Source organism: Pelotomaculum isophthalicicum JI, assembly GCF_029478095.1.
Classification (GTDB): Bacteria; Bacillota; Desulfotomaculia; order Desulfotomaculales; family Pelotomaculaceae; genus Pelotomaculum_D; species Pelotomaculum_D isophthalicicum.
Genome location: NZ_JAKOAV010000021.1, coordinates 1 through 57671, shown reverse-complemented (window position 1 = coordinate 57671; position 57671 = coordinate 1). Strand labels below are relative to the sequence as shown.

General features: G+C 45.2%; 52 protein-coding genes and 1 riboswitch (1 of these 53 running past the window's edge). Of the genes, 35 read left to right on the top strand and 17 right to left on the bottom strand.

What is annotated here, in order from left to right:
- The 8 genes from spoVAC to lysA form a co-directional block, all read left to right on the top strand.
- Positions 1-448, top strand: the 3' portion of a protein-coding gene (gene spoVAC, locus L7E55_RS11560) for a stage V sporulation protein AC (protein WP_277444393.1). Its footprint begins 11 nt before the window's first position; only the last 448 of its 459 coding nucleotides appear in the window; its start codon lies off the left edge, out of view; the stop codon is at positions 446-448.
- Between the two features lie 335 nt (positions 449-783).
- Positions 784-1797: a stage V sporulation protein AD gene (gene spoVAD / locus L7E55_RS11555; protein ID WP_277444392.1), complete on the top strand. Its 1014-nt coding sequence runs from the start codon at positions 784-786 to the stop codon at positions 1795-1797.
- 12 nt (positions 1798-1809) lie between these two features.
- Entirely contained in the window at positions 1810-2166 is a 357-nt protein-coding gene (gene spoVAE, locus L7E55_RS11550; RefSeq protein ID WP_277444391.1) for a stage V sporulation protein AE, read from the top strand.
- Positions 2167-2196: 30 nt separating this feature from the next.
- Entirely contained in the window at positions 2197-3174 is a 978-nt protein-coding gene (locus L7E55_RS11545; RefSeq protein ID WP_277444390.1) for an acyl-CoA dehydratase activase-related protein, read from the top strand.
- A 15-nt stretch (positions 3175-3189) separates the two neighbouring features.
- Positions 3190-4290: an acyl-CoA dehydratase activase-related protein gene (locus L7E55_RS11540; RefSeq protein WP_277444389.1), complete on the top strand. Its 1101-nt coding sequence runs from the start codon at positions 3190-3192 to the stop codon at positions 4288-4290.
- Entirely contained in the window at positions 4287-5264 is a 978-nt protein-coding gene (locus L7E55_RS11535) for an acyl-CoA dehydratase activase (protein ID WP_277444388.1), read from the top strand. The genes L7E55_RS11540 and L7E55_RS11535 overlap by 4 nt, the downstream gene beginning before the upstream one ends.
- Before the next feature lie 113 nt (positions 5265-5377).
- Positions 5378-6733 (top strand): TrpB-like pyridoxal phosphate-dependent enzyme, encoded by a 1356-nt coding sequence (locus L7E55_RS11530; RefSeq protein WP_277444387.1) that lies wholly within the window; start codon positions 5378-5380, stop codon positions 6731-6733.
- Positions 6734-6901: 168 nt separating this feature from the next.
- On the top strand, positions 6902-8212 hold the full coding sequence (gene lysA, locus L7E55_RS11525) for a diaminopimelate decarboxylase (RefSeq protein WP_277444386.1): 1311 nt from the start codon (positions 6902-6904) through the stop codon (positions 8210-8212).
- Positions 8213-8253: 41 nt separating this feature from the next.
- Here the strand turns inward: lysA and L7E55_RS11520 are convergent, their stop codons facing one another.
- Entirely contained in the window at positions 8254-8502 is a 249-nt protein-coding gene (locus tag L7E55_RS11520) for an ASKHA domain-containing protein (RefSeq protein WP_277444385.1), read from the bottom strand.
- Between the two features lie 115 nt (positions 8503-8617).
- Here L7E55_RS11520 and L7E55_RS11515 point away from each other — a divergent pair, with 115 nt between their 5' ends.
- The 5 genes from L7E55_RS11515 (at position 8618) to L7E55_RS11495 (ending at position 14647) form a co-directional block, all read left to right on the top strand.
- Positions 8618-11260, top strand: coding sequence for a CBS domain-containing protein (locus L7E55_RS11515; RefSeq protein ID WP_277444384.1), 2643 nt, complete (start codon positions 8618-8620; stop codon positions 11258-11260).
- The gene (locus tag L7E55_RS11510) at positions 11253-11885 is read left to right on the top strand and encodes a site-2 protease family protein (RefSeq protein ID WP_277444382.1); all 633 of its coding nucleotides are present in this window, start codon (positions 11253-11255) and stop codon (positions 11883-11885) included. The genes L7E55_RS11515 and L7E55_RS11510 overlap by 8 nt, the downstream gene beginning before the upstream one ends.
- A 25-nt stretch (positions 11886-11910) precedes the next feature.
- Entirely contained in the window at positions 11911-12897 is a 987-nt protein-coding gene (gene trpS / locus L7E55_RS11505; protein WP_277444381.1) for a tryptophan--tRNA ligase, read from the top strand.
- A gap of 69 nt (positions 12898-12966) precedes the next feature.
- Entirely contained in the window at positions 12967-13620 is a 654-nt protein-coding gene (locus L7E55_RS11500; RefSeq protein WP_277444380.1) for a DUF2953 domain-containing protein, read from the top strand.
- A 112-nt stretch (positions 13621-13732) separates the two neighbouring features.
- Positions 13733-14647, top strand: coding sequence for a DHH family phosphoesterase (locus tag L7E55_RS11495; protein ID WP_277444379.1), 915 nt, complete (start codon positions 13733-13735; stop codon positions 14645-14647).
- 120 nt (positions 14648-14767) lie between these two features.
- Here the strand turns inward: L7E55_RS11495 and acsA are convergent, their stop codons facing one another.
- The 3 genes from acsA to L7E55_RS11480 form a co-directional block, all read right to left on the bottom strand.
- Positions 14768-16489 (bottom strand): acetate--CoA ligase, encoded by a 1722-nt coding sequence (gene acsA / locus L7E55_RS11490; protein ID WP_277444378.1) that lies wholly within the window; start codon positions 16487-16489, stop codon positions 14768-14770.
- Between the two features lie 98 nt (positions 16490-16587).
- Complete coding sequence (locus tag L7E55_RS11485; RefSeq protein ID WP_277444377.1) at positions 16588-17202, bottom strand: GNAT family N-acetyltransferase; 615 nt, start codon at positions 17200-17202, stop codon at positions 16588-16590.
- A 245-nt stretch (positions 17203-17447) separates the two neighbouring features.
- The gene (locus tag L7E55_RS11480) at positions 17448-19202 is read right to left on the bottom strand and encodes a sigma-54 interaction domain-containing protein (protein WP_277444376.1); all 1755 of its coding nucleotides are present in this window, start codon (positions 19200-19202) and stop codon (positions 17448-17450) included.
- Between the two features lie 195 nt (positions 19203-19397).
- On the opposite strand from L7E55_RS11480, the gene L7E55_RS11475 reads away from it, so the two are divergent.
- From L7E55_RS11475 to L7E55_RS11465, 3 genes are all read left to right on the top strand, one after another.
- Positions 19398-20804: a PAS domain S-box protein gene (locus L7E55_RS11475; protein WP_338091217.1), complete on the top strand. Its 1407-nt coding sequence runs from the start codon at positions 19398-19400 to the stop codon at positions 20802-20804.
- 83 nt (positions 20805-20887) lie between these two features.
- Positions 20888-21859, top strand: a complete 972-nt coding sequence (locus L7E55_RS11470; protein ID WP_277444375.1) for an SIR2 family protein — start codon at positions 20888-20890, stop codon at positions 21857-21859.
- A gap of 106 nt (positions 21860-21965) precedes the next feature.
- Positions 21966-22283 carry an Hpt domain-containing protein gene (locus L7E55_RS11465; protein ID WP_277444374.1) on the top strand — a complete coding sequence of 106 codons (318 nt, stop codon included), beginning with the start codon at positions 21966-21968 and terminating at the stop codon, positions 22281-22283.
- 100 nt (positions 22284-22383) lie between these two features.
- Here the strand turns inward: L7E55_RS11465 and L7E55_RS11460 are convergent, their stop codons facing one another.
- Together L7E55_RS11460 and L7E55_RS11455 are read right to left on the bottom strand one after the other, a co-directional pair.
- A complete protein-coding gene (locus L7E55_RS11460) occupies positions 22384-24000 on the bottom strand; it encodes a glycoside hydrolase family 57 protein (protein ID WP_277444373.1) in 1617 nt (538 codons plus the stop codon).
- 49 nt (positions 24001-24049) lie between these two features.
- Positions 24050-24781: a DUF4912 domain-containing protein gene (locus L7E55_RS11455; protein WP_277444372.1), complete on the bottom strand. Its 732-nt coding sequence runs from the start codon at positions 24779-24781 to the stop codon at positions 24050-24052.
- Between the two features lie 257 nt (positions 24782-25038).
- Between L7E55_RS11455 and nth the strand changes: the two genes are divergently transcribed.
- The 7 genes from nth to L7E55_RS11420 all read left to right on the top strand — a co-directional run bounded on the left by nth (position 25039) and on the right by L7E55_RS11420 (position 32045).
- Positions 25039-25689, top strand: a complete 651-nt coding sequence (gene nth / locus L7E55_RS11450) for an endonuclease III (protein WP_277444371.1) — start codon at positions 25039-25041, stop codon at positions 25687-25689.
- Entirely contained in the window at positions 25680-26138 is a 459-nt protein-coding gene (gene trmL, locus L7E55_RS11445) for a tRNA (uridine(34)/cytosine(34)/5-carboxymethylaminomethyluridine(34)-2'-O)-methyltransferase TrmL (RefSeq protein WP_277444370.1), read from the top strand. Before nth ends, trmL begins: the two co-directional genes overlap by 10 nt.
- A gap of 70 nt (positions 26139-26208) precedes the next feature.
- Positions 26209-29703, top strand: coding sequence for a DNA polymerase III subunit alpha (locus L7E55_RS11440; RefSeq protein ID WP_277444369.1), 3495 nt, complete (start codon positions 26209-26211; stop codon positions 29701-29703).
- An 81-nt stretch (positions 29704-29784) separates the two neighbouring features.
- Entirely contained in the window at positions 29785-30018 is a 234-nt protein-coding gene (gene mtrB, locus L7E55_RS11435) for a trp RNA-binding attenuation protein MtrB (RefSeq protein WP_277444368.1), read from the top strand.
- A gap of 123 nt (positions 30019-30141) precedes the next feature.
- Positions 30142-30333: a putative Se/S carrier-like protein gene (locus L7E55_RS11430; RefSeq protein ID WP_277444367.1), complete on the top strand. Its 192-nt coding sequence runs from the start codon at positions 30142-30144 to the stop codon at positions 30331-30333.
- 69 nt (positions 30334-30402) lie between these two features.
- Positions 30403-31365 carry a 6-phosphofructokinase gene (gene pfkA / locus L7E55_RS11425; protein ID WP_277444366.1) on the top strand — a complete coding sequence of 321 codons (963 nt, stop codon included), beginning with the start codon at positions 30403-30405 and terminating at the stop codon, positions 31363-31365.
- A gap of 137 nt (positions 31366-31502) precedes the next feature.
- A complete protein-coding gene (locus L7E55_RS11420; RefSeq protein WP_277444365.1) occupies positions 31503-32045 on the top strand; it encodes a DedA family protein in 543 nt (180 codons plus the stop codon).
- Between the two features lie 431 nt (positions 32046-32476).
- Here the strand turns inward: L7E55_RS11420 and L7E55_RS11415 are convergent, their stop codons facing one another.
- Positions 32477-33688: a cofactor-independent phosphoglycerate mutase gene (locus L7E55_RS11415; RefSeq protein ID WP_277444364.1), complete on the bottom strand. Its 1212-nt coding sequence runs from the start codon at positions 33686-33688 to the stop codon at positions 32477-32479.
- Positions 33689-33939: 251 nt separating this feature from the next.
- Here L7E55_RS11415 and L7E55_RS11410 point away from each other — a divergent pair, with 251 nt between their 5' ends.
- Entirely contained in the window at positions 33940-35121 is a 1182-nt protein-coding gene (locus tag L7E55_RS11410) for a M24 family metallopeptidase (RefSeq protein WP_277444363.1), read from the top strand.
- A 29-nt stretch (positions 35122-35150) separates the two neighbouring features.
- Here L7E55_RS11410 and L7E55_RS11405 read toward each other — a convergent pair whose 3' ends face one another.
- Complete coding sequence (locus tag L7E55_RS11405) at positions 35151-35351, bottom strand: hypothetical protein (RefSeq protein WP_277444362.1); 201 nt, start codon at positions 35349-35351, stop codon at positions 35151-35153.
- 227 nt (positions 35352-35578) lie between these two features.
- On the bottom strand, positions 35579-36532 hold the full coding sequence (locus tag L7E55_RS11400; RefSeq protein ID WP_277444361.1) for an NAD(P)H-dependent flavin oxidoreductase: 954 nt from the start codon (positions 36530-36532) through the stop codon (positions 35579-35581).
- 246 nt (positions 36533-36778) lie between these two features.
- Between L7E55_RS11400 and L7E55_RS11395 the strand changes: the two genes are divergently transcribed.
- Complete coding sequence (locus L7E55_RS11395) at positions 36779-38776, top strand: FAD-dependent oxidoreductase (RefSeq protein WP_277444360.1); 1998 nt, start codon at positions 36779-36781, stop codon at positions 38774-38776.
- Between the two features lie 58 nt (positions 38777-38834).
- Here the strand turns inward: L7E55_RS11395 and L7E55_RS11390 are convergent, their stop codons facing one another.
- The 7 genes from L7E55_RS11390 to L7E55_RS11360 form a co-directional block, all read right to left on the bottom strand.
- Complete coding sequence (locus L7E55_RS11390; protein ID WP_277444359.1) at positions 38835-39302, bottom strand: hypothetical protein; 468 nt, start codon at positions 39300-39302, stop codon at positions 38835-38837.
- A gap of 33 nt (positions 39303-39335) precedes the next feature.
- On the bottom strand, positions 39336-39632 hold the full coding sequence (locus L7E55_RS11385; RefSeq protein WP_277444358.1) for a ferritin-like domain-containing protein: 297 nt from the start codon (positions 39630-39632) through the stop codon (positions 39336-39338).
- Between the two features lie 142 nt (positions 39633-39774).
- Positions 39775-41292: a metallophosphoesterase family protein gene (locus tag L7E55_RS11380; RefSeq protein ID WP_277444357.1), complete on the bottom strand. Its 1518-nt coding sequence runs from the start codon at positions 41290-41292 to the stop codon at positions 39775-39777.
- Between the two features lie 149 nt (positions 41293-41441).
- Positions 41442-41627 (bottom strand): hypothetical protein, encoded by a 186-nt coding sequence (locus L7E55_RS11375; RefSeq protein ID WP_277444356.1) that lies wholly within the window; start codon positions 41625-41627, stop codon positions 41442-41444.
- Positions 41628-41646: 19 nt separating this feature from the next.
- Positions 41647-42354 carry a hypothetical protein gene (locus tag L7E55_RS11370; RefSeq protein ID WP_277444355.1) on the bottom strand — a complete coding sequence of 236 codons (708 nt, stop codon included), beginning with the start codon at positions 42352-42354 and terminating at the stop codon, positions 41647-41649.
- A 4-nt stretch (positions 42355-42358) separates the two neighbouring features.
- Positions 42359-43036, bottom strand: a complete 678-nt coding sequence (locus tag L7E55_RS11365) for a PspA/IM30 family protein (protein WP_277444353.1) — start codon at positions 43034-43036, stop codon at positions 42359-42361.
- Positions 43037-43250: 214 nt separating this feature from the next.
- Positions 43251-45896, bottom strand: a complete 2646-nt coding sequence (locus tag L7E55_RS11360; protein WP_277444352.1) for an MEDS domain-containing protein — start codon at positions 45894-45896, stop codon at positions 43251-43253.
- Between the two features lie 197 nt (positions 45897-46093).
- Between L7E55_RS11360 and L7E55_RS11355 the strand changes: the two genes are divergently transcribed.
- Positions 46094-47305, top strand: a complete 1212-nt coding sequence (locus L7E55_RS11355; protein ID WP_277444351.1) for a hypothetical protein — start codon at positions 46094-46096, stop codon at positions 47303-47305.
- 2 nt (positions 47306-47307) lie between these two features.
- Here L7E55_RS11355 and L7E55_RS11350 read toward each other — a convergent pair whose 3' ends face one another.
- Entirely contained in the window at positions 47308-48216 is a 909-nt protein-coding gene (locus L7E55_RS11350) for an NAD(P)/FAD-dependent oxidoreductase (RefSeq protein WP_277444350.1), read from the bottom strand.
- Between the two features lie 153 nt (positions 48217-48369).
- A riboswitch (M-box (ykoK) riboswitch) is annotated at positions 48370-48538 on the top strand.
- A 145-nt stretch (positions 48539-48683) separates the two neighbouring features.
- On the opposite strand from L7E55_RS11350, the gene L7E55_RS11345 reads away from it, so the two are divergent.
- From L7E55_RS11345 to L7E55_RS11305, 9 genes are all read left to right on the top strand, one after another.
- Positions 48684-49964, top strand: a complete 1281-nt coding sequence (locus L7E55_RS11345; RefSeq protein WP_277444349.1) for a magnesium transporter MgtE N-terminal domain-containing protein — start codon at positions 48684-48686, stop codon at positions 49962-49964.
- A 6-nt stretch (positions 49965-49970) separates the two neighbouring features.
- Complete coding sequence (locus tag L7E55_RS11340) at positions 49971-51218, top strand: NRAMP family divalent metal transporter (protein ID WP_277444348.1); 1248 nt, start codon at positions 49971-49973, stop codon at positions 51216-51218.
- Positions 51219-51475: 257 nt separating this feature from the next.
- A complete protein-coding gene (locus tag L7E55_RS11335; protein ID WP_420852041.1) occupies positions 51476-52855 on the top strand; it encodes a TrkH family potassium uptake protein in 1380 nt (459 codons plus the stop codon).
- A gap of 110 nt (positions 52856-52965) precedes the next feature.
- A complete protein-coding gene (locus L7E55_RS11330) occupies positions 52966-53175 on the top strand; it encodes a sporulation peptidase YabG (RefSeq protein WP_277444347.1) in 210 nt (69 codons plus the stop codon).
- Between the two features lie 217 nt (positions 53176-53392).
- Complete coding sequence (locus tag L7E55_RS11325; protein ID WP_277444346.1) at positions 53393-54742, top strand: TldD/PmbA family protein; 1350 nt, start codon at positions 53393-53395, stop codon at positions 54740-54742.
- A 79-nt stretch (positions 54743-54821) separates the two neighbouring features.
- Entirely contained in the window at positions 54822-55298 is a 477-nt protein-coding gene (gene aroQ / locus L7E55_RS11320) for a type II 3-dehydroquinate dehydratase (protein ID WP_277444345.1), read from the top strand.
- The gene (locus L7E55_RS11315) at positions 55279-56361 is read left to right on the top strand and encodes a M24 family metallopeptidase (protein WP_277444412.1); all 1083 of its coding nucleotides are present in this window, start codon (positions 55279-55281) and stop codon (positions 56359-56361) included. The genes aroQ and L7E55_RS11315 overlap by 20 nt, the downstream gene beginning before the upstream one ends.
- 20 nt (positions 56362-56381) lie before the next feature.
- Positions 56382-56939, top strand: coding sequence for an elongation factor P (gene efp, locus L7E55_RS11310; RefSeq protein WP_277444344.1), 558 nt, complete (start codon positions 56382-56384; stop codon positions 56937-56939).
- A gap of 86 nt (positions 56940-57025) precedes the next feature.
- Positions 57026-57493: a CD1247 N-terminal domain-containing protein gene (locus tag L7E55_RS11305; RefSeq protein WP_277444343.1), complete on the top strand. Its 468-nt coding sequence runs from the start codon at positions 57026-57028 to the stop codon at positions 57491-57493.
- Positions 57494-57671 lie beyond the last annotated feature (178 nt).

Genomic DNA, 57671 nt, shown 5'->3' with positions numbered 1-57671 from the left:
TGCAATGCCACTGATCAAACAAAAACAGCGCTACGCGGAAATGGTAAAAGAAAACACGCCTAAACCAAGGGTTTTAAGAAATGTTTTTTGGGCTTTTGTGATAGGCGGCTTGATCTGTTTAGTGGGTCAGTTTATCCTCAGTTTCTTCCTGGCCAGGGGGTTGAACATTAATGAAGCCGGGGCGGCAACTTCTACCACCTTGGTCTTTCTGTCGGCTTTTCTCACCGGTATAGGTGTGTACGACGAAGTTAGCAGGTTTGGCGGGGCCGGCGGTATTGTCCCGATCACAGGCTTTGCCAATTCGATGGTTTCTCCGGCTCTGGAGTATAGAGCCGAGGGTCTGGTTTTCGGCGTAGGGGCGCGGCTTTTTACTATTGCCGGGCCGGTGCTGGTGTGGGGTATAGTTACAGCCTGGATAGCCGGAGTGCTGTACTACTTCTTTAAGTAGTCAGGAGTCAGAATTCAGGAGTCAGAAGCTGAAAGGCAGGAAATAGAAGTCAGACATCCATGAAGCTTCGCTTCATCATTTGATGGGAGAATAGTTTGTTTTATTTTCAGGGCAGTTGCCCATGCCGCAAGCGGCACCACGAATTATAAAAATGTATTTTTAGTGTAGAAGACAGGAGAGAAAAGACAGAAGTCAGGGGCGGAAGTTAGGGTTAGGGGACAGGACCAAGAACCAGGAGGCGGAATGAAAGTATGTATTTCTTGTCTTTAAATATTCTGAATTCTGACTCCTGACTCCTGAATACTGACTACCTGAATTACTTGAGGGGTGAGATATTGGCAGCGCCTAAAAAAAACGGAATACAAACCGTTTATTTTAAAAACCCGCCGGTCATTATCGCAGCCGCGTCAATTGTTGGGTGCCTGGAAGGTGAAGGACCTTTAGGGAAAACATTTGACCAGGTGGTTAATGATACTTACTATGGTGAAAAAACCTGGGAAAAGGCCGAGCAGCGGATGATGCTGGAGACTATGCAAAAGGCCCTGGAAAAGGCCGGTTTACAGGTGAAAGATATTGATTATATGCTGGCAGGTGACTTGCTGAATCAAATTATTACGGCGAATTTTACCGCGAGAGTTTTGGGTATACCTTTCTTAGGATTGTACGGCGCCTGTTCAACCATGTATGAAGGCATGGCACTGGGAGCCATGTTGATAGACGGCGGTTTTGCCGAAAAAGTCCTGGTGGGTGCTTCAAGCCATTACAGTACGGCTGAGAGGCAGTACCGTTTTCCCACTGAAATGGGGAACCAGCGTCCAATGACCGCTCAGTGGACGGTAACAGGTGCAGGCGCCGCAGTGCTGGCCAGAGAGGGGAGCGGGCCGGTAATTACTCATGCCACAATTGGCAAAGTTGTCGACCTGGGTCAGGGAGATGCGCAAAATATGGGCGCCGCCATGGCGCCGGCAGCGGCGGATACGATAACCTGTCATTTACAGGATACCTCAAGGCAGCCTGATTATTACGATCTGATCATTACCGGCGACCTGGGCGCCTATGGCAAGAAACTTACCGGTCAGCTTGTCACGCAATACGGATATGATATTTCCGACAGGTATACTGACTGCGGCATCTTGATATATAGCGCCTCGCAAGATGTTCACGCCGGGGGAAGCGGCTGCGGCTGTTCGGCGGTAGTCACCTGCGGCTATCTTATGGAAAGCCTTAGATCTGGGAAATATAAACGCCTGCTTGGCATCGGCACCGGCGCGCTGTTAAGTCCATGCAGCGTTCAGCAGGGGGAAACAGTGCCGGGGATCGGGCATGCCGTAGTAATTGAAATGAGATAGGAGGCTTGCAAGATGCAATTTTTTTGGGCTTTTGTAATCGGAGGCGCGCTGTGTGTAATCGGACAGTTGCTGATGGATTTGACCAGTTATAAGTTCACCCCTGCCCACGTGCTGGTTACTTTTGTCAGCGCTGGCGCGATCGTCAGCGCTGTCGGCCTGTATCAGCCTTTGGTTAATCTGGCCGGGGCGGGGGCAACTGTTCCCTTGACCGGTTTCGGCCACCTGCTGGCCCAAGGCGCGTTGAACGGAGTTAAACAACATGGGCTGCTGGGCGCCTTCAGTGGAGGAGTGACAGCAGCGGCGGCGGGTATTACTGCGGCAGTAGTGTTTGGCTACCTGGCGGCACTTGCTTTCCGGCCAAGAGGGTAGCCACATCACAGTGAAAGGAGGTTGAAGCAATTGAAGGTTGGTATTCCCCGGGCACTTCTATACTACTATTATTACCCGATGTGGCGGACTTTTTTTGAAGAGTTGGGTGCCGAAGTGGTGCTCTCATCGCCGTCAACCAGGGTGACGCTGACCCAGGGGCTAAAACACGCGGTAGATGAGGTATGCCTGCCGGTAAAGCTGTTCTTTGGTCATGTATTGGACCTTACAGGAAAAGTTGATTTTATTTTTTTGCCAAGAATGGTTAGTGTGGAGCACCGTAAATATATCTGTCCGAAATTTCTCGGATTGCCGGACATGATCCGCCGCTTGGATGGCCTGCCTGACTTAATTGGCGTTGACGTCAACCTGTACAGGAAAAACAGGGATTTATACACGGCAATAAATAAGGTTGGCAGTCTTTTTACCGGTAATAAGTTTAAAATATTTAGGGCTTACCGCAACTCTGTTAAAACCCTGCAAAAGTATTGCCGGCTGTTGCAGATGGGTTTGATGCCGGCTGAGGCCTTAGCGGTCTTGGAAAACAATGTCGGTGACAAACCCTTGGGTTATCCGTTAGAAATGAATGTGGCTGTAATCGGCCACCCGTACAACATCTATGATCCTTATATTAGCATGAATCTAGTCGGCCGGCTGAAGGAGATGGGCGCTAACGTTTTAACAGCTGAGCATGTGCCGGAAAAAATCCTGAGGAGCAACGCGGCCCGGCTGCCGAAAAAATTATTTTGGAGTCTCGGTCACCGCATGATCGGAGCCGCTTATCACTACCTCGACCGTCAGGATATAAGTGGTGTGGTGCATGTGGCTGCTTTTGGGTGCGGGCCCGATTCTATGACCGGCGAATTGATTGAGCGTCATGCGCGCGCCCTGCGCGCGCCCTTTTTGAACCTTACCCTTGATGAACATACCGGGGAAGCCGGTATTGTAACCAGATTGGAGGCCTTTTTAGACATGGTGCGGTGGAAAAAGGCCGAAGCAGCCGGGCTATGATAACGGAGGTAAATAATGCGCGTAACCTTTCCGCATATGGGCAACCTGTATATTCCTTTAAAAGCGATGCTTAATTATCTGGAGGTAGACGTGGTGGTACCGCCGCCTTCCAGTAAAAAGACATTGAACCTGGGTGTCAAGCATGGCCCGGAATTTGCCTGCATGCCCCTAAAACTAAATTTGGGAAATTTTATTGAAGCACGTGAAATGGGCGCCGACACTATCATTATGGCCGGCGGGTGCGGCCCGTGCCGCTTTGGCTATTACGCTCAGATTGAGCACGCCATCTTAAAGGACATTGGCTGCGACATGCAGTTAATTGTACTCGAACCACCGGAAAAAAATATTTCTGAATTAATAGTTAAGATGAAAAAGATTACCGGCAGCCGGTCCTGGTGGCAGGTAATCCAGGCTATCCGGTTTGGTTACCAGAAAGCGCTGGCGGTAGACGAGATGGAAAAGACAGCGTTTCAGGTCCGGCCCCGTGAAGCAAAGCCAGGTGCAACCGATCGAGCTTTTAGTGAAGCATTGACCCTGATAGACAACGCCGCTTCACAGGTTGAACTGGCGGAGGCCAGGAAAAAGGCGGATACAATAATGGCCGGGGTGGCGCGAAAACACGGCGCGCCGGTTGTCAGAATCGCTGTTATCGGAGAGATCTATACTCTGTTGGAACCTTTTTCAAACCATCGGCTGGAACGACATCTGGGCTTGCTTGGAGTTGAAGTAGACCGTTCGATCTATTTGAGCGAATGGGTGAATGACCATCTGTTATTCGGGTTGGTTAAAAATCTTCGTTCCAGCAAAGATGCCTGTGCTTCCGCCAGCCCTTACCTGTGTCATTTTGTGGGCGGCCACGGACAGGAGACGGTAGGGAGCGCCGTAAACTATGCTTTGGCTGGATACGACGGGATAATTCAAGTTTATCCATTTACTTGCATGCCTGAAATAGTAGCGCAAAGTATCCTGCCAGGTGTGGGTTCCGATTACGACATACCGATACTTACTTTGATTATGGATGAACACACAGGGGAGGCCGGCCTGCAGACCAGGCTGGAAGCTTTTATAGATCTATTGGCAAGGAGAAAGGAAACCAGGGAGGCAGTGAATAGATGAAGGGTTATCTGGGAATAGATGTGGGATCTGTCAGCACAAATTTAGTTTTTCTTAATGAAGGCGGAATAGTCTGTGAAGCAATTTATCTCAGGACACAGGGGCAGCCAATTGCTACGGTTCAGAAAGGATTGAAAGAATTAAACGAACGCCTGCCTGCCGGAGTAAAAGTGCGGGGCGCCGGTGTAACAGGCAGCGGCAGGCATCTCACCGGGGTGCTCGTCGGCGCCGACGCAGTGAAAAATGAGATAACCGCTCACGCTGTCGCTTCACTATTGCTGGTGCCGGGAGTGCAGACAATTTTAGAAATAGGCGGACAGGATTCAAAAATCATCATATTGCGCAATGGTGTGGTGACTGACTTTGCCATGAACACTGTTTGCGCTGCGGGCACGGGATCTTTTCTCGACCAGCAGGCCGCGCGGCTGAATATACAGATTGAGCAATTCGGCGAAATCGCTTTACAGGCGGAGTCGCCGGTGCGGATTGCCGGGCGGTGCGCTGTCTTCGCGGAGTCGGATATGATTCACAAACAGCAGATGGGATGCGGCCTCCCGGATATCCTGGCCGGACTGTGCGAGGCACTTGTGCGCAATTACCTGAACAATGTCGGTAAGGGCAAGGAAATCTTGCCTCCGGTGGTTTTTCAAGGCGGGGTGGCAGCCAATGTGGGAATGGCCAAGGCTTTTGAAAAAGCGCTGGAATTACCCGTGACCGTACCTTCACATTTTGACGTGATGGGCGCGGTAGGCGCAGCCCTGCTGGCCCGTGAAGCGGTGGCGCGAACCGGACTAAGCCGGTTCAAAGGTTTCAGCGTGGCCGATTCATTATTCAAAACCGGCAGTTTTGAATGCACCGGCTGCCCCAATATGTGCGAGGTAGTGGAAGTGGCTGAGCAGGGAAACGTTATCGCACGCTGGGGTGACCGTTGTGGCAAATGGAGCAATGAAATAAGCAAGGAAGAAAAGATAAGTTAAAAAATGACGAATAATATTGCGCAGCAAGAAACATTAAGCTAAAATATTTTTAGTGTTTTTGAAAAAGATCGATTTTTATTAAATTTTAGGAGGAGAGAGGAGTTTTAGGTGAGATGAGTGAAACAAAAATTTTACTCAGTGAAAAAGAAATGCCAACAAAATGGTACAATATCCAGGCGGACATGCCCAATTTGCCAAAACCCCCGCTGAATCCCGCAACGAAACAGCCTGCGGGGCCTGGAGACTTGTCCCCGATATTCCCGATGGCTTTAATTTTACAAGAGGTGAGCCAGGAGCGCTGGATCGAAATACCGGAAGAGGTGCGGGAAATTTATAAGCTCTGGCGGCCGTCTCCCCTTTGCCGGGCGCGCCGGCTGGAAAAGGCCCTGGATACACCGGCGAAAATTTATTATAAATACGAAGGGGTAAGCCCGGCCGGCAGCCACAAGTTGAATACCGCCGTTGCCCAGGCTTATTACAATAAAGAGGCAGGAATTAAACGGCTTGCCACCGAGACAGGCGCAGGCCAGTGGGGTGTCGCGTTATCCCAGGCGTGCAACTTCTTTGGCTTGGAATGCACCGTTTACATGGTAAAAGTAAGCTATCACCAGAAACCTTACCGCCGTTCGGTGATGCAAATTTTTGGCGCTGATTGTATTGCCAGTCCCAGCAATCTGACTAATTCCGGGAGGCAAATCCTGGAGAAAGACCCTGAGTCACTGGGGAGCTTGGGTATAGCCATCAGCGAGGCGGTGGAAGACGCGGCTGGACGTGATGACACAAATTACGCCTTGGGCAGTGTCCTGAACCACGTTGCCCTGCACCAGTCCGTTCTCGGACTTGAGGCAAAAGAGCAGCTAGCCAAGGTAGACGCTTATCCTGACGTGGTCATCGCCTGCTGTGGCGGCGGTAGTAACTTCGCTGGCATCGCTTTTCCGTTTGCCCATGATAAGATTGTCAGCGGCGCCAAAGTGCGGCTTGTGGCTGTAGAGCCCAGTTCCTGCCCGACTTTGACGCGCGGGCATTACGCTTATGATTTCGGGGATGTGGCCGGATTCACACCGCTCTTATGGATGTATACCTTGGGCAAGGATTTCATGCCCCCGGGTATCCATGCCGGCGGTTTGAGATATCATGGCGATTCGCCGCTGGTTAGCCAGATCGTTCACGACGGTATAGCTGAAGCCCGCGCTTACGGGCAAACAGCGGTTTTTGAATCTGCCGTTCTCTTTGCCAAGAGTGAAGGTGTCGTGCCGGCTCCTGAATCTTCCCATGCTATCCATCACGCGGTGGTGGAAGCTATCGCAGCGAAGGAAGCCGGTGAGGCCAGGACAATACTGTTTAACTTGAGTGGCCACGGACTTCTGGATTTACCCTCTTACGACGCATACTTGTCTGGAAAACTGGAAGATTACCCGCTGCCGGAGGAAAACCTTAAAAGAGCTTTGGAGCAGTTGCCTGAAGTTTAATTACTCAGTAGTCAGTAGACAGTAGTCAGTATTCAGAATAAAGAACTTTTATTGTCTAAAGAATTTATAAATATTGACTACTAGATTTTATAGTTATTTAGTTAATGGAAGAAAATGCGGCCTTACGGCATTTACACCAGGGCCGCTTTTGTTTATCTGGAGGTTGATATGAAGCTGAATGGCACCATGCGGGTTAATGAAAAAGGACATCTTGAAATAGGTGGCTGTGATTCACTCGACTTGGCCAGGGAATTCGGTACGCCTCTTTATGTTTTGGATGAAATGTGCTTTCGGGAGAGTTGTCGTGATTATTATCACTCTTTCACACAAAGTTATGGGGCTGAGGTTATTTACGCTGGAAAAACCCTATTAAATCTTGCCGTTTGCCGGATGGTGGAAGAGGAAGGTCTTGGCCTTGACGTTGTATCAGGGGGGGAATTATTTACCGCGCTTAAAGCTGGTTTTCCGGCTGAACGCATTTATTTTCACGGCAATAACAAGTCTTACGCAGAATTAGCTATGGCTTTGGAAGCGGAAGTAGGCTTTTTTATGGTGGACAATTTATGCGAACTGGAGTTATTGAACAGTCTGGCTGAAAAAGCCGGTAAAAAAGCCACGGTGATTCTCAGGGTGACGCCCGGAATAGAGGCGCACACTCATAGCTACATCAGGACAGGCCAAATCGACTCCAAATTTGGGCTGGTAATTGAGAACGGACAGGCGATGGCTGCGGTCAAGCGTGCTTTGGAGTTAAAAAAGATCGATTTTAAAGGTTTACACTGCCATATCGGATCTCAAATCTTCGAGCTGGAATCTTATTCCCACACAGTTGAAGTAATGATGGCATTCGCCAATAAAGTTTTTGAGGAAACCGGCTGCCATGTAAAAGTGCTGGACTTGGGAGGCGGTCTTGGAGTTTATTATGTGGAAGGCGATCAACCGCGCCCGGTAAAGGATTATGCCGCGGTAACAATGAAAGCTGTGCTGGAAAAAGCGGCTGAATATAATTTCCCGGCACCCAAGATAATAGTTGAACCTGGCCGTTCGATTAGTGGTCCGGCCGGGACAACCTTGTATACTGTTGGCGCAATAAAAGATATTCCCGGAATACGCAAGTACCTGGCAGTGGACGGTGGAATGGGTGACAATCCCCGTCTGGCTTTGTACCAGGCCAGGTATGAGGCCTGTCTGGCAGGTAAAGTCAAGCAGCAACCGTCGGAACTAGTGTCGGTGGCAGGTAAATGTTGTGAATCAGGGGACATGTTAATATGGGATATTGAACTGCCTTCTGCCGAAACGGGTGACATTCTGGCTGTATCTTGCACGGGCGCGTACAACTATTCCATGGCCATGAATTACAACCGCTTACCGCGGCCGGCAATGGTGCTGGTGAGGGGAGGCGGCGCTGAGTTAATCACCCGGCGGGAAAGTTATGAGGATCTGGTCTCACATGACTTGATACCCGAAAGGCTAAGATAGATAAAGTATTATCGCAGTGGTCCCACATGGAAGGGCCACAGCTAACCTCTTCCGCACGCTGGCACATAGCTCCGGACAATAAAACCGCCATCGCGCCGGCTAAAGCCAAGGCGTATCAAATCCCGCGGGCGCACATAGGTTCCGAAAGCTCCGGCCAGATATACTCTTCCGATGTCTTCCTCCCTCAGCGCCACCCGTGCCAGTAAAGTCTTGATGCCCGCTACTATAACTCCTTTTACCAGCTGTGATAAACAATTGGCAGTCATTGGAACAAAGCGGAGGCCTTGCATGGAGAATATCCACCGGCGTCAGTGGCCGCGGGTCGCTTTTTTTGAAACCTGGAGTATGATATAATATTAGTCATGTTATTTAGTCTGGGGCAATTTATTGCAGCGGAGGGTAAGTGTGGAGATAATTACCACTCATATTAATACCGACCTGGACGCATTAGCGTCGATGGTTGCCGCCAGGAAGCTTTACCCAGACGCCGTTATGGTCTTTCCCGGGAATCTTTCCCGAAGCGTTGAAGCTTTTATGGCTTTACATAAAGATGCCCTTGACATAAAATCGGCCAGGGATATAAAGCCGGTTCTGGTTGAGCGGTTGGTTCTGGTGGATACCAAGTCTCCCGGAAGGCTGGCCAATATGGCTGTTATTCTTAAGAAGCCGGGTGTTGAAATACATATTTACGATCACCACCCGAGAGAAGCCGGTGACGTATCGGGTACGGTCGAAGTGGTGGAAATGGTCGGGGCCGCAACCACCTTGCTGGTGGAAAAGATTAGGGAGCGGGGACTGGAGATTACACCGCTGGAAGCGACTATACTCGCTCTTGGTATTTACCAGGATACCGGTTCACTGGTCTATTCCGGCACAACAGCCAGAGACGCGGACGCGGTAGCCTACTTGCTCTCTAACGGCGCGAACCTGGCTGTTGTGGCGGAATTCCTAGACCGGCCGTTTACTGTTGACCAGCGCATACTCTTGAGAGATCTGCTATCTTCGGCGGAACATATTCAAGTCAACGGGATGAAATTATTAATCGCCAAAGGGAATGTTGATGAATTTGTTGGCGGACTCGCCGCCTTAACCCATAAACTTGCTGAATTTGACCGGCCGGACGCGGTTTTTACCGTGGTGGAGATGGATGACCGGGTCCATATAGTCGCCCGGAGCAGTGTGCCGGAAGTAAATGTTAGAGAAATACTGGGCATCCTAGGCGGCCGGGGCCATAACGCCGCAGCTTCGGCCTCAATAAAAAAAGCTAGTGTGGAAGACGTGACCGGTAAGCTATTGGATGCTATCCATTTAAAAGTAAGGCCGCCGGTTACAGCGTCAGCTATTATGAACAGCCCGGTCAAGACAATTACACCTGAAACGGTTATTAATGAAGCGGAAAAAGTTATGCTGCGCTACGGTCATACCGGCTTGCCGGTAGTAGAAAACGGCCGCATGGTAGGAATCATCTCCCGTCGCGATGTGGAAAAAGCGGCTCATCATGGTCTGGGGCACGCCCCAGTTAAGGCGTTTATGACCAGTAAACTGGTGTCAGTCGGTCCGCAAGCGCCGGCTTCGGTAGTGCGTGACTTAATGATTGAGTATGATATCGGCCGGCTTCCGGTGATCGAAGATGGGAAGTTAGTGGGGATCGTTACCCGCTCGGATGTTCTGCGCACTCTCCATGGCGGCGGTGAACCAAGCCGTTTCCGGATGGTTAAGACGGGGCGCGTTCAAGTAATGTCACCTGTGAATATACAGGAATTAATGTACCATAACCTGCCGGCTGATTATATGGAGATATTAAAATGGGCGGGTGAAAAAGCCCTGTCTATGGGAGCCAAGGTATACGCCGCCGGTGGAATAGTCCGCGACCTGCTGCTGGGCATAGAGTGCCTGGATATTGATTTGGTTGTGGAAGGGGACGGTATTGAACTGGCGCGGGCCATTAGCAAAGAGCATCAGGGGCGGTTGCGTGAACATAATCAGTTCGGGACGGCAAAAATATTGTTTCCTGACGGCAGGCAGGTAGACGTAACCACATCAAGGACTGAATTTTATCAATACCCGGCGGCTATGCCCCAAGTGGAGGCTTCATCATTGCATCAGGATCTGTACCGCCGTGACTTTACCATCAATGCGATGGCAGTTTCGATTAATAAAGAAAGCTTCGGTGATGTAGTTGACTACTTTGGCGGCAGGGAAGATCTGGAGCGCGGTCTTATCCGGGTGTTGCACAATTTGAGCTTCGTGGAAGATCCCGTGCGTATATTACGGGCGGTGAGATTTGAGCAGCGCTATTATATGAGCCTGGAGTCACATACGCTTAAACTGGCGAGGGAAGCAATGCACAATAATATGCTGGCCAGGGTTTCCACGGAGCGAATTTGGGAAGAACTAAAACATGTCTTTCTGGAACCGAGGCCTGGACTGGTGCTAGCCCGCTTTATGGAGCTTCAGCTGTGGCCGTCTTTATTTCCGGGAGTAGAACCCGAAAAGGTACGGCCGGTTCTCGATAAAATCACGCGGTCATTGAGAACCCTGCGCTATTGGAATGTAGTAGAACCTAGTGAGATATGGATGATTTACTTTCTGGCGGTGCTGCATTTTTCGGACTGGACCGTAGCGTCCGAGGTTTGCCGGCGTTACCATTTAAGCAAGCGCCAGACGAATAAAGTAGCGGCCGCGCTGGGTGGTTGGCGCAGTATTTTGAAAAAACTGCAAGAACCTTTTGGAGTTACCATGAGTGAACTGGCCAGACAGGTGAAATCGGTACCCGGGGAGATTTACCCATTGATATTATGTTATCTCACCGGCAATTCGGTAAAAAAACGTTTTCGGCATGTGCTTAACGCTGTTTTTTACAATAAACCTCAAATTAATGGAAAGGACTTGCGGCTGCTTGGGTATGAGCCGGGGAAACAATATAAAAGGGCAATGGAAGCGCTGTGGCAGGCTCGCCTGGATGGAGTAATCTGTAACAGGCAGGAAGAGATGAATTACGTCAAGAAGTACCTTGTAAATTTCGAAGGAGCGAAAGATAATGTTTAATTTCCCCAGTCTAAATGATATAGCTTTGATGCTGCCGGCTATTGTTTTAGGTTTGACCTTCCATGAGTATGCCCACGGTTGGACGGCCGACCGGCTTGGTGACCGGACCGCCCGTTATCAGGGGCGCCTCACGATCAACCCGGTGGCTCATATAGATCCGATTGGTCTGCTTCTTTTGTTTTTCGCGGGTTTTGGCTGGGCCAAACCGGTGCCCGTAAATCCCTATAATTTAAAGGTTGATCAAAGACAGGGCATGTTGCTGGTAGCCCTGGCCGGCCCGGTGATGAATATGCTGCTGGCCGTCATTTCAGCAATTGTTTTCGGTGCCCTGGTTGGTTTGAACCTGCCTTATTTCAGAGAGATTATGCAGTATATGATTCAAATCAACGTGGTTTTGGCGGTATTTAATATAATTCCGATCCCGCCGCTGGATGGTTCAAAGATCCTGGCCGGCATTTTGCCGGGACGGCAGGAGTGGTTGTACCAGCTTGAGCAATATGGGTCGATAGTATTGATATTACTTGTTTTTACCGGGTTGATTGGTATTGTATTTAAGATTTTAGTTAACCCGATTTATAGTTTGTTAGGCGCGCTGGCGAGAGCTGTTTCCCGCCTGGTGATGTGATGTGAAAGAGAAGGGAGAGGTAACAATGTCGAAAGGAATTATTGTCAGTGGTATGCGTCCAACGGGCAAGCTGCACCTTGGCCACCTGTATGTTTTGGAAAATTGGGCCAGGTTGCAGAGCGAATATGATTGCTATTATTTTGTTGCAGACTGGCATGCTCTCAGCACGTCATTTGAAGATAACTCGTCCATGAGGAAAAACATAAGAGAGATGGTGACGGACTGGCTGGCTGTGGGGCTGGATCCGGAAAAAAGCGTGATTTTTGTCCAGTCTGATATACTGGAGCACGCTGAACTGCACTTGATTTTTTCCATGATTACACCTTTATCCTGGCTGGAGCGGGTGCCGACTTTTAAGGACCAGGTGCAGCAGCTGAAAGAACAGGGAAAGGACATCAATACTTACGGCTTTCTCGGATACCCATTGCTCCAGGCGGCGGATATTCTATTGTATAAAGCTGACGCGGTGCCGGTTGGGGAGGATCAGTTGCCACACCTGGAGTTGTGCCGTGAAGTAGCCCGCCGGTTTAATTACCTGTACCGTCCGGTATTTCCCGAACCGCAAGGTCTTGTGGCCAGGGTGCCGTTGCTGCCGGGCATCGACGGCCGCAAAATGAGCAAGAGCTATCATAACGATATTGCGCTAGGCGCAGAGCCGGATTTAATAAAAGAAAGGGTTAACGCCATGATTACCGACCCGGCCCGAATTCGCAAGACCGACCCGGGCCACCCGGAAGTATGTATTGTCCATGAGTATCACAGTATTTACGCGGCAGACAAGCTGGCTGGCTTGGAAGATGAATGCCGAGGCGGCAGGACTGGTTGCGTAGCTTGTAAAAAATTGCTCGCCGCAAGCATCGAGGAGGTAATGGCTCCCATTAGAGAGCGGCGGGCGGAGATATTAAAACGGCCGGGTTATGTCGATGAGATTCTCGCCGAAGGAGCGCGGAAGGCCAAAGCCAAGGCTGTTGAGACCATGAAAGAGGTGCGGGAGGTTGTGTTTAACGAATAGTTTTTAGAATTAAGTATTTTTTGCATAGACCAGGGACGTTGTGGAAAAATAATGCAGAGGTGGGGTCAGGTGAGCAAGGTTTCCCTTGTTTTCTTGATGTTATTAGCCCTTCTTCTGCTTTTTCTTTTGCTGACCGTTGTCAGGGTGCAGGTGAGTTATTCGAGACGGGGAAGGGATGATCAGTTTGCTGTGGGGGTTTCCGCATGGCGTGGGTTGATCCATTATACTTTTGAGCTTCCTGAAATAAAAATTGAAAAGAAAAAGCGCTGGCCGGCGATAATGACAAAAACGAAGGTTGAACAAAAAGACGGAGATGTGCTGGATAAGAGGGAGAATGTAATTTCACTGCCAAAGTTTATGCGCACTGCATCCGGTATTGTTAATATGATGCGTTTGTATGGTAAATACATTTTGGGATTGTTGAAAAAAGTACGTTTATGCCGGCTTACTTGGCATACGGAAATAGGGGCAGGCGATTCCTCTCAGACCGGTTTGCTGACGGGGGCGGTCTGGGGGTTGAAAGGAATAGTATTAACGGCGTTTTGCCGTATTCTTTCTCCCGGCGGGGCGACACCGGTGGTGGAAGTGCGGCCCCGTTTCGATGAAGCTTGCTTTAACACTGTGTTGGACTGTGCTTTTGAGGTAAGGCTTGGTCATCTATTTATTATAGGTATCAAATATTTTATAGCTAAACATAAAAATAAAATTAGCGAAAACACGTGAAATATAGACATGGGTTTTTACTTATATTTTAAAAAAGTCACCTCACCTTAAAGGAAGTATTTTCTTTTTGCAGAATTTTAAAATAAAATATTACGCTGAGGTGATGAATTATATGAGGCTTTTGACTCGCTCCGATTTCGACGGGTTAGCTTGCGCGGTTCTTTTAAAAGCGGCCGGTATTATTGATGACAGGGCATTTGTCCACCCGAAGGATATCCAAGACGGCATTATCAAAGTAACCGAAAACGATGTGCTGGCCAACGTGCCTTTTGTTGAAGGATGTGGTTTGTGGTTTGATCACCACTCCAGCGAGGATGAAAGACTTGAATTAAAAAACAAGTACAAGGGAGATAGCCGCCCCGCGCCTAGCGCGGCCAGAGTGATCTACGATTATTACGGCGGTAAGGAAAAGTTCGGGCACCTGGATGAAATGATGGCTGCCGTCGACAAATCGGATTCCGGTCAGTTTACCTCTGATGAAATATTAAATCCAAAAGGTTGGGTATTGCTCTCTTTTATTATGGACCCGCGCACGGGCCTTGGCCGTTTTAGGGATTACAATATAAGCAATTACCAGCTCATGGACGACATGATCGAGTATTGCCGGAAAATGTCTATTGATGAGATTCTCAAAGTGCCTGACGTGCAGGAAAGAATCAAACAATACAACGAACAAAACGAATTGTTCAAGGATATGATAAAAAAGCATACCACTACAGACGGCAACGTGATTATCACAGACCTGCGGGGTGTCGATCCGATATACAGCGGCAACAGGTTTATGATCTATGTTCTTTTCCCGGAGCAAAACATTTCAGTCTGGGTCATTGACGGAAAGAATAAACAAAACTGTGTTTTTGCCGTTGGCCGCAGCATCATCAACAGGAGTTCCAAAACAGACGTCGGTTCGTTGATGTTAAAGTACGGCGGAGGCGGTCATAAGATGGTGGGAACTTGCCAGGTGGTATATGAAGAGGCCGATAGAGTGATGAATGAACTTATTGCAAGCATGAAAAATGATGGGTGATATATACTTTGCTTTTATGTCCACTTGATCAATCCCATAATGATTCAAAAAGAGATCCCGTATCACTATCAAAGTGGTACGGGATTGCTAGTTAAATCATTATTTTCTGTTTCTTAAACGTTAATCATCCATTGTGGACAAATCGCCGACCGGCAGCCCCATTTCCTGAGCTTTTAGAACCCGGCGCATGATCTTACCGCTGCGGGTTTTCGGCAGCTTGTCCCGTACTTCGATTTCTTTAGGAGCGGCGTGAGCGGCCAGACCTAATTTAACGAATTGCTTGAGTTCTTTATCAAGCTCGTCGCTCCAGGTATAACCAGGAGCCAATGCGATAAACGCCTTGATGATATTACCGCGGACCTCATCCGGCTTGCCGATAACGCCGGCCTCGGCCACTGCCGGGTGTTCAACCAATTTGCTTTCCACTTCGAAGGGGCCGACTCTTTCGCCGGCGGTTTTAATAACGTCGTCGTTTCTGCCCTGGAACCAGATATATCCGTCCGCGTCCATATAAGCCTGGTCGCCTGAGATATACCATGGTTCGTTTTTGAAGTACTCGTTATACTTTTCAGGATTTTTCCAGATTTCTTTCATCATGCCCGGCCAGCCTTTTTTCAAGGACAGGTTGCCCATTTGTAGCGGCGGCAGGACGTTCCCGTCGTCATCGGTAATGGCGGCTTCCACGCCCGGGATTGCTTTGAACATCGAGCCAACCCGGATTGGCGCGCAAGGATAGCAGCAAATCATATTGACGCCGGTTTCAGTCATGAAGAAGGTTTCGTGGATGCGCACGTTGAAGACCTTCATAGCCCACATAATCACTTCCGGATTTAAGGGCTCGCCCACGCTGGTAATGTGTCTTAATTTCAGGTTATATTTTTTAACAGCATCGTCACCGGCGGCAGCCAACATTCTAAAGGCGGTGGGAGCGCTGTACCAGTTAGTAACGCCGTATTTTTCCAGGGTGGCATACCAGTCATCAGCGCTAAAGCGGCCGCCTCTGATGATCGTAGCTTTGCCTACCAGCCAGGGGCCCCAAACGGAATATGAAACACCGGTGATCCAGCCCGGGTCGGCGGTGCACCAGAATACATCGCCATCTTGAACGTCCTGGGAGATTCTCATAGTATGGTAAATGCCGGTCATAATTTCGTGGGTGTGCAGAACGCCTTTGGGCTTTCCGGTAGAACCGGAAGTGTAAAGCAGGAACATTGGGTCGTCTTTGGTCAACCATACCGGTGTGAAATCTGCGGAAGCCTCAGCCATTAATTTTTCGTAAGAAAGTTCGTAAGGCGCCAGGTTGGCTTCCTCGTCTCCGATAACGATGACGTGCTTCAAGCTGGGAATTTCGTCTTTTTTAATCCTGCTTTTTTGTCCGGCGGTGGTGACAATGGCCACAGCCTCACTGTCTACCAGGCGGTCTTTGACGGCCTCTTCCATAAAGGCTTCGAAGAGCGGTCCGGCAATAGCGCCCGCTTTTACGATGCCGGCGAAAGAAATCAGCATTTCCGGGCTCCTGGGGATAAACAGGAACACGCGGTCACCTTTTTTGATTCCTAGCTTGGTCAAGACATTAGCAAACTTAGCGCTCTGCTCTTTCATGTCGGCAAAGGTAACAGTAACTTCTTTCTCGGTATCGCTATAAAGGATTGCGGGATCATTGCCTTTACCCTTTTCGTCCACCATGCGGTCAATGGCCTCGTAGGCAATGTTCACTTTGCCGGTAGTATACCAGCTAAATTCTTTTTCAACGCTTTCCCAGGTAAAATTCTTGCAGTATTCATCATAATTGTCCATATTGTGTTTGCCTGGTGACGGCGGCAGTACTTCATATTGTTCCAACTTATTTCCCTCCAATTTGTTGATGTGTTTTATTTTAAAAGGCCGTAAAAGCTCACCTCCTGGCGGCCTTAAGTTTTCGTATTACCGGGTAAGGACGTTTAACCCAGTCGTTTCCTGGCCCGTTGCCGGAAACGGAAAGGCACTGTGATTGTGTGCACCAGGTTTATTGCCATCTCGCGGAATATATCTTCCATAGTCTTAAGTGAAAATGTTTGATTTAGCCGGTATGGATGGTAAAGTATATTGATTCCCGATTTGCTTACCACCGGGTCCATTGTAAAGAAATCGAGCGCAATGGGAATGCAGCCCTGTTTAAGAAAGAAGGATTTTCTTTTTTGGTAATTTTCTTTTTGCCGGCAAATTTCCAGAACATGCCCGGCGCATTGCGGGTATAGCTTCTTTAATAAATCCATCATATGCCCGTACAGTTGCGAGCCGATGCCCTGATTGCGATAGTTCTCCAGTACGACCAGTGCTTCAATAAATCCAACCTGATTTTTGGGAAAATAGTAGAATATAGCGAATCCGACCAGTTCTCCCAAACAGTCCGCGTAGATAATGTGCGCTCTAACCTGTTCGTTTTCATTGGCCTGAAGTTTGCTGATCAGAGAATTAATTTCCTTAATAGAATAGTTAAATACTTCCCTGCAACATTCGATGACGGTTTTAAAATAAGTGGAATCAAGGTTGTTCAATTCAAGGAACTTGTACATATTGCGTCCCCTCCCTGGATCCTCATGTCCCAGGTGATCTTAATGCAATATCTATGCCATTAATATCAGAGAAGAAAAAATCATGTGTTCAGGGGATCTTTGCCCTTTTGTATGTTAATGGTAGCTTGAAAAGTGAAAAAATCTGCCTGCAATATTTGCAGACAGATGTAAATCAATCAACTCACGCATGAAATTATTTAAGGTCAATACGAAGCGGTGTTTGTTTGGCGCTTGTTTAATGATGTTTAAGCCAGCCCGTGTTTTTCCATTTTGTAATACAAACTCCTGACGGCAATACCTAGCAAATTGGCGGCTTTTGTTTTGTTGCCGTTAGTCTTTTGCAGGGTTTCCAGCAGAATGTTTTTTTCGGTCATATCCAAAATGTTGCTGAGGTTTTCTTCCTGGCGGCCTTCTGTTGCCGGTTTGGGAAAACGGCTGATTGTGTTATAAAGTTGCGTTGTAGATCTTTTAATAAGGAATTCAGGAACATGTCGCGTTTGGATAATTTCCTCGTTTTTATCCATTTTTATAATTGTTCTGCCTATAAAGTTTTCGAGTTCTCTAATATTGCCCGGCCAATCGTAATTCATAAATATTTTAAAAACAGCCGGGGATATTTTAGAAATTTTTCGTTTGTATTCGTGTTCAAGTTTTTTAACCAGGTGGGCGGTTAATAAAGGTATATCATCTTTTCGGACCCTGAGCGGCGGCACGAAAATCGGAACAACGTTGAGCCGGTAATACAAATCTTCACGGAAAGTGCCTTCGCTGATCCTTTGTTCCAGATTAGCGTTGGTGGCGGCGATTACCCGTACGTTCACAGGTATCGGCCTGGTGCCGCCTACCCTGATTATCTCTTTTTCTTGTAAAACTCTGAGAAGTTTTGCCTGCAAAGCGAGGTTAATATCACCAATTTCATCAAGGAAAATTGTGCCGTCGCTTGCATCCTCAAAGTAACCCTTTTTACCGCCCCGGGTGGCTCCGGTGAAAGCCCCTTCTTCGTATCCGAACAACTCGCTTTCCAACAATGACTCGGCAATCGCCACGCAATTGACCCTGACAAAAGGCCCCTTGCTCCTGCCGCTGACATTATGAATGGCATGGGCGAATAATTCTTTCCCGGTTCCGCTTTCTCCCCGTAAAAGCACGGTAGCGGGAGTGTCGGAAGCGTGCCTGGCCTGGGCTATGGCTGCCTTAATCGGCTCACTTTCACCAATTATGTCGTCAAAAGTGTATTTAGCCTGCAAATGCCTGATTAGTTTTTTGACATTAGCCAATTCCTCCGACAGGTGCATTATTTCTGAAATATCATGTATTACCCCGACGCTTCCCCGGAGTATTCCGTCCATAATTATTGGGGCTACGTTTACCACGACTTCTTTTTTCGCGGGACCCATTTTAAGCCTGACGCCGCGAACCAGTTGCCTTGTTTGCAGCACCTTCAAATGCATGCTTTCCCCTTCAGTCACCGCTACCGAGGCAGGTTTATTGATGACGTCCGCTTCAGTGAGGCCGGTGATTTTTGTGTAGGCGGGGTTGATTAAAATACCGTTTCCTTTTTCGTTGACCACTGTTATTGCGTCTTCAGTTGCGTACAGGATGGCTTCCAGCAGGGATCTGGTTTCTTTTAATTCAATAACCTGTCTCTCAAGATTGCTTAATGAGGTGACATCAGTAATAATAGCTGCCGCGCCGGTAGTTTTTCCCTGCCGGTCTATCAGCGGGATATAGTTTGCGACAGCGGTAAGATTTCCAATTAGTAATTGTTGATTAAGCGAGGGGCTGCCCGTTTCCAGTACTGTCTGTAATACTTGCGGGGATGGGACACAGACAATATTAGATAACGGCTTGCCTAACATATTGGCTGCCTTTAAGCCGGTAATCTTTTCCGCTTCATTGTTAAAAACAATTACCGTAGAAGTCTTATTTATCGCAATTACGGCATCATTGATTGTATTAAGAATTTCTTTAAAAGTATCATGAATAAATTTTCCTTGCATTAGGTCCACCTCTAAATATGTATTCTGCAATAGCATGAAAAATCCTGCATAGTTGTTCTAATTTTATTGAAATTATTAACAATAAACATTTTAAATTTGATTATTATATTATATTAAACCATAGTATGATAAATTTTTTATACACAGGCAATATTCGACAATATTTCCGAAGGATAACTATTAGATTTTGTCTAAATAAACTTTCTAAACATTTCTAAAATAGCAAATATAACAAATAGTTGTTCACTCGGGATCAGTTGTACAGGGGAGATTTATTACAGTCCTCGCTGTGCTGAGATGCTTGGTTACTCTTTGAAGCAAAATGAAATGCATATCAGCATGTGGAAGAAAATGATTCACCCCGATGATAAGCCTGCCGTGATGAAAGCATTTAATGAACATTTGGAGGGACATACAACGCGTTTAGAAAACGAACACCGGCTGTTGGCCGGATCAGGCGAGTGGAAGTGGATAATTGATCGGGGGGAGGTTATAGCGAGGGATAATTACGGTAAGCCGCTGCGTATGGTTGGTACGATTGTTGATATAACAGAACGGAAGAAAGCAGAGGAGACGCTGCGGGAAAGTGAAGAACGTTATTGTCTGTTGTTTAATAACAGTATTGATGCAGTCCTGCTCGCCGATCCTGGTGGAGGCGTTTATGCTGCCAATCCTGAAGCGTGTCGTATTTTTGAAAGAACAGAAGATGAGCTCTGTCAGTCCGGTATAGATTGTATTATCGATACAACCGATCCAAGTTATTACGCCGTGTTGAAAGAGTGGAACCGTACGGGGAAATTTAAAGGTGAGCTTACTTTGAAGCGTAAAAATGGCGCTATATTTACCGGTGAGATTTCCAGTGCCATATTTAAAGATAAAAATGGTCATTATAAAACAAGTATATTCATTCGTGACATCACTGAACGAAAACAGTTCGAAAAAGAAATGGCCCGTCTGGACCGGTTGAACCTGGTAGGAGAAATGGCTGCCGGCATCGGCCACGAAATTAGGAATCCGATGACCACTGTGCGCGGATTTTTACAAATGCTTGAAGGAAAACAGGATTGCAGTAAGTATAAAAAATATTTTAATTTAATGATATCAGAACTGGACAGGACAAATACAATTATAACAGAGTTTCTCTCCTTGGCAAAAAATAAGACGGTTGAATTAAAGCCACAAAACATTAACCATATTATCCAGGCTTTATTCCCTTTAATCGAAGCTGACGGTATGATTACAGATAAAAATATTGAAATAGAGACTTCGGAAGTGCCTGATATTGCGCTGAACGAAAAGGAAATACGCCAGTTGATCCTCAACCTTGTGCGTAACGGATTCGAAGCAATGTCTCCCGGCGGTAAGTTGACGATTAAAACATTCAGGGATGGAGATGAGGTTGTCTTCGCCGTACAGGATCAGGGCGGTGGGATAAAAACGGATATTCTGGATAAAATAGGAACCCCTTTCCTTACTACAAAGGACTATGGGACAGGGTTGGGTCTTGCGGTTTGTTTCAGTATCGCCAGCCGGCATAACGCCACCATTAATTTTGAAACCAGCCTTTGCGGCACAACCTTTTTTGTCAGGTTTAAGATGTGAATAAAACGAGAATGATTATACCTCAGTAACGCAAATTCGGCAATTTTAGCTTATAATAATATTATTATTTTAGGAGATTTTTTGTGAAAACTGTATACATATTTGGAGCGGGAGCGTCGGCAGCGGAAGGTGCGCCGGTGCTGCGTGATTTTTTAAAAATAGCTTATCAGTTTTTTAAGGAAGAGCATTATAGTACTGAGCTGGATATCGTTTGGGAGTTTCTTGAGCATTTCTATGGCCACGAGACAACAATAAACCATTCTAATGAGCTTGAGAAGTTTCCGGGATTAGAAGAAACATTCAATATTGTTGATTGGTCTTTGCTGCAAAACCAGGCATTTTCGATCAGATTCCCGAGGCCACGATTGCATGAATTGAAAACGGCTTTGGTAAAATTGATCAGCATGACGCTTGACAAGTCACTTCCTTCATATAACGGTATGCATCAAGCTTTTGTGTCCGAAGTTATCAGGGGTGGGGAAGATATTCCAACTTTTATATCTTTGAATTACGATATTGTTTTAGATAATGCCATCCGTTCCACCGGTTATGAACTGGAATATGGTTTCTATGGCAACCATCTAAATCATATGGATTGTTGCAAGAAAATTCCCCTTTATAAATTACACGGATCTCTGAACTGGTCATTTTGTCCGCTTTGCGGAGAAATATCCGAACATAATGAAAAAGTTGCGCACCTCCTCTTTAAAGATAAATATTCAATTACTTGCCTGAACTGTGGGAGCGATAGCTCTCAGGCAATTATTATAGCTCCTACTCTTTATAAATCTTATAATATCAGCAGATTGCAGAATGTTTGGGATTGCGCGGGCAAGTCCATAAGTTTGTCAGACCGGTTGATTTTTGTAGGGTATTCACTTGCTCCGGCGGACACATCAATAATTGCAACTGTCAAGAGAGCACTTAACACAATAAATAAAAATCGTGAAATAATAGTGATTAACCCAAGTGAACAGGCGTGTAGCCGGTACAGGAAAATCTTTGGGGAAAACTGCCGGGTATTGTGTCAAAAATTTACTGGAGAGCAAGTGTGAAATTACCTATATCTGAAGTTACAGGGACAAACCAATAGAAAAATTATATATTAAGTAAGTAGATTGAATAATTATTGATAGTTGATTTGAAAGGAAGTCAGAAACCATGAATAACGAACCTGGACAAAAAATTATTGCGCATGTGGATAGAGATCTTGCTGATATTGTACCAGACTTTCTGGAAAATAGGCAAAAAGATTGCAAATTAGTGCTGGATGCTTTGGAAAAGGGCGATTATGAAACTATCCGGATTTTAGGTCATAGTATGAAAGGAGTCGGAGGTGGCTACGGTTTCGACACTATCACTGATTTAGGCGCCTCCATCGAACAAGCGGCAAAAGATAAGAATAAGGTGGAAATACATAATTTAATCAATAAATTGATGGTTTACCTTGATAGAGTGGAAGTTGTTTACATGGATTAAACTATTTTGGCGACCTTTGATACTTATCTTCGGGCTCACTCGCTCTTTGAATTAGGCTTTGGTATTACCATTATTAAAAAAACCCCTTTTAATGGGGTTTTTATAATGAAGCAGCTTTGGGAAGCTCGGTTCTATTGGCATACCAGTTATAATCAATGTCTGGAAATATATTATTTTTATACTCCAGGTATTGTAAATTGTCTTCGTTAATACAGTTGCCCTGAATTTCTTTTTGTAGCTGAAAGAAATTCAACAAGTGATATTTTGTGCGTTTAACGGCATATTCAACCATAGTGCCGGTACTCATTATAAAAGCCCAATCGCTGCTCTGCGCTAGAAGGAATTCACGTGCCGCCTGATTTAATGCCCGCCGGTGCAACCCTCTGGCGTTACTGTATTTATTGGCAAGTGATGTCATCCTTTCAGCCGCGATATGCAAGTGACGGTAAATCCAATCATTGGCGCCACACAGCCAAACCTCGTGATAGCCTTTATTGCCCCAACTCGATGAACAAGGTGTGGCAACCTGATTGCAAGGAAAATTCTGCAGGTAGTCACTTGGAGTTGCCATTTCAACGACATCCTGATCAAAGGCTATTTTACGAATGAGGTAATCAAGCCATTTCGGCCCCTCAAACCACCAGTGTCCAAAAAGCTCTGCGTCATATGGCGCTACAATGATAGGCGGCCGATCCATCAAATTTGCAAGATAGTATATTTGATGTTGACGGTTAAACATAAAATTACCCGCGTGTAAAGCTGCTTTTTCATCGGCCTGCCTGGGATTATAAGGCTGTTTTTGACTTAAATCCACCTTGCCTGTGATTTTGTGATATTTAATTCCGGTGTGAATTCTAATCCCGTCTGGATGGATATAAGGTCCGATATAGTCAAGACCAAGATCGTAGCCAATATCCCGGTAGAACTCGCGGTAGTCATAGTCGCCGGGATAACCTTCCTGGGTGCTCCAAACCTGTTTAGAAGATTCAATATCTCTACCAAAGGCAGCTACCCCGGATGGACAATATATCGGCGCGAAAATGCCAAAACGCGGCCTGTGTGAAGCATAAAGCACTCCGTGAGAGTCGGTGAAGAAGAACTTTAGGCCGCATTCTTTTAATATTTCATCAACACCGGGAGCATAAGCGCACTCCGGCAGCCAAATCCCTGCCGGCGGCTTGCCCAGATGGCGGGTATGCAAGTCAACGGCAGTTTTTATCTGGCCTTTGATCGCCTCTGGATAAAGCATCATAAATGGCAAATAGCCGTGCGTGGCTGCACAGGTGATAAGTTCAATTCTTCCTTTGTCTTGAAAGTCTTTGAAGGCAGTAACCAGGTTGCGGTTATAACGATCACAAAAAGTGAACATAGCTTCCTGGAAACGTTTTTTATACATTAACGCAGTTTCATGAAACGGGCTTCCGTATGTGCGGCCTTCCTCTTTATCCGCCAGTTCGATAAGTTTTGCCAGATGACGGACATAGCGCTCCTGAAGGAGCGGGTCCGTAAACATTGAGAGCAGAGGTGGAGAGAGGGTAAGTGTCACCCGGAACTTTACATTATCTTCAATTAGGCGTTCAAAAACATGAATTAATGGAATATATGTTTCTGTAATAGCTTCGTAAAGCCATTTTTCTTCTAAAAAATTTTCATGTTCAGGGTGGCGTACAAACGGCAGGTGCGCGTGCAATACTAAACATAGATAACCTTTAGGCATTAACTTGCTCCTTTCAGAATTTAAAAGTGTTCAAAATTAACATCATTTTCTATTTGTCATTGTTAAGGCCTGGTGAACTTATGCCAAGGGGTAAAGCAGCTGAACGCATGGCGAGTTCTTCAATAATCATCGGCGAACTGGTACCGAATTGGAACTTGCCAATGGTACGGTACAAACCTTCAATCCACATCCATTCTTCGTCCAGACGATCAGAAAGTGAAGCCCGTGGAGTTGTAACAGCGTTGGACCTCAATAAAGTTATAAAACGGCCGTCCGGGAACATCCTGCCTAGATCCACGCAGAATGAACGGTCTGGTTTCCCTACCTGAACATACCAATTGTCGGCGCTCTCACTTATATGGATGTCTGTATAACCGAGCGCATTTTTACCGTTGAAGTCGATGCCTGTGATATCATATATTCTTAAAACCGGATGGGTTGCCGACCATGCTTCAGGCCCGTAATTATTTGTAAATTCGTCTTGTTTGGTTGCAGTGATTTCCCAATAGGCAAAAAGCCAGTGCGGGTCACGTGCTAGAAGAACCATCCGGTCAATTCCGTAACAATGAGGCAGTTCAGGTTCTGGTGGGCGCTGAAGCTGATGCGAAGATAATGCAGCCGGCGGATTCAACTCTTCAGAAAACTCCTCATTAAACAAAGGAGGTGATAGGTTTTCGTATTCATTTTTATTGGCGGTGCGCGTGCGTCTTAATGGCCATAAAAAAACAACCGCCGCCACCAGTATCAAAACCCAAAAAAGCCATGGAAACAAAACACTCATGGATTTTTGTCCCCCCATTTAAAATAATAAGCCTTGCAAAAGCTTTGTAACATTATAAAATTAACCTAAAAGCTTTTTTTATTATTGCCCGGACGAAAAGGGTTTATTTACGATATTTAAGTTAAAAATAATTTTTAAATTACAGTTTAGCATTGGAAGTGGCATTTGTTGTAGATTTTTCAGCTCACGGACATTTATTGGCGAAATAAAATAGGGTGGAATCTTAAGATAATATTTTGATGATAAAGGTTTGTCCGATGAATAAGAAAGAAAAAATAGGCAAGATATTGAATATCCTGGCAACAGTTTATCCTGACGCGGGTACCGCTTTGATTTATAAAACGCCTTTTGAGCTAATGGTTGCCGCTATTTTATCAGCCCAATGTGCTGACAAACAGGTAAACCGGGTTACCGCCAGGCTGTTCAAAAAATATAATACTCCTCAGGAATTCGCGGCGTTGTCTCAAGAGGATCTCGCGGAGGAAATCAAAGGATGCGGATTATACCGCAATAAAAGCAAGTATATCATAGAAGCTTCCCGTGAACTGGTAAAACGTTACGGTGGCACAGTGCCGCGAAACAGAAGCGAACTTGAATCGCTCCCCGGAGTAGGGAGTAAAACCGCCGGTGTTGTATCAGGTGTGATCTATGGGAGTAGCGCACTACCAGTAGACACCCATGTCCACCGTATAGCTCACCGCTTGGGATTATCAAGGGCAAGCAATCCCAGAAAAGTGGAGGAAGAACTGGCTGGACATATTCCGCCCCATCAGCGTATGGCGGCACACCATCGTTTGATTGCTCACGGGCGAAAAGTCTGCTTAGCAAGGAGACCGGCTTGCGGCAATTGTCATTTAGTAGAATTTTGTGAATATCAGCCAAAGGAGGACAGGCACTCTTGCACATAGTACTGGTGGAGCCGGAAATACCGGCAAACACAGGCAATATAGCGCGGACATGCGCTGCGACGGGGACTGCATTACATCTTGTTCGTCCGTTAGGGTTTTCGACAGAAGACAAATACTTAAAACGCGCTGGTCTGGATTACTGGCATCTGGTAGATATCTTTTATTACGACAGTTTTGAGGAGTTTACCGCCAGTTGCCGTGACCGGAGGTTCTACCTGGCTACTACGAAGGCTCCACGTTTTTATACCGAAGTCTCTTTTGTGCCGGATTCCGTGCTGATCTTCGGCAAGGAAACAAAGGGACTTTCCGCCGAAATTCTCAACGCTTACCCGGAAAGTCAAATTCGCATTCCGATGATAAGTGAAGCAAGATCACTCAACCTTGGCAACTCAGTGGCGGTGGTGTTGTACGAGGCGCTGAGACAGCAGGGCTTTAAAGGATTAAAGTAATAGCAGTAAGTCAGTATTCAGTATTCAGTAGTCAGTAGTCAGAATAAAAAGAAAGAGATGACGGTTAGATTTGTTTATCCATTTGCATCTTCATTCGGAATATAGTTTGTTAGACGGCGCGGCCCGGATCAAGGGGGCTGTGGCAAAGGCCAAGGAGATGGGAATGCCTGCCCTGGCTATCACCGATCACGGGGTGATGTACGGTGTGATGGATTTTTACAAAGCGTGCCAAAAGGCTGAAATCAAGCCCGTCCTGGGCTGCGAGGTCTATGTCGCGCCGCGTACCATGAGCGACCGCACACCGCGTGTTGATGACAGCTACAACCATTTAGTCCTTCTCGCTAAAAATCAAGAGGGCTATCATAACTTATTGAATCTTGTTTCCCTGGGGTTTACCAAAGGTTTTTATTATAAGCCAAGAGTGGACAAGGAATCACTAGCCCGCTACAGCAAAGGGCTAATCGCTTTGAGCGGCTGTATCGCCGGAGAGGTGGCCGCCAAAATCCTGGCCGGGGAGAATGAAAAGGCCAGACAGGCGGCCGGTTTTTACCGGGAAATCTTTGGCCCGGATAATTATTACCTGGAGCTTCAGGACCATGGGTTCGAAGAGCAGAGGACCGCCAACAAGGAACTGTTGCGTATTCACAAAGAGATGGATATCCCCCTGGTAGTTACCAACGATGTACATTACATCAGGCGTGAAGACGCCGAGAGCCAGGATGTGCTGATGGCCATCCAAACCGGTAAAAGTATCGATGACCCGGGCCGGATGAAGTTTCAATCGGAAGAACTCTACTTAAAAAGCCCTGAAGAGATGAACCTTCTTTTCGGTGAAATTCCCCAAGCTTTGCGGAATACGCTGGAAATTGCCGAACGCTGCAATGTTGAGATGGACTTCGGCAAATACTTTTTGCCTCATTACGCGGTGCCACAGGGGTACACAACGGAAACCTATCTGGAGGAGCTTTGTTACCGTGGCGCCCGCAGGGTTTTTGGTGAGCTGAGTGAAGAAATAAAAAAGCGCCTGGATTATGAGCTTGGTGTGATAAAACAGATGGGATACCCGGCCTATTTCTTGATTGTCTGGGATTTTATCCATTTTGCCAGGCAAAAGGGGATACCGGTGGGACCTGGCCGCGGCTCCGCTGCCGGCAGCCTGGTGGCGTACAGTCTGGGCATAACCAATATTGACCCGTTAAAATACGGGTTGCTTTTCGAACGCTTCCTTAATCCTGAGAGAGTATCCATGCCCGATATCGATATTGACTTTTGTTATGAGCGGCGGGGCGAGGTTATTAATTATGTAGTGCAAAAATACGGCGCTGATAGAGTGGCGCAGATTATTACTTTCGGCACTATGGCCGCGCGGATGGCAGTCAGAGATGTGGGACGGGCGTTAAGCATGCCCTATGGCGACGTGGATAGGGTGGCCAAATTGGTTCCCGCGGAACTGCACGTTACCATTGAAAAAGCGCTTAACGAAGTATCTGAGTTAAAAGAGTTGTATGAGCAAAAACCGGAGGTAAAAAAACTAATTGATACAGCCGCCGCTTTAGAAGGAATGCCGAGGCATGCTTCTACCCACGCGGCCGGCGTGGTGATTACGCAGGATCCGCTTACTCATTATCTTCCTTTATACAAGACGTCCGATGGTCCGGTAACGACTCAGTTTGCCAAAGAAACGGTTGAAGAGCTCGGCCTGTTGAAAATGGACCTGCTGGGGCTAAGGACGTTGACGGTGATTGGTGACGCGGTGCGCCTGATTTTTGAGAGCACCGGAATTAATATCGACATTGATCTCATTCCGCTTGATGATCAGGCTACTTATGATATGCTTTGCAAAGGCGAAACGGCTGGCGTTTTCCAGCTTGAAAGCAGCGGTATGCGCGCAATACTTAAAGATTTAAAGCCGGAAGTATTTGAAGATATTGTAGCGCTGGTGGCGTTGTACCGTCCTGGCCCCCTGGGCAGCGGCATGGTGGACGATTTTATTAAAAACAAGCATGGCTTGACAAAAGTGAAATACCTTCATCCAAGACTCGAACCAGTTTTAAAGGACACATACGGCGTAATTTTATATCAGGAACAGGTTATGCGTATAGCTAGCGATTTGGCCGGTTTCAGTCTTGGCGAGGCGGATCTTTTACGCAGGGCGATGGGTAAAAAAAAGCCGGAGATTATTGCCGGTTTGCGTTCCCAGTTTATTCAAGGAGCCGAGAACAACGGGGTAGATAAGAATATAGCAGGCCAGGTTTTCGACCTGATGGAATATTTCGCGGGATATGGCTTTAATAAATCACACAGCGCGGCATATGCTTTGGTTTCTTACCAAACCGCTTATTTGAAGGCGAATTATCCGGTTCAGTACATGGCGGCGTTAATTACTTCGGTCAAGGATAATACGGACAAGGTCGCGGCATATATTGAGGAATGCCGCCGGCTGGGGATTGAAGTGTTACCCCCTGATGTTAATGAAAGCAGGGAAAGCTTTACACCCGTCGGAAAGAAGATACGTTTCGGGCTGGCGGCGCTAAAAAATGTCGGTCCGGGCGCTGTGGAGGCGATCATCCGGGTCCGGGAACAGGGAGGCCCTTTTAGTGGATACGCCAACTTTTGTCAGAGGTTAGATACAAAAGTAATCAATAAAAGGGTACTTGAAAGCCTGATAAAATGTGGGGCCTTTGATTCTCTCGGCCACCGCCGGGCTCAGTTGATGGCGGCGGTGGACGCAGGGCTGGGCTTGGCTCAGCAGTCTCAACGCGACCGGGAAAACGGGCAGCTTTCCCTATTGGATCTCTTCAGCGACGGCGCTGAAGAATCGGTTAGTATTACTCTTCCCTTAGTTCCGGAATTCCCGAAAGGCCAATTGTTGATGTTGGAAAAGGAAACCTTGGGTCTTTATATCAGCGGCCACCCGTTATCACAATACCGTGAAATATTAAACCGGCTGACTACGGCTACCACGGTTGAGATAAGCGATTTGCCCGATGATTGTCAGGTGATTTTAGGTGGGATGATTGCTAGTATTAAAAAAATCAATACTCGCAAAGGGGATATGATGGCTTTTTTAACCCTGGAGGATCTTACCGGAACGGTTGAAGTACTGGTTTTTCCGCGGCCTTACGAATCAAACAAACTGATTATTAAAGTGGACGAAGCGGTATTAATCAAGGGAAAAGTCAGTGGCAACGGAGAAGAAGTAAAGGTAATCTGCGAAGATATTTCTACTATTGAAAGTCATCTGGGTGGGGAAGTGCATATTAAACTAGAAAGCGCATCATCCTCTTTGCTGGATCAGGTCCAGATGATTTTAAGCAGTTTTAAAGGAAAATCCCCTGTATTTTTCCATCTTGAGAAAGAAAAAAAAGTATATCAAAGTGGGGAAGAATACTGGGTTGATTTATCAAAACCAGTTGTGAAAAAACTGGTGGATTTACTCGGTAAGACTGGCGTTGAAGTCAGAAGAATAATAGATGATCCTGATTTAATGGATAATCAACAAACAGTAGATGAAAGATCACCGTTAAGAAAAAAAAGAAAATTCCGCAGCCTTCTCGAACTATAATGATAGACGTATACTTGCCAAAACTAAATAACGTATGCTATTATTGCTTTGCAAATAAAGGAAATTCGGGGAGTGGTTTTTTTGCAAGATATCTGGGGTACTGTTACCGGGGAATATGTAGTAATTAAAGCTCTCGATAATGGAGTTACTATTATTGGCTTAACCAGGGGTAAGGATACCAAATTTCATCATTCGGAAAAACTGGACGAGGGTGAAATTATGATCGCCCAGTTTACAGAGCATACTTCGGCAATAAAAATAAGAGGCCGGGTGGAATTGCTAACCAGACATGGCCGAATCAGTTCGGGTGATTGATTGAACGAGATATATCCAGGGTGTATACTCTGGATATATCTTTTTTAAAGAAAAAGAGGAATACTGACCGGCTGGGTAGAAAAAACTAACCATATGACGGCTAAAATGTTAGGAGGCTTTGATGTGTGGACAGTGGTATATATTGCGCCTAATAAAAAAGAGGCGGAGAAGTTAGAGAAACGTTTAACAGCAGAGGGTTTTTTAGTTAAACTAAGGCCTATAGGACCACAGCAAGCCAGCAATACTTGTTCAATAGAAATCCTTGTACCTGAATCTGAAGTTGACGAGGCGCTGGAGATTATCAATTCCATTTAAAATAAATCTTATTCTGTAATTTTGCACCGCTATTCGTAGTAGTATTCATCTATATGGAGGTATAGTTCAATGCAAAGAGTGGCGTTATTGACAAGCGGTGGTGACGCTCCGGGCATGAATGCATGTATCAGGGCGGTGGTACGCAAAGCTGTTTACCATGGCCTGGAAGTTATTGGGATTAAGCGTGGTTTTAACGGTTTTATAGAGGCCGACATGGAGCCGATGAATCTTAGTTCGGTTGCCGACATTGTTCAAAGAGGGGGAACTATTTTACGTACTGCCCGCTCAGACCAGTTTCTAACTCCGGAGGGCCGGGCTAAAGCATATGAAAATACTAAGCGCTTTGGCATTCAAGGACTAATAGTTATTGGTGGTGACGGATCTTTCCGGGGCGCCAGGTCTTTTTATCTTGAACACAATCTCCCGGTCGTAGGTGTTCCCGCAACAATTGACAACGATATTCCAGGCACGAATCAAACTATTGGGTTTGATACAGCGGTAAATACCGCCATCGAGGCGATAAACAAGATCCGGGACACCGCTACTTCTCACGAACGTGCCTTTATAATCGAAGTGATGGGGCGCCACAGCGGCTTTATTGCCCTTGCGGCCGGGTTGGCCGGGGGTGCCGAATCTATCTTGATTCCAGAGCGTCCTTTTAGTTATGATGAAATTTGCGAAAAGCTCTTGCGAGGATTTCGCAGGGGAAAATTGCATAGCATTATAGTCGTGGCTGAAGGTGCTTCCGGTGGTTTGGAGGTAGGGCGAAAAATAAAAGAAAGTACAGGGATTGATACAAAAGTAACCATATTAGGGCATCTCCAGCGGGGCGGTTCACCATCGGCCGCGGATAGAATTCTAGCCAGCAGGCTTGGGGCGAGGGCAGTAGAGCTGTTGATGAACGGGGCGACCAAAATGATGGTTGGCGTGAGTAAGGGGGAAATAGCGGCTGTTAATCTTGATGATGCCTTGACCCAGGCTAAAACAATTGATGTTGAGATGTATCACTTGGCCAATATTTTATCTCTGTGAAATTTTCGCAAGAGGATTTATTATCAGTTCACGAAAAAAAGTCCTTTTTCCGGGCATCATAAATATGTCTTGGAGGAGGGATATTTTTGTTGGATTTAATCGTTGAGTATCTGTCGGCGCTAGGTCTGGGAGGTCTGTTGGCTGGAGTAGTAATTGAAGCAATGGGTGTACCTTTTCCTGGAGGTATAATGGTTGTTCTTGCAGGTTTTATGGTCAACCAGGGCAACATGAAATTTTTAAGCGCTCTTTTAACATTACTTTTCGGTTATACTGCCGGTTCATTAGCGGCTTATTTGATCGGCAGAAAACTAGGGCAGCCATTTTTTTTGCGTAGCGGCAAGTATCTTCGGATTTCTCCTGAAAGATTCGAACAAGCCCAGGGCTGGCTGGACCGGTCAGCGCCTGCGTTTATTATCTTTGGCAGGTTCCTCCCGGGACTAAGCAACCTTACTCCTTACATGGCGGGTGTTAGCCGAATTGGAATTGTATATTTCCTCTTTTATAATTCCATCTTCGCTTTGGGGTGGGGATTCTTATATTTAATGATCGGTATGTTTTTTGGCCATAATTATCAAATTATTGCCCGATACTTAAATACAAGGCTTTCTATAGTTGGTTTTGTAATATTGGTTTTATATTTACTTTATCCATTCATTAAAAAAAATTACAGACGTATATAAAGCGCCTTTTCGTTTTCGTCAATAGTTATATGATATTTTCCCTTGCACTGAATGTTAAAATGCTTTAAAAAGCCTCTGGCGCCTATCTTATTTCTGTTGACAGTTAGTCCGTTGTTATTAGTAGAAGGACTTATTCTTATCGTTTTAGTTAAGGGATCATACGATAACTCGACATGACTCATATTCATTTTTAAAGCCAGTTTTTTATTTAGGGTGAAGTGATTTTTTGAAATAGAGATAGTGAATTCTTTTTCAGCCGTAGGTTTATATACTTCATAAGTCATTGATTCCAGCCCCAATTCTACTTAATCTATGCTTTCTATTGTATACTGGATCTTATCACCAGTCAAATATTTGATTAACAATTAACATAAACTAAAGATTATGAAATGATGTTGGATGAATAAATATTGTTATAATCTTTTGCAATGTTATTTGCGCCGGATAAAATAATCCATGAGTTCGTGTCCTGTGGAAAAAATTAAATCGCTTTGTTCCGCTGCCTCTTCGTTGTAGGACTTGATTTTGTTATTAGTATTAATTCCACTTGTATATATCACAAAGGGAACCGGGCTGCTGGAATGAGTGCGAATGCTCATAGGGGTGGGGTGGTCAGGCAGGAGCATTATTCTGTAATCTTTGAATTGGCTAAGCCCGTTTAGCAACTCAGCCAGCATCTTATCAACTTCCTCGATGGCTTTTACCTTGTTTGACAATTCACCCCGGTGCCCGGCTTCATCCGGCGCTTCAACATGAATATAAACGAAATCTTTTCCTTTGCTAAGTTCTTCCAGGGCTGCGAGAGCCTTGCCCCGGAAGTTGGTGTGTATGTTACCGGTGGCGCCTTCCACTTCAACTACTTTCAGTCCTGCGCAAATACCAATCCCTTTAATTAAATCTACAGCGGAAATCACTGAGCCTGTAAGCCCGTATTTGTCGATGAATTTAGGTAATGCCGGCTTTTTCCCTTGCCCCCACAGCCAGATGGAAGTGGCGGGCCGAAGACCTTTTTCTTTCTTTCTTCTTAAATTTACAGGGTGTTCCGGTAAAATCTTATTGCTTTCTTTCATCAAGTAAATTAAAGTTTCATATCCGTCGCCTTTGGGAAGGTATTCAGTGATAAACCGGCCTGATATGTCATGGGGAGGTGTAAGGTCACTGGACACAGGTCCGCCTTTCCAGACTAAAAGGTGTCTGTAGCTGATGCCGGGGTAAAAATGGATAAAGTCGTTACTCAGGCGCTTATCGATATCTTCGATCAGTTCCTTGGCTTCCAGTGTGGAGATCTCGTCGGAGCTATAGTCTATCATTGTTTTTTCTTCATAAATGCCATTATCGGACAAGGTGACCAGGTTGCAACGAAAAGCTACGTCGTTTTCCCCCAGGTCGACGCCCATGCTCACAGCCTCAAGAGGCGAGCGTCCGGTATAGTATTTGCAAGGGTCGTAACCCATTACGGAGAGGTTGGCGACATCACTGCCAGGTGGCAGTCCTTCCGGGACCGTCCTGACTGTACCTATTACACCGTTAGCCGCCAGGTAATCCATATTTGGCGTGGCGGCAGCTTGTAGAGGCGTCTTTCCGGCCAGTTCGCCGACCGGTTCGTCGGCCATGCCGTCACCCAATAAAATAACATATTTCATAGCAATCTCCTTAAAACAGCTGTATAATTTATTCTGAATGAAAATATTCTCCATACATCAGATGAAATCCTTCATTCTGGTCGTGATAAACCAGCTAACCTTTGTAATAACAAGCATTACATAACTAATCAGGAGTCAGTAATCAGTAGTCAGCAGTCAGAATAAAGAATTAATTATCATCCCGAAATATTCTGAATTCTGACTCCTGAATTCTGAATACCTTAATGTTAAAAAAGGGAGGTTGCTTACCGTTGCGTATTACACCAAAATTTGAGCTTGAACGGCGAATTAAGAACTTACAAGATATTTTAAAGCGTCAGGGTATTGATGGAGCAATGATTATCCAAAATGTCGATGTTTTTTATTTCGCCGGTACGATGCAGCGAGCGCATCTGTTTATTCCGGCTGACGGCCTACCGGTTCTGATGGTTAAGCGGAGTTTTATACGGGCGAGTGAAGAATCAGCCTTAGAAAACATTATCCATCTTGAAAATCCCAAAGAAATGGTGGCTGTTTTAAAATCCTTTGGCTACGGACCGTTTAACATCTTGGGTTTTGAACTGGATGTGCTGCCGGTAGTCCAATACCAGCGTTATCATAAGTTATTTGAAAAAACGAAAATAATTGATGTCAGTCCTTATATTCGTTCCTTACGCATGGTCAAATCGCCTTATGAATTGGGAATAATCAATGAATCCGCGGGACTAAACCAGGAGATATATGGTTTTATCAGGGAAAATATTCGGGAAGGTATTACTGAACTGGAGTTGGCAGGGGATGTTGAAGCGGCTTGCCGGAAAAGGGGTCATATTGGTATGCACAGGTTGCGGGGGTTTAACCAGGAACTTGGTTACGGTCATTTAATGTCCGGCTCGAACCTCGCGGTATCAAGTTACTTCGACGGACCCACGGGCGGTAGGGGACCGGATCCTTCTTTCCCCCAAAGCGCCGGTTATAAGTTGATTGGCAAAAACGAACCTGTACTGGTAGACTACGGGTTTGTTTATGACGGATACATCGTGGACCAAACCAGGATATTTTGTATTGGTAAACTGCCGGACCACTTAGTCCGCGCCTATTCAGTCGCATATAAAATTCAAGAGAGAATCAAGACACTGGCAAAGCCGGGAGTGATGTGCGCGGAACTTTATGATTCAGCGTTGGAAATAGCGGAAGCGAGTGATTTTGGAGAACACTTTATGGGTTATCCTGAGAGAGTATCATTTATCGGCCATGGCGTTGGATTAGAACTTGACGAAATGCCGGTTGTCGCGGCAGGTATCAAAACACCGCTGGAAGAAGGAATGGTATTAGCTATTGAACCAAAATTCGTTTTTCAAGACGGAGCGGTGGGAATTGAAAATACTTTTGTTGTAACCGCGGACGGGCTGAAAACTTTGACAATATTTGATGAAGATATAATATATATCTGACAAAATTTTTGCGCTTATGTTAGTCCCGGTTATTGCAGCTTACAAGCGCAAATATTTGAGAGCGGGCAACTGAATGCTGCCTTGTCACAATCATTAATTTTACCGGTACATAATATAAGATCATATTCAGGCTTGATATCATTATCGTAAATACTTGGATTTAACTTTAACAAACCGATAACTTCTCGCTTTGTATTGGGGCAGAAAACCGGTATGGTTTCAGTCATCATATTTCATTCCTTTCCAGATGATGTGGGTTGCTAGTTGCTATTAGAAGCAGATTAATTGCTTGTATTGGGAATAAGTCGACAGTCAATATTTATTCGTTGGTTTACATATATTATAAATACTTGTAAAAGTAAATAGTCCTATAATATGTTATTTATAGGACTATGGTCATGGTAAGCGGTTAGCATATATAATTAGCAGAACAAATTCGACTTGTGTGACCTTTGGGTCAGCCGTCATGTTCCTGCTCATATTCGTCAATGAGTTTATTAAAAATCGTTTGCACAGGCAAAATGTTTTTTATTTGATGAACATTTTGCCCGACAAAAACCACACCGTCATCAACTTGACCGATACGTGAGTTTTCCAAGGCTTTAACGATACAGTACTCCTGGGAGCAATTTTTTAGACAACCATCACATCCATCCGGTTCCGGCGCGTCGCCTTTTAGTATCTTGTCCGCAAAAGCGTTGCGCAAAGCACGACCCGGCATACCTACCGGGCTGGATATGATTACTACATCGTCCGCCGTAGCTTTTAAGTACATCTGCTTGAAAGCTTCAGCTACCGCGCATTCAACACTTAGTACAAAGCGGGTGGCCATTTGAACTCCGCTAGCCCCCATCCGAATCACTTTAGCGATACCTTTGCCGTCCACAATACCGCCGGCGGCGATTACCGGTATCTTTACCGCGGAAACGATTTCCGGGAGTATTTCATCAATTGAACGGTTTGTGCCAAGGTGCCCTCCTGCTTCGACCCCTTCAGCCACAACTGCCGCCGCACCTTGTTTTTCCGCAATCCTCGCCAGTTTCGAAGACGATACAATAGGGACAATCGGAACGCCCGATTCTTGGCTCCAGCGGAAAATATCCCGTGAATATCCTGCTCCGGTAAAGATTAAATCAATTTTCTCTTCAATCGCTGATTGCACAAGCGCTGCAAATTGACGAACAGCGAACATAATGTTTACACCAATAATACCTTTGGTGTTTTTTCTGGCAGTTCGTATTTCGTTTCTTAATTCATTTATTGACATAGCGGAAGCGCCAATTACTCCAATTCCACCGGCATTAGCTACAGCAGCTGCAAGTGGGGCGGTAGATACCCGCAAAGCCATGCCGCCTTGAATAATTGGATACTTTGGCACCAAATGTCTGATTTTTAATTCCGGAAATTTCATTAACATATATTCTCCCTCATAACAATATTTACATATATATTTTTGGAAGGCAATAATTTTTTTATATTGATATTTAGCTTTAACATATCCTCGCCACATTAAAACATATTCGGTATAGAAAGAAATAATCCTGTATACTAAGATAAGTAATATTTTATCACAAAAAAAACTTTTGCAAAACTTTTGTCAATAAGGATATAATTTTTTTAAATATTTTTATCTATTACATTTGGAGGTTTCCTTCGATTGATTGAACTATTGCCACCATGTAACAACGCTTGTCCTGTTAACACCAATGTCCGTGGTTACCTGGCCGCCATATCAAAACGTGACTACATGGAAGCTTACCGCTTGATCAAGGCGAATAATCCCTTTCCGTCTGTCTGCGCTTTGATCTGTTCGCACCCCTGCGAGGCTGCCTGCCGCAGGGCGCAGGTCGATGAGCCTGTTTCCATTCGCAGCTTAAAACGTTTTGTTGTAGAAGCAGTCGGTTTGCGGACGGAGAAGGTTTGTCCAACCGTATATACAGGCAAAAAGGTTGCGGTAATTGGCTCAGGACCTTCTGGTTTAACCGCGGCATATGACTTAGCGCGTCAAGGCCACCAAGTTACTGTATACGACCGTTACCAGGAGCCGGGTGGACACTTCATGGCCTCACTGCCGACATTTCGCCTGCCGAGAGAAGCGCTGAGACGGGATGTCGAGCAGATCTTGTCTACCGGTATAAACTTTGTTCCCGATACTGAAGTGGGTATAGATATCAGTATTGATGAATTAAGAAATAAATATAACGCGGTAATTATAAGTACCGGTCTATGGGGAGGCCGGGGATTAGCCCTGCCAGGTTTTGATCATGCCGACGTATTATTTGCGCTGCCGTTTTTAAATCTGGTAAATTTAGGGAAAATGCCGCGGATTGGTAAGCGGATCGTTGTGCTCGGCGGAGGCAATGTGGCGATGGACGTAGCCCGTGCCGCGTTGCGCTTGGGGGCGCTAGAGGTAACTGTAATTTCACTTGAAGATCGGGAGCAAATGCCGGCATCGTCTTGGGAAATCATAGAGGCGATTGATGAAGGGGTGAAGCTGGAGCCAGGTTACGGTCCGGTGGAGGTTCTGTCAAGTGGAAGTTCCATTACCGGTATTAAAGTACAGAAAGTAAAAACTGTTTTAGATTGGGAAGGAAAATTCAACCCGGTATATGAACCCAATGTTTATAAGACTATTCCAGGAGATACAGTAATACTTTCCATTGGCCAAACACCGGAAACATCTTTTCTTGAAGGTAGCAGCTTGAAAAAAGATGCGCTGGGTTATCTGCTGACAGATAAAAAAACTCTTACAACCGCGGATTCAGGTGTTTTTGCTTGTGGTGAAATAATCACGGGACCGGGACCGGCAATAGCGGCGGTGGCATCAGGACATCGCGTGGCAGATATTGTCGGGCGCAGCTTAAAAGGTGAAACAATGCTTCCAGTTGAAGGAGAGACTAATCTCATTGGAGCATTGCCGGATAAAGTTGCTGTAAAAGTGCCTCATATTGAACGGCAGGGAATGCAGTCACTATTGCCTGAACAACGTTCTCTAAACTTCTTGCCTTATGAAAAGGGCTTAGAAGAAGAAGCTGCGCTCCGCGAAGCGGGACGTTGCATGAGCTGCGGATTAGGAGCAAAGGTAAATATTGAGAAATGTGCTGCTTGCTTAACCTGCCAGCGTGTTTGTCCTTATGGTGTACCCGTTGTTAAAGAGCATGCAGGGATTCCCGTGGAAAGCTGCCTGGCTTGCGGCATCTGCGCGGCTGCCTGCCCGGCGGGCGCTATTACGCTGGAAGTTCTAGACGAAATTATGGTAAAAGATAACCCATTAATCGCACGTTATCTGGCTATATTCGCCTGCCGGGGGGTTGTCTTGGACTTAACGCGGGACAAGTTTAAAGAATCATCCATACTAAATAAAACACGGTTGGTTGAGATACCCACTTCAGGCGCACTGCGCGTTGAATGGATTTTAAAAGCTTTTGAGAACGGGGCTGCCGGGGTGGCGATCGTAGCCTGCGGTCCGGGGCAATGTCGGCACCCCAGCGGGAGCGCATCATGCAATCGCGTCTTAGAGCGCGCCAGAACTCTTCTGGCGCAGCTGGACATTAAGCCAGAGAGGCTTCTCTTTTGCCAGCAAAGTGAGGGAGAGGACTTGATTCGTTTACTCGAAAATTATTATGACAGGCTAAAGATTATTGATATAAATTAGATGAATTCACTGAATTTAAAGAGAATAGGCCGGTAAATGGAAACCCGGCCAGTAATAATTATTTTTTTTCATCTTTTTTCGCTTCTTCTGAATAAAACCCTTGGCCACAGACACCGCCACCCGGGTCGGGAGATATAATAGGGTTGGGATTCCAAGCCTGCATAGGGGAGCCGCCTGGTCCACTGGTTATACCACCAGTTATACCACCAGTTATGCCACCAGTTGGTATACCAGGACAGGGAGTTCCTGGACAGGGGCCGCAGCCAGGAGTTGGATTACAGCCGGGTGTTGGCGCCATTCCAGGCGGCATGACAGGGCAAGGTACTCCTCCGGTTAGCTGGACTCCCCGGTAAGCGGCATCAACGGTATTCCAGAACATCGCTTCCCCGGTCTCTTCCTTGACCATCCCTAAAATTATATGCCGGGTGCATTCGTCCGGAGCCATGCATGCCAGCATGGCCAGATGTTGCACTTGCCGGAGTTCGAGCTGAATTGCTTCATGTAACAAACTTTGCAGAGTGTTCATTTTTATTACCTCCTGAAAAAATGTTTAATAACATTATTTCTTTTCTTCTTGCTCACCGACGGAATAAGACATTGTTCCGACAGGCGGCCCGGCGGGCATTGCCCCAAAACATTGCGACAGCAAGGCAAGTTTTTCCGCCATGCGTTGTTCTTTGCATGCCATGTATAAAATTATTCTTCTAAGTTCTTCTGACGGTACGGCTTGTGCAATCTGGGAATAAAGAACAACTTCTTGTTGTTCGCTTGCCGCCAGCATCCCAAGGATGTCTTGAGGGCTAGGAAAACATCCGCCTGTCATGCCGCCCATTACGTCTTCTTGCTTAGCGCTCATTTTAATGTCCTGCCTTTCTAGGGTTGATTGTTGTTATATTATATGAAAGATATTTTCCATGGTTACATTTACCATGTTAATGTTAGAATTTGTCTTATCATATTTTATAACAACGAAAATTGGATTGGATGTTTTTTACATGTTATTCGATAAGCAGCTTAATGTTCTGAGGTAAATCGTAGTTGCCTTCTTTACTTATCATGGCGTTAATGTTAAAATGCGAAAATTTGTCATAGTATGATCGGAAAGCAAGTGAATGTGAATCGTGGTGGCCTAAGACAACTTTTAAATTATTGATGTTATTGGAACAAGTAAGACTGGCGCCGTCGAAGGACTGAACCCGTTGATAAAACTTAATAGCCCTCTGCTGATCTAATGTTACAGCTAGTTCGTACCGAGCCGGGCGAAACAATTGGTTGTTGGAATAGGAAAAACAACGATCACCTATGCCGCCAAAACCGTACCAGGTGAGGATGGCGTTACCACGATGTTTAAGAATAAACCTTCCCCGGGACATTTCCGATAGATCCAGCCTGCTCACTTTGTAAGAGTTGTAAATGAAGCCGCTCTCAAATACCTGCACTATCGCATAGGCGCAAGGAAACTGCACGGTTGCGGGTATTTCCACGTAAGGGAGATTGCCTGTCGCAATATGGTTGACGGTTACTTTATTTCGGTGAATATGTCCGGAAAAAACACCTTGCACACAGGAAAATGGCCGGATGGTTTTTAGAAAATCCTTATGGTTTTTTACGCCGAACCACAAGTCGGGTCCATTGCATGGATGGTGAAAAAACAGGTAAGAGGGTTTGCCTTCGCTTTGCAATATATTTTTGGTCCATTGTAAGTGAGTGGGATAGATGTATCCCCAATTATCATTTTGTCTACAGGAGTCAAGCAGAATAAACTGATAATCACGAAATACGAAGTTCGCGCAAGTCTTTTCGCGGTTCGAGACATAGTCAAGAAAGCCTTTTTCGCCAATGCCCGAGTTTTTGGTGAATTTGTCATGATTACCGATACATAAAAGATAGGGGGTATTCCCGAAGCATGGAAGGATTTGATCCCTTAGCTCTAAATACTGCTTTTGGTTTGCGGTGTCAGTAAGGTCACCTGTTATCACTGCCAGATCAATATTCCGTCTTTTGCTGTCCATTATACACTGGGTTAATAATGTTTTTGAGTGTTCAACGAGTTTGCCAAAATAAGTTTCGTTGATATCTTTGACAGGGTTGGTAGAAGCAATGTGCGTGTCGCTAAAAATGGCATAATTAAAAAGATGCTTTCCCTCAGGTTTAGGTAAAGTCGTGAAAGAATTTAAAGAGCCTTTAACCTCGTTGGACTCTACCCTGTACCAATAACGTGTGGAAGGAATTAAACCGTATATTTCCACCCAATGATATTCAGTATTTTGATTGACTGTATGCTTAGTTAATCGTTCAGGGTTCTCTCCGAAACATATTGTCGTGTCCGCCGGTCGTTTCGGTGTTGCCCAAGTGATCATGGCGTAGTTATAACCAAGCGTACATAACTCTTCGTTGCAAATTGCCGGATTGCTTGTCATGGAAAGCGGATAGTAATTATTTTGACCTTCAGTGTTAAAAATCCCGGGCGAGCCGTTGATACACCGTACATCTATTTTGTTATTAACAGTACTCATTTCTAAATTTCCCCGTAAATTTATTATTGCTAGTATATGCTTATTGCTTGCGACATGTAACTTTTAACATCTGCGGTGGGAATTTACCGGCTTATTTTGGCGTAAAAAAACGCCGGTTTGGTTTCCGCCGGCGTTATTAAACGGTTCGATTATTTTAATACGGCAATTTCCCGTTGCAGCTCAGTGTTTACCCAGATCCCTTCAAAACCGACCGGATCCGGGTCTGATACCGCAACGTAAATCCATTTTCCTTTGACTTGGGTTACCACACCGTCAAAACCGTTATCCTCCCTGTCGCGTCTGATGAATACTCTCTTCCCGTCTAGCCATTCCATTTTATAGCACCCTCCTAAATTATTTCCTCGATCGCTTCAGATGGCGGTAAATTAAATATCCACACAAACCTAACAGCCCTAAGATTATAACCCAGGTTAACAAACTTGGCATGAAATAGTGGTAACCCCAGGGAGTGTAGTAATAATTTGGCGTAAAGAAAAGATGTGACCACGCAGGCATACTCCAGTAACGATTATGGTAATAATACGGGGGCTGCGGCGGTGAACCGAAAACACCAACTTGCCGCTGAGCCGGGAAACGGTCGCTTTCAGGCGACAAGGTGCGGTCCCAGGTGCCGTTGTAAGACGTTTTTCCGGTGGAGTATGAGCTGTTCCCTGTTGAGTAACCAGATTTGCCAGTTTGATAGTCCTGGCTCAACGCCGGCGGACTGCCTTGTCTTGGTGTGGAAAAATCCTGTGTTTCGGTTGTATAACCTTTACCCTTTGAAGTATCAGCGGAAGATGAATTGCTCGTTGACGCCCCTGTTGGTTGTGATCCACTAGATGATGGAGCGGCAGTATCAGCCGCTCCACTCTTTGCGGATTTGCTGGAGTAGCTCGAAGTGCTTGACGAGTAGCTTTTCCCGGATGAAGTACTTTTGCTGCCCGACGAAAAACTACTGCGTCCTCCGCTGCTGAACCCTTTTGCCAGGGCCGGGCCTGCCAGGAGGGATAGTACCAGCGCCAGGCATACAAGCAAACCGAGGGTTTTTTTCAAACAACTCACGAGTTTATTCCTTTCCTTTTCCAAGTTCAGCCTTCAGTCTCGCCAATTCGTCGTCAACGGCCATGTCGTCGGCTGATTTTTTCAGCTTGGCAAATTCATCTTCCAGAGAGTTCTCAGCGGAAATCATGGTTGCCTGTGCTTCCGCTTCCGATCTATTGACTTTGTCACGCATCCGGTCAAAATCGGAAAGAGCGTTATTACTAGCAATTTCCTGTACTGCTTCGTTAGCTTGCTTCATGGCCGCCGCCCGGCGCTGCCGCATCACCAACTGGTCCCTTTCAGACCTGGCCTTGTTAAGCTTTTCCTCTAATAAGCGGTAATTGCTTCGTAATGTTTCTACCGCTTTCTCCTGTTCGGCTAACTGAGCTTCATATTCAGCCAGATTGTTTTCCGCTGTCTTTTTACGTTCCAGGGCAATCCTGGCCAGATCATCTCTGTTTTGCGTAATTGCCACTTTAGCTTGAGTGTTCCATGATTCAATTTCTTTCTTGCTGGCTTCTGCTTTTTGGCGAAGTTGCAGTTGGTCGGCCACTGCGCGGTTGACCTGGATATTGAACTGCTTTAATTCCTCAGTGGCTCGTTCCACGTAAAGGTTCAACATTTTTTCCGGGTCTTCAGCCTTGGAGATCAGGTCGGAAATATTTGCTTCCAACACATCCTTCAATTTTTTAAACAATCCCATTTCTGCACTCCTCCTGTGTTTTTGTTGTACGTTATCCTTACATAGCCTTAAGAGCTATTAAAGATTTATTGCGACAATCCTACTAGTTTTCCAGGCTAAATTCAAAGGTCACCCCGGTTAATGGCGGGCACTGGTGAACCGGGCTGGTTTAAGGGTTCAAAATGCTGCTTCGGGACACAAAAGATCATGGTTATTCTACGATAATCTAGTTTATTCATGATAATAACGGAACAGACAGGTCATAGAGTCTTCTTTTATCCAGCAAGTGAATGAATTTTTCTACCAGTTGAGGATCAAATTGTGTTCCTGAACAGTTCCGCAGTTCATTTATGGCTTCCCTCTGGGTCATTGCCTTGCGGTAAGGACGGTCGCTAATCATGGCGTCATAAGCGTCAACAATGGCCAGAATACGGCATTCCAACGGTATTTCCTCACCCTTTAAGCCAAGGGGGTATCCCTCGCCGTTCCACCACTCATGGTGTTTCAGGACCCAGTCGGCAATCGGGACAAGATCCGGCGCGAGTATGGCAATACGGTGGCCGATTATACAATGTTGCCTCATTTCAGCAGTCTCTTCAGCATTTAAAGGGCCAGGTTTAAAAAGAATGCTGTCTGGCACTCCCACCTTGCCGATATCGTGAAATTGTGCCAGAAGGCGCAAGTCGGTCACACTGCGTTCGGGCAAATCGATAGCTGAAGCCAGATCTACTATCAGGATCTGTAACCGGTCCGCGTGCTCTTCTGTCATAAAATCCCTTACCTGAAGCATTTTCATCAAAGTTTGCACTACGGCGCTGCGTGTGCTTTGGGCCTGGTGGAGCTTTTCACGGTACATTTTGTTGTCTACTTCTTTAAAGAGTTCATTGATACTCACTGAAAGATCTCTTCTTGCGGCAAAACCGACGGAAATGCTGAGCGGCAACTCCCGGTTTGTTTCGTTATAACTATCTATGGTGCGCTTTATTCTGTTACAGGCTTCTTCAACAGTATTCTCTTCACTGTTAGGAATAATTGCGGCGAATTCGTCGCCGCCAATTCTTGCTACCATATCGCTTTCCCGAAAGGAACTTTTGATGATACGGGCAGCTGTCAGCAGTAAGGCATCCCCGGCTTCATGGCCAAGTGTATCGTTGACAAATTTAAGTCCGTCCACATCGCAAACAATAATACCCACCGAATTACCGCGTCCTGCCTCTATCCTCCGCATTTCCTCCTCAAAATAAGCGCGATTATGCAGGCCGGTGAGAGTATCATGTAGGCTTATATGTTTCAGGCGTTCTTCAAGCTGCTTTTGTTCAGTAATGTCACGAATAGTCTCAATTGCTCCAACGATCCGCTTTTCCTTGTCAAAAAGCGGTGAAGCGATGCCCCAAATATAGGCGCCCTTTCCTCCATGCATGTCAGGCAAATATGTCTGCCCATGCAAAGTGATACCTTTTCTTTCGAAGCAGTCATAAAAAGAATCAGGATCAAAATCGGTGTTGAAGGCAAAATCAACCAAACCCGGGCGGGGTCTTCCGTGAAAAGGAATTGAATACACATAATCTCCTTTGCCCAGCATTTGTTCTTTTGGCATACCGGTCATTTCTTCGATAGCCTGGTTCCAGGCGATAATCTTCCTATCCTTACCGATAACAAAAGTGGCATCCGGGAGGAATTCAATAATATCCTGAAGTTGCTGGTTCGCCACCGCCAAGTCTGCCTCTTTCTTCTGCAGTTTCTCATACTGCTGCCTGAGTTCTTCCTCTGTAGCAATCAATTCTTCATTTATGGCTGTCAATTCCTCGTTAGCTGATATCAGTTCCTCGTTGCTCATTTGCAGTTCCCGCTCAGCCTGCTTTCTCTTCGTGATGTCCGTGAGCATTCCCAACGAGCCAATAAAGCGGCCGTTTTGGTCAAAAAAGGGGGTGGCGGACACTATCGCCCAAAATGGTGAGTTGTCTTTGCGGCGGTACTCGATTTCGTATTGTTCCCAGATTCCTAATTTGCGGCGTTCCATGGCGTTATTAACATCGGACCATTGTTTTTTGTCTATATAATCAAAATGAGACCGCCCGTTCATTTCTTCAACAGTAGAGCCAAACATTAATGCCAGTTTTTCATTGGCGAAAGTTGTCTGATGGTTGGCATCCAATATCCAGATGCCCTCATTGGCGGTTTCGACAATTCGCCGGTACCGCTCCTCAATGTTATACTTGTTTTCCAAGTTATTTAACCAGTGCTCAACTTCGCATGCACTACTTTTTTGGTTTAGAAAATAATTTGGCGGCAAATAATAAAAGTTGTGGTGAATATGGCTGCCATGCACCAGTATCGGGTGAGTCATAATCACTTCTTTAATGATTTCCGGAGCGGTTTCTTTACGGTTATACTGGCAAATGGATACACAAGGATATTCCGGGAAGAAATAATTTAGCTTAGCCTCGTATTCTATTAGCTTGCTCGCATCTGTTCCAACCTGGAGAAACCGGGTCATTTCTCCGGTTATACGTATGGCATTATAGCCTTCGTGCATTGCCTTAGCTGTTTCTTTTTTTAATAATGAAATCATTTGGTCAGGGTCAAATATGCCATCTTCCGGTTGGATTTCGGTTATTGTCAGGATGACAAATTGCCCTGATGATTCAACAGCAGCTACATTGACACCTTCTTCATTTAAAAAGACGCGTATTTGGTCAGCAGTGCTTGCGTCCGCGATATAAATACATTTGTCACCCTGCTCGAGACCCAGGAGAAAAAACGGGATGACAATATCATACCATTCTTCCGGCGTGTCATAAATCAAGCAAAGGTGATTATGGGGCTTGATCATTTGAAGAGCTTCCTTCTTTATGCTAATATCTTTTTGTTGATGAAGCAAATTATTTTCCTCCCGGTGATATCATGATTTTTATGAATTATTTGTTTTTCGGCAAAATTATGAATTCACCTGCAAAAACTTGTCTTTATTGTCGAAAAAAGTTGTAAAATATAATAGACTATTTTTGATATGCCTTACGTGCCAAATTCAAGCGGGTTCACTGGAATTTTAATAATATGATATGGAGGTAAAATTCATTGAGCAAGATAGAAATATTAAAAAGAATAACTAGTTATTATATTAATTCCAATGATTTTAATGGAATCCCTTATGATGAGATAAAAATAGAATATATGGATTTAAATGAAAATATGTTGAAAACAATAATAGTTGATTTAATCAAAGAAAAAAAGATAACATTGAATTATACAATAAACCCTTATATTAAACAATATAATGATTTTCCAATTACACAACAAATTTCTGTATTAAATAATAATACTATAAAACAAATTTGCCTTTATCCTACTGAAGAACATTTAACTACTACTCTGGAAGAAATAAAATACAGCGATAAACCCTTTACCAATATGTTGTATCTTGGAAAACCACAATTAGAACCATTGTTTTTCGAAATGAGTATTTTGAATGATTATTTTAATGAATCCGGGTACCATATTAATGTTATATCTGATTATTCGGGTTCTATAGCTTATAATTATAAAGACAGGTGTAAAAAGGATAAAATTTTACTACCGGTATTTGAATTTGGATATGTTAAAAAAAGCAAGGAAAAAGTGGTTGCAGCTTGTCTTAGGCATCTCAATATTCTTTCTGTAGAACATCAAAGTAAATGGATGTCCTATTTGATAACAGGCGAGGAGTGTCAAACTGTATACGGTGGTTATCATAATTCTATTTTCGGTGAGTGGGTTGAAAATGCATCAATTTATGAGGCTTTCATTGAGGAATTATTTCATATTAATGAAATGTCGCTGAAGATATTTGGTGAGAGAATATTTAAGGAGGATTTTAAAAAAAACAGACCGGAGGGCTTCAGGCCGCTTTTTATTCCAAATAAAAAAAATTATTATGAATTTGTTCATGTTCTGGATAATATGATGTCTGAAAATATAAATATTGCTTTCTTTGCGGAGGTTCAAGCTGTTGACAAAAGCACAATACAACTCCTTGATGAGTGGCTGAGAAAAAAGGTCAGGCTGCTTGATGATAAGGACTATACTGATATTATTAATCCTTTTATCAAGGTTGGTATTATTAAACAAGAATTAGCGCGTGGTATAAATAATAATCATTTTAATAAGGAATATATTAGTGAGCAAAGATTATTAATTAAAGAAACATATGAATCTATAAAGAAAGTCAGAATGTTATTTGCCGATCATCCAGCCATAAAAGGTTATAAAATACCAGACTGGTTAAATAGAGATAACCTAATAATATTCTAGTCTTAATTTTCCAGGATATATTTGAAAGCGCTAAGCGCTGCTTTTGCACCTTCTCCCGCGGCAACGATAACTTGTTTTTCAGGCGCGGTGGTTGCGTCTCCTGATGCGAAAACCCCTGGCACGGAAGTATTGCAACTGCAGTCAACAACAATTTCACCATAATCGTTTAAATTGATAAATCCACTCAAAAAATCGGTAGTGGGCACGGTGCCAATCTCAATAAAAACACCTTGCACTTCCAGGTTCGTTTCCCTGAAAGGCTCCCTAACAGACTTGAGAAAAATATTTTTTACGGTTTGCTCACCGTTAATGCTTAATGTTTGATACCCGGCCATTTTAGTAAGATTCGGGGCATCTTTGATTTTATCGCTTAAAGCAGGGTCGCTTTTCCAGTCATCCAGAGAGACAACATATACGTGGCTAGCTATTTTAATCAAGTCATATGCCGCTGTAATTGCGGAATTGCCTCCGCCGATTACCGCCACTTTCTTACCCTGAAAAAGTGGAGCGTCACATATGGAGCAGTAACTTACCCCTTTGCCGATAAACTCCTTTTCCCCAGGCACATTTAACCACCGGGGCTGTTTGCCGGTGGCTATGATCAATGTTCTGGCAAAGTATTGCTGCCCGCCTTTCGTGGCAACAATAAAATTTTCTTTTTGACTCCCGGCGGAAATAACTTCATCCAATATTTTTTCAACGGGATACTCGTTAACCTGCTCCTCAAATTTTCTCATTAGCTCTTGGCCAGTGATTAGCTGAAATCCCATATAGTTTTCCACCTCACTGGTCCGTGCTATCTGACCTCCCCATTCCTTACCGATGAGCAGCGTTTTTAGTTTTTTGCGGGCGGCGTATACAGCAGCTGTCATCCCTGCCGGGCCCATACCTACTATTGCGACATCGTACAAGATAAAACCTCCATTTACTACTGTGAAAATAAAATTTTATTATTAACTTTGCCCAGTTGTCCAAGATTATTCATTATTAAACAACGATCTTTAAATATAGCCTTTGTTTGACAGAAATTTATTTTCATTATAATATATAAATTGAAAATATAATAATTTCCTCGTTAGGTGAGGCTTCTACATGGACCATATGCCACTGCCCGGAAAAGTCGAAAGACTGTAACGGGTCAACAGGTATTACCGGCTTAAGGTTTTATCTAATGTGGCTGAGATTATTTCTCTAGCTATGTACGTGCCAAAGCTCAAACGAGAGGGGAAAGGGATTTACTGGGAACAACCCTTTTGATACCTTCCTCAGGGTTGTTTTTATTTTGTTTTTAATTAACTGCTATCAGGAAAAAAAATTGATTAAAGATGGCATATTAACAAAAAGGAATTCCACGCCCGGAGTTAGGAGGTGCCTTCAAGTGAAATTACAAGGAGAATTTTTTATCAGCACCTTCCTTGGTAAAAAAATTTATGACGCCGAGGGCAAAAAGGTTGGGACTATTAGGGACCTTGCCGTGCTTTGGGATGGGGTATACCCGAGAGTAACCGGGATTAAATATGAAAAAGGAAACCAAAAGATCATTAATATTTCAGAAATAAATACATTTTATAAAAAAGGCCTTTTTTTAAAAAATAAGTTTGATCTTATGAATAACGCCAACATCCAGGAGAATGAACTTTTTGTCAAGAAATGGCTTCTTGATAAACAAATTGTAGATATTAAAGGCTCAAAGCTTGTTCGGGTTAATGATATCCAACTTTCCTGGCTTAAGCGCAAAGATACTTATGAGATTATGCTAAGCGCGGTGGATGTTGGTGTGCGCGGTTTACTCAGGAGGGTTTTCGGTTATGACCCAAAAACAGAGCGGTTGCCTGTTAGCCTGGTTGGCTGGCAGTATTTAGAGCCGATCCGTACAAGGACGGATAATATAAAACTTTCCGAAACCACCGACAAATTCAGTAGGCTGCACCCCGCTGATATCGCCGAGATTATAGAAGAGCTTGATCACTACGAAAGACCGCACTTTATCAATAACCTGGATGATCAGACTGCTGCCGAGGCGCTAGGCGAAGTAGACCTGGACACACAGGTCAATATTATTGAACGCATGGACAGTGAGCGCGCCTCCCGGATCCTTGAGGAAATGGCACCGGACGAGGCCGCGGATTTGCTCGGCGAATTAACGCAGGAGAAATCGGATGAACTGCTGAATTTGATGGAGCCTGAAGAAGCGGAAGATGTGCGGGAGTTAATGGAGTACCCCGAGGATACGGCCGGCGCTCTTATGACTACCGAGTTTATTGCCCTGGCATTAAACATGACCGCACAGGAGGCTATTAATAAAATTCGTGAGACGGCTCATGCGGCTGAAATGATTTATTACCTTTATGTTACGGATGCAGATGAAAAACTTTTGGGAGTGTTTTCTTTACGTGAATTAATTATGGCCCAACCCGGCTCTCCACTCCAGGAAATTATGCAGGATAGGATCATTACCGTTTTATCTAGCGACGAGCACAGGGATGTGCTTGACACCATCGTAAAATATGACCTGATTGCTGTACCGGTGGTGGATGAGAAAAGTCGCATGCTCGGAATAATTACGGTGGATGACGTTCTAAATACTATTGTACCTGACCGCAAGAACCTGGAGAGCTTTTCCTATTATATGATGCGCAAAGCCTTCGGCAGGAGGTGAGCGTGCATGAAAAAACCCTCTTTTATTAAAAAGGTAATATTTTTTCTTTCTATTTTGGGACCAGGGGTTATTACGGCCAATGTAGACAATGACGCCGGGGGTATCACTACTTACTCCGTGGCGGGGGCTACATTCGGCTATCATATGCTGTGGGTTTTTATTCCCATGGTTCTGGCGCTGTTCGTTGTGCAGGAAATGGGTGTGCGGATGGGAGCCGTGACAGGCAAAGGCCTGGCCGACTTGATACGCGAAAAATATGGAGTACGTCTGATATTATTCGCGATGCTTGGTTTGGTTCTTTCCAGTCTGGGCAATACCATCGCGGAATTTGCCGGTGTAGCTGCGAGCCTGGAAATATTTAATGTTAACAAATATATATCGGTACCGGTTTCCGCGTTAGTTGTATGGTGGCTGGTAGTTAAGGGAACATACCAAAGGGTAGAGAAAATATTTTTATTTGCCTCGGCTTTATATTTTTCATACGTAATTTCAGGTATTCTGGCTGAACCACCCTGGGATGTCGTGTTAACAGAAACGGTAACCCCTCATTTTACGTTTGACAGCCAGTACCTGGCCATGTTAATAGGCCTAGTTGGTACAACCATCGCGCCTTGGATGCAGTTCTACATTCAATCGGCTGTAGTGGAAAAAGGGATCACGATCAAAGATTATAAACTTTCGCGTCTCGATGTCATCACTGGTGTGATTATGGTCAATGTGGTGGCTATTTTCATTGTAGTTGCCTGCGCGGCGACACTGCATAAAAACGGCATCGCTATCGAAACAGCCAAAGACGCGGCCAGCGCCTTGATGCCGTTGGCCGGACGCTGGGCTTCTGAGTTATTTGCTTTTGGCTTGTTCAACGCTTCTTTGTTCGCAGCATCAATTTTACCTCTTTCAACCGCTTTTCTTATTTGTGAAGCCCTTGGTTTTGAAGCAGGTGTAGATAAGACCTGGGAAGATGCTCCTGTTTTTTACTGGCTATATTCTTTTCTTGTGGTTGCCGGCGCCGGGATTATTCTTATTCCGAATATTCCTCTGATTCCAATAATGATTTGGTCCCAAGTGATAAACGGCGCATTATTGCCGCTGGTGCTGGTGTTTATGTTAAACTTAATCAATGACCGTGACTTGATGGGTGAGCATGTAAATTCCCGCGTGTTTAATTTGATCGCTTGGGTGACCACTGTCATAATGATTATTTTAACAACTCTCCTGGTTATCTCTTCGATAATACCCGGGTTGTTCCAGTAGGACCCGTCTGATCTTTTCTACCGTTCAACCTTTATTCACCAAAGAAATCAGCGAACGCCATTTTAAGGGAAAACTCTTGTTAATAATCACCATGTAGATCTAGATCTACAATAATATGTATATAAAGATTATATAAATATTGGATATGGATACTTGTTTTTTAAAATTGCATCACTATAATATAAACAGTGCAGAATACTATAAAAAACCCAGGTGCCTTTTGGAGCATTCTGGGGTTTTGTTTTGGAGGAAAAATAGTGTTTAAAGGCTCGATAAATGGTTCCTTAACTCCTTATGGAGAACAACAAAAAAAGTTGACCTTGCGGGCTACCCCGTCTCAGGTTCTGGTGGTGGGATTCGCATCGGTTATTCTGACGGGAGCTGTTTTGCTTACAATGCCGTCAGCCGTGCAACCTGGTCAGGAAATTAGCTTTTTAACCTCCCTTTTTACGGCCACGTCGGCTGTTTGTGTCACCGGGCTAGTGGTCGTTGACACCGGCACTCACTGGACCACTTTGGGACATGTGGTCATTCTGGCTTTAATCCAGGTAGGCGGTTTGGGGTTTATGACAATGGCTACTTTCTTCGCTATGCTGCTGGGCCGCCGGATTGGCCTCAGGCAAAGGTTGATTATCCAGGAGGCGTTGAATCAGACAAATGTAGCCGGTATAGTGAGATTAGCCAAATACGTGCTCTTGTTTACTTTTACCACCGAGTTTGTCTTCGCCATGCTGCTGGCAATCCGCTGGTCGTCTGACCTGGGCTGGCAAAAAGGGATTTGGTACGGTTTGTTTCACTCGGTTTCGGCTTTTAACAACGCCGGTTTCGATCTGTTCGGAGATTTTAAGAGCCTGACCGGGTATACTGAAGATATCACGGTAAATCTATGTATTACAACTTTAATCATTTTAGGCGGTATCGGTTTTAGTGTCATAGTCGACCTTGTTCAGCACAATAAAAATTTTAGGCGTTTGTCCTTGCATACAAAAATGACTTTGTCAGTTACCGGACTTTTATTGATCGCAGGAACACTGATAATATACTTTTTGGAAATGGATAATACTTTAAAACCGCTAAGTCCGGTTGGCAAGACTTTAGCCGCTTATTTCCAGGCGGTTACGCCCCGGACGGCGGGATACAATACACTTGATACGGGGGCGTTACGTTCAGCCACGCAGTTTTTTATCGTGATCCTGATGTTTATCGGCGCCTCGCCGGGTTCCACTGGAGGAGGCGTGAAAACCACTACCGTGGGTGCCCTGGCCATTGCTGTCTGGTCAATGGCTAAAGGGAAGGAAAACGCTGAAATATTTCACCGGCGGATCGGGCAGGAGCAGATTTACAAGTCGATCACCATAGTTATATTGGCGATGGGCTTGGTTACAGTAGTTTCTTTGTTATTATCCATAACAGAGAATGCGGATTTTCTAACAGTATTGTTCGAAACCACTTCAGCCTTCGGCACAGTGGGCTTGACCATGGGCCTTACCCCCAAACTAACCGTGGCCGGGCGCTTATTAATTATCATGACTATGTTCCTGGGCAGAGTGGGTCCTTTGACTGCGGCTTTTGCCTTGGCCCAAAAACGGGGTAAGGCATCACTTATTTACCCTGAGGAAAAGATAATGGTCGGTTAGGTGTTGCAGTTGAAACACAACTCCAATTCTCTCTGCATATGCTATTAGAAATATAACATTGTTGCTATTTAGTTTTTTTGTTTTCGCCGATTTCACAGGGGGTATTACAGATGAAGATCGGGGATATAGTAACCAGGAAAATATACGGAGAGGACATGCAGTTTTGTATAATTGGTTTTTATACAAACCAGGCTACCGGGGAAAGAGTTGCTATTCTTGCCATTCTGGACCCTAGTTTAATTGTGGAGGCTTCAGTACAAGACCTTGCTCCAATTTCCGCCCGTCACCTATTCGCTCTGACAGCGCCTTTTGTACACTAAACTGCCGGGAGGCAGTTTTGCCGTAAACTGGAGGTAGAGGCCGATAACACTATACATTGTAAAATTTAGTTTTGCTAAAGGGATATTAAAACTAACCTTGAATTATACTACATGAACAAGTAAAACAAGAGCTTACTTTTGTCAAGCTCTTGTTTTACTTGAAAGTGTTCCAAACATTGGATCATGTTTTTAAGATGTCGGAGGGAGAGCGGTATCAATGGGTAGAGACGAGACTAATCTTGGCATCGCCGAAGCTGCGGTTAAACTTGCCGGAAAGCAAGGGGCCGAACAGGTCGAAGCTTATATCAGCAGACAAAAAGAGTTAAATATCGATGTGAGAAATGGTCATGTGGAAACCATGAAATTCGCGGAAGACAGCGGCCTGGGTCTGAGGGTTATTTGCGGCACGAGATCTGGATTCTCTTATAGCACTGATTTAAGTGTTGAAGGAATAAAGACGACTGTGCGGCAGGCGCTGGCTAACTGCGGCAAGACAGCCTTAGATCCATATCACTCCCTGCCTGCCCCTGACATGGTCTATCCGGAACTGGACTTATATGATCCTGATATTAGAGAGGCCACGATTGAAGCAAAAATTGATCTGGCCAGATCTATGGAACAAACCGCGCTGGACTACGATCCCAGGGTGAAAATTATTGAAAGCGCCACATATCAGGATGGAGAAGTGTTGGTAACGATCGTGAACAGTCGTGGTATGAAATTAACCTGCCAGCGTGGATACTGTGGCATTTATTTGGCGTTAGCGGCAAGTGAAGGCCATGATACTCAGAATGGTTTTGCCCTCGACTACCGGTTAAAATATAAACAATTAAACCCGGACAAAGTTGGCCGGGAGGCTGCACAGAGAGCTGTGCGCATGCTGGGTGCGACTCCGTTTCCTACAAAGAAAACGATCGTTGTGCTAGACCCGTATGTTGCAACAAACTTTTTGAGCTTGATTGCCCCTGCGCTTACCAGCGAAGCAGTGCAAAAAGGGCGTTCATTATTTGCCGGTAAAGTCGGCGACAAAATGATATCTGAGAAATTAACGATAATTGATGATGGCGCTCTGAATAGTGGGATTGCATCAACCCCTTTTGACGGTGAAGGGGTTGCTACTGCGAGTACCGTATTGATTAAAGATGGAATTCTCCAGGGATTCCTTTACAACAGCTACACAGCGGCTAAAGAGAATATGCGTTCAACCGGCAATGGGGTGCGCAGTTCCTTTAAGGGTACTCCGGAAGTAGGAACCACAAACTTTTTTATCGATACTGGTTCTACCCCGGTTGATAATATGATTAAAGATGTCACCGATGGAATTTACATCACTGAGGTGATGGGAATGCATACTGCCAATCCAATTTCCGGGGATTTTTCAGTTGGAGTGGCCGGATTATGGATTGAAGAAGGAAAATTAACAAAACCAGTACGTGGTATGGCCTTGGGTGGAAATATCATCGATCTTCTTGCTTCAGTTGACGCTGTCGGAAACGATTTGCAGTTTTATGGCAGTAAAGGTTCACCGACTCTACGGTTGGCGGAAATGACTGTAAGTGGTCAATAGTTTAGCCAGATTAACTTCTCTTTTGAATAAATAGCAGTTCTATGGTAGAATGTTTCCAGTCGGTAAGAGGTGTTATTAATTGAAGATACTAGTGCTTAACGGTCCGAATCTAAACTTGCTTGGTAAGCGTGAGCCGGCAATATACGGTAATCTTAGTTTGGAAGAGATCAATAATAATTTGTCGGTATTAGCTGCCGAATTAAGGGTTGATATTAGCTTTCAGCAATCGAATCACGAAGGTGATTTGATCGATTTGCTCCATCACGCCGTGGGTGAAGTTGACGGAGTGATCTTTAACCCGGGGGCGTTTACCCATTATAGCTACGCCTTGCGCGATGCTGTCGCAGCCGTTGGAATCCCTACTATCGAAGTACATCTATCCAATATTTACGCGCGTGAGGATTTCCGGCGGCATTCTGTGGTCGCTCCGGTTGCCGCGGGACAAATCAGCGGGCTTGGCGCGAACAGTTACCTGTTGGCATTGCGGGCATTAGTTGAACTAATGCCCTGTTGGAGGAAAAATGATGCAAATGAAAATGCAAGTTCGGATAAATAAATTGCAAGAATTGTTGGCGGCTGCTCAAATTGAGGCGCTTTATGTAACTAACCCGGAAAATCGTTATTACTTAAGCGGTTTTACCGGAACAGACGGCGCGCTATTAGTATGTCGGGATAAAACTTTCCTGCTTACAGATTTTCGCTATTTGGAGCAAGCGAAAGATGAAAGCCCGGGAATGACAATAATAGAGGTAAAAGATTCTTACGCTGAGGCGCTGGCCTCGATTTTGGCAGAAAATAAAATTTCCAGTTTGGGTTGTGAAGGGGAGCATCTAGCCTACAATCAATTTCTTATGCTAAAGGATAAATTAGTTAATCTTGAAATAAAAGAGAAAAGCGGACTAGTGGAAAAACTCAGATTGACTAAATATGATGATGAGATTAAAAATATTGCAGAAGCCGTACGCCTTGCTGAACAGGCGTTTGAAAAGGTATTGCCCATTATAAAACCAGGTGTGTCTGAGCGGGAAGTGGCTTTGCAGTTGGAGTATTCAATGAGGTGTATGGGCGCGGACGGGGCAGCTTTCGATATTATTGTCGCATCCGGTCCCCGGTCGGCGCTTCCGCATGGTGTGGCTTCCACCAGGAAATTGCGTGAGGGGGATTTGGTCACCCTGGATTTCGGGGCGGTTTATCATGGCTATCATTCAGATATTACCAGGACTGTCGTTATTGGAGAACCGGGTCCAAAACAACAAGAAATATATTATATTGTGCTTGAAGCCCAGATGCGGGCTATCGAAGCGATCCGCAGCGGCAGGCGGGCGTCGGATGTTGACCGGATAGCCCGTGATGTTATTGCTGCGAAAGGTTATGGTGAGCGGTTCGGACACGGCACCGGGCACGGGCTTGGCCTAAGTATACACGAAAACCCCAGGTTGTCGTCGAAAGATGATACTGTGTTGCGGCAGGGCATGATAGTTACGGTTGAACCGGGTATTTACCTGCCGGACTGGGGTGGGGTGAGGATTGAAGACACTGTTGTGGTGGAGGAATCTGGTTGTAAGGTCTTAACCGGAATACCAAAGGATAAGCTTATTAATCTATTAAATTTATCATAAATTATCAGGAGGCGGGAGCGGTGATATCAACCAACGATTTTAGAACAGGACTTACCATTGAACTCGAAGGAGATGTCTTCCAGGTAATTGAGTTCCAGCATGTTAAGCCTGGTAAAGGTTCAGCCTTTGTACGTTCGAAGCTCAGAAACGTACGTACTGGAGCCGTTGTCGAAAAAACGTTTAACGCTGGTGAAAAAATACCCAAAGCCAGGATTGAGCGGCGTGAGGTCCAGTATCTTTACAACGACGGAAAAGACTTTAATTTTATGGATATGGAGACTTATGATCAGTTGGCGATGACTGCCGACCAGCTGGGTGATGCCGTAAAATATCTGAAAGAAAATATGAATATCCACGTATTAACTTTCCAGGAAAAATCCATCGGTGTGGAACTGCCGAACTTCGTTGAGTTGGAAGTTACTGAAACAAGTCCGGGTATCAAGGGTGACACCGCCTCTGGTGGTTCTAAACCGGCTACCCTGGAAACCGGGGCGGTAGTCCAAGTGCCTTTTTTCATTAATGTGGGGGACAGGCTTCAGATTGACACCAGAACAGGAAACTATATTAAACGGGCATAATTGACAAACATGTTTAAAGCCCCCTGATTATTGACATACTATATAGGACCTACCAAAGTCAATAAACCAGAGGGGGTACAGTGTGAATGAATGATTTGAAATCAAGAGTAGCTTACCTGCAAGGATTGTCGAACGGGCTTGAACTAAGCCCCGATTCAAAAGAAGGCAAACTTTTTCATGGAATTATTGAAGTTTTAGACGAATTTGCCGATTCATTTGGTGATCTGGAAGAGGGACAGGAACAGCTTGAAGATTATTTAGAAACAATCGACGAGGACCTGTACCACCTGGAAGATGAATTGTATGAGGATGACGAAGTAAACCATATCACCGGCAAAAGAAATTTTATCGAAGTTAAGTGTCCCGGGTGTGGTGAAACAGTTTATTTTGATTCCCATATAACTGAAGATAAAGATGTGGTGGAAATTACCTGTCCTAATTGTGATGAAGTGGTTTTTGTAAATGACGAGGATTATCAGATCGATGAAGAACCTGAAATGCTGGAAGGGCAGACAACCGGTAACAGGTCAATGACAAATGAGGAAGATATTTAAAATATGTCTTAACGTATTGATTTGAAGCGGCGGCTACAAAGCAGCCGCTTCTTGTTCGCCCGGCATGTCTGCCGAGCCAATGGGTTGAAAGAAACCCTGTCACCTAACCAGCGGGAAGACAACCTGTAGACAAGGGCGTCACTGGCAACGGTGGGGTCTGAAGGAAGTCGAAGGGGGA

What these genes read in the sequence shown, in the direction of transcription:
- L7E55_RS11465 (WP_277444374.1), top strand. Translation starts at nt 21,966, where the DNA reads ATGAATAACGAACCTGGACAAAAAATTATTGCGCATGTGGATAGAGAT.
- L7E55_RS11405 (WP_277444362.1), bottom strand. Translation starts at nt 35,351, where the DNA reads ATGATGACTGAAACCATACCGGTTTTCTGCCCCAATACAAAGCGAGAA.
- L7E55_RS11510 (WP_277444382.1), top strand. Translation starts at nt 11,253, where the DNA reads ATGTTTAATTTCCCCAGTCTAAATGATATAGCTTTGATGCTGCCGGCT.
- L7E55_RS11455 (WP_277444372.1), bottom strand. Translation starts at nt 24,781, where the DNA reads ATGAGTGTTTTGTTTCCATGGCTTTTTTGGGTTTTGATACTGGTGGCG.
- pfkA (WP_277444366.1), top strand. Translation starts at nt 30,403, where the DNA reads ATGCAAAGAGTGGCGTTATTGACAAGCGGTGGTGACGCTCCGGGCATG.
- L7E55_RS11520 (WP_277444385.1), bottom strand. Translation starts at nt 8,502, where the DNA reads ATGCAAGGCCTCCGCTTTGTTCCAATGACTGCCAATTGTTTATCACAG.
- L7E55_RS11535 (WP_277444388.1), top strand. Translation starts at nt 4,287, where the DNA reads ATGAAGGGTTATCTGGGAATAGATGTGGGATCTGTCAGCACAAATTTA.
- L7E55_RS11415 (WP_277444364.1), bottom strand. Translation starts at nt 33,688, where the DNA reads ATGAAATATGTTATTTTATTGGGTGACGGCATGGCCGACGAACCGGTC.
- L7E55_RS11315 (WP_277444412.1), top strand. Translation starts at nt 55,279, where the DNA reads ATGCAAGTTCGGATAAATAAATTGCAAGAATTGTTGGCGGCTGCTCAA.
- L7E55_RS11480 (WP_277444376.1), bottom strand. Translation starts at nt 19,202, where the DNA reads ATGCAAGGAAAATTTATTCATGATACTTTTAAAGAAATTCTTAATACA.
- L7E55_RS11325 (WP_277444346.1), top strand. Translation starts at nt 53,393, where the DNA reads ATGGGTAGAGACGAGACTAATCTTGGCATCGCCGAAGCTGCGGTTAAA.
- L7E55_RS11390 (WP_277444359.1), bottom strand. Translation starts at nt 39,302, where the DNA reads ATGAACACTCTGCAAAGTTTGTTACATGAAGCAATTCAGCTCGAACTC.
- L7E55_RS11485 (WP_277444377.1), bottom strand. Translation starts at nt 17,202, where the DNA reads ATGTACAAGTTCCTTGAATTGAACAACCTTGATTCCACTTATTTTAAA.
- L7E55_RS11495 (WP_277444379.1), top strand. Translation starts at nt 13,733, where the DNA reads ATGAGGCTTTTGACTCGCTCCGATTTCGACGGGTTAGCTTGCGCGGTT.
- L7E55_RS11305 (WP_277444343.1), top strand. Translation starts at nt 57,026, where the DNA reads ATGAATGATTTGAAATCAAGAGTAGCTTACCTGCAAGGATTGTCGAAC.
- lysA (WP_277444386.1), top strand. Translation starts at nt 6,902, where the DNA reads ATGAAGCTGAATGGCACCATGCGGGTTAATGAAAAAGGACATCTTGAA.
- L7E55_RS11460 (WP_277444373.1), bottom strand. Translation starts at nt 24,000, where the DNA reads ATGCCTAAAGGTTATCTATGTTTAGTATTGCACGCGCACCTGCCGTTT.
- L7E55_RS11330 (WP_277444347.1), top strand. Translation starts at nt 52,966, where the DNA reads ATGAAGATCGGGGATATAGTAACCAGGAAAATATACGGAGAGGACATG.
- L7E55_RS11530 (WP_277444387.1), top strand. Translation starts at nt 5,378, where the DNA reads ATGAGTGAAACAAAAATTTTACTCAGTGAAAAAGAAATGCCAACAAAA.
- spoVAE (WP_277444391.1), top strand. Translation starts at nt 1,810, where the DNA reads ATGCAATTTTTTTGGGCTTTTGTAATCGGAGGCGCGCTGTGTGTAATC.
- L7E55_RS11375 (WP_277444356.1), bottom strand. Translation starts at nt 41,627, where the DNA reads ATGGAATGGCTAGACGGGAAGAGAGTATTCATCAGACGCGACAGGGAG.
- L7E55_RS11365 (WP_277444353.1), bottom strand. Translation starts at nt 43,036, where the DNA reads ATGGGATTGTTTAAAAAATTGAAGGATGTGTTGGAAGCAAATATTTCC.
- L7E55_RS11380 (WP_277444357.1), bottom strand. Translation starts at nt 41,292, where the DNA reads ATGAGTACTGTTAATAACAAAATAGATGTACGGTGTATCAACGGCTCG.
- L7E55_RS11540 (WP_277444389.1), top strand. Translation starts at nt 3,190, where the DNA reads ATGCGCGTAACCTTTCCGCATATGGGCAACCTGTATATTCCTTTAAAA.
- L7E55_RS11340 (WP_277444348.1), top strand. Translation starts at nt 49,971, where the DNA reads ATGAAAAAACCCTCTTTTATTAAAAAGGTAATATTTTTTCTTTCTATT.
- trpS (WP_277444381.1), top strand. Translation starts at nt 11,911, where the DNA reads ATGTCGAAAGGAATTATTGTCAGTGGTATGCGTCCAACGGGCAAGCTG.
- L7E55_RS11400 (WP_277444361.1), bottom strand. Translation starts at nt 36,532, where the DNA reads ATGAAATTTCCGGAATTAAAAATCAGACATTTGGTGCCAAAGTATCCA.
- nth (WP_277444371.1), top strand. Translation starts at nt 25,039, where the DNA reads ATGAATAAGAAAGAAAAAATAGGCAAGATATTGAATATCCTGGCAACA.
- L7E55_RS11385 (WP_277444358.1), bottom strand. Translation starts at nt 39,632, where the DNA reads ATGAGCGCTAAGCAAGAAGACGTAATGGGCGGCATGACAGGCGGATGT.